Here is a 57,671-nt window from a genome sequence, read left to right on the forward strand (position 1 = left end):
CAGATCAGCCCGGACAGTGAGGGCTGGGACGGAACCTTCAATGGCCGTGCGGTACCTGCCGATGACTACTGGTTCACTGTTACCTACCCTGAATTCGATGGTACAACCACCGTAACACGTGAGTTTAAATCGCATTTTGCCATTAAGAGATAAGAAAATAAATTTAAATTAAGAATGCTGTCAGAGATGACAGCATTTTTTATAATAATATTAGGATTATATTACCAACCTAAGACAAAAATTTATATATTTGACCGCTATGGAAAATTACTGTAAAATATAGCTGTTACAGAAGAGCAGAGCACTGTAACCAAACGGTAGGCCTTTACTATTGACCTCCGTATGGTATATTAAAAAAAGCGCATTCTCATTAAACGAAAAGGTCGACATGAATTTTAAAAAGATTTCTTTAATTTTTGGATTGTTATTAACACAACTGTCTTTTTCCCAGGAGGGAATCGCAGTTTATTCCGATTACCTGTCTGATAACTTATACCTGATCCATCCATCAATGGCGGGTGCGGCAAATTGTGCTAAAGTAAGGTTGACTGCGCGTCAGCAATGGTTTGGACAGGATGATGCTCCGCAATTGCAAACCCTTAGCTTTAATGGAAGCGTAGGGCCTTCTTCTGGTATAGGTGCGATTGTATTTAACGACAGAAACGGTTATCATTCTCAAACAGGCGCAAAACTTACTTATGCTCACCATATTCGTTTTTCAAGAAGTGATTACGATTTGAATCAGTTATCATTCGGTATGAACGCGGGGCTTATTTCAAGCCGTCTTGATGAGACTAAGTTTGATCCGGAGTTTGACCCTATTGTTGACGGTGGAATGAAACAAAAAGATTCTTATTTCAATGTTGATATAGGTGCATCTTATAATTACCTTGATTTTTATGCGCACTTTACTGCTATGAATGTAGTATCAAGCAAAAGAGATATTTATACTGATATAGAAAGTGATAACCTTAGAAAATATCTTTTTACTGTAGGTTATGTTTTCGGATTTCAGGAATCGTTACAGTGGGAACCTTCGATCATGTTCCAGGCTGTTGATGAAACTAAAGAAAAAACTATTGATATTAACTTGAAGCTTTACAAAGAAATGGATTTTGGTAGGCTTTGGGGTGGACTTTCTTACAGAAGAAGCCTTGAAGGTGCACAATACATTGATGGAGGTGATACTTCAGAACAAAACCTGCAGTATTTTACACCAATCATTGGTATCAACTACAAAAGCTTTATGTTTGCTTATACCTATTCTTACCTGACTGGAAATGTTCGATTTGATAACAGCGGTTTCCACCAGATAACACTTGGTCTTAACTTATTCTGCAAAAGGGAGAAATACGATTGTAATTGTCCGGCAGTAAACTAATATTTAGAATACATTATTAATTCAGTCCCGATAGGCTCGCTTATCGGGACGATTTTTTTAAAGCATATGGTAATTAGAGAAGTTAACGGAAAATATCCGCAGATACCCGAAGATTGTTTTGTTGCTGAAAATGCGACAATAGTTGGGGATGTTGTTTTGGGGGAACAATGCAGCGTTTGGTTTAATGCTGTTATACGCGGTGATGTTCATTATATTAAAATCGGCAATAAGGTAAACATTCAGGATGGGGCAGTACTACACGCTACATATCAAAAGCATCCTACTACAATAGGAAATAATGTTTCCATTGGTCATAATGCTATTGTGCACGGCTGTACGGTAAATGACAATGTGCTTATCGGGATGGGAGCCATCGTGATGGATAACTGCGTTATTGAAAGTAATTCAATAATTGCGGCAGGAGCTGTAGTAACTCAAAATACCGTTGTCGAGTCGGGAACGATATATGCAGGAGTGCCGGCTAAAAAAGTTAAAGATATTAGCGCTTCTGATTTTGCCGGTGAAATCGAAAGGATCTCCAATAACTATATTATGTATTCATCGTGGTTTGATAAAGAAAAGTAGTCTTAAAAATCTTTATTCAAAACCTCATATTCATTATTAAGTATGCCTTTTAGCACGGATGCATCTGCGTTTGTATAAAAGGCATTTGTGCTTTTATGGGGGGCAAGGTTCAAATAATCATTTTGTTCAAGAATAGCTTTTGTCTGTCTTGCTACCGCTTCACCGGAATCAATGATTTTAACGCTCTCTGGAAGGATTTCTTTAATTTGTGGAACAAGATACGGGTAGTGGCTGCATCCGAGTACCAGATGGTCTATATTAGCCTCAATCATTGGGGTTAGGTATTCATGAAGAAGTTCTTTTATTTCAGGAGATCCTAACTTCCCATCCTCTATTAATTGAACCAGGTTATAGCCTACCTGCTCAATTACCTTTATGCCTTCAAGGCTGGCAACGGTTTTATAAAACAGTTCGCTTGAGAGTGTTCCTTTTGTAGCCAGTATGCCAATTGTCTTGGTCAGGGTGTTAAATGCTGCCGGTTTGATTGCAGGCTCTATTCCAATGAAGGGTACGTCATATCTGTCCCTTAATTCTTTTATGGCATTTGTTGTTGCAGTGTTGCAGGCAACAACTATTATTTTGGCATTTTGGTTAAGAAGGTATTCTGTATTCTTACAGCTTAGAGCTACAATCTCATCTTTGGTTTTTTGTCCGTATGGTGCATTTTTACTGTCGGCGAGGTATATGGTGTCTTCGTTTGGGAGCAGGCTGTGTATCTCCTTCCATATCGATGTACCACCGATACCTGAGTCAAATAATCCGATAGGGTTTGTGCGTTTATCCATATAACAAATATAAAAAAAACGGCTCATAAAATGAGCCGTTCTGTGTTTTCACTGAGGAGGTATTAAAAACCAAGGTCTTTTTTAACATCAGCTAAAAGGTCCGGTCCGTCAGCAAGTAGTACGCCACTTCCTGTAGAAGAGTCAAGTACATACTGGAAGCCTTTAGCTTTAGCTACTTTTTGGATTGATTTTCTTGCTTTATCAAGAATCGGCTTAACGATATCTTCCTGTTTCTTTTGAAGCTCAGTTGATGCTGTTTGCTGGTATTGCTGAATTCTTGCACGCATATCCTGTACTTCTGCCTCACGTGTTTTGTTTACAGCCTCACCTACAGTGTTAGCTTCAGCATCATATTTTTTAATTTTGGTTGTATATTCTTCAACCATTGTGTTGTATTCAGTGTCGTATGTTTTGCCAAGTTTCTCTAACTGAGCATTAGCCGCTTTCATCTCCGGCATATTCGTCATCAATTCTTGTACATTAATGTGCGCAACTTTTGCCTGAGCAGAAACAGCCTGACTTGCCCCAACAAAAAGGAATGCAGCGATTAATAAAGATTTCAATTGTTTCATCATTTAAGGTATTTATTATTAATTTTCGTTTTTGTTCTCTTTTAGTTAGAAGGTGTTGTTGCAGGAGTATCCTTTGGAGTATCAGTAGCAGGAGTCGAAGTTCCGTCTTTCTGTTCCTTTATTTTTTCTTCCCTTGCTTTTTTAACGGCATCTCTCTCCTTCTTTTTTTCTTCAATAATTCTCTTTCTTTCTTCCAGCTTTCTGTCTCTTTCCTCTTTAGCTAACTGTGCAGCTGTTTTTTGTACCGGGGCATTCTCGTCTACAGTTTTTTCTTCAGTGGTTTTTACCTCTATTTTATCTGTGCCTGCAGGCGCAACGGTAGCTGGTTTGGTAGCTGGCTTTTGGGTTGCAGGTTTTTGAGCTTCAGGCTTGGCGGTCGAAGCCTTCGGCTTAGCTGTAGTGCTTGTCGCAGGTGCATCTGAGGTTGTTGCAGGTGTAGCAGAAGATGATGGAACAGTAGTGCCATTTTTCTTGGCTTCTCTTTCCAGTCTCATTTGCTCACGCTTCTCTTCATAAGCCCTTTTCTTTTCATCCTGGATAGCTTTACGCTCTTCCATTTTTTTATCCCTTGCAGTTTTCCTGTCTTCAATAAGTTTTTGTCTTTCGGCATAATCAGGATTAGTTTCCAATTCTTCCTTGGCTTCCTGTTTTTCGAATTCCTTAAGCTCTTTGCTGCTCAGTTTCTCTTGTTTTGCTGCTCTCGACATTCTTTTTATGATAAGATCACTGATGTCGTGTTTCTTCGCGGCAACTATCATGGTAAGGTCTGATGATTTGTCAAATACAAAATCATAATTCCTTAACGCAGCAAGATCCTGGGCAATAGTAAATACCTGATCCTGTATAGGTTTTATAAGCACGGCTTTTTGAGACATAAGGTCTCCTGTAGGGCCAAATCTTTTTTCCTGGTAGTCGATAAGTTCCTTTTCCTGAAAAGCAATCTCTTCTTCTCTTTCATCGATAAGCTCTTTGGTAAGCAAAGCTTTTTCCTGCTGAAGGCTTTCCTTCAGCTTGCCTATCTCATTGCGTTTTACTTCCAGTTCCTGTCTCCATTTTGAAGCTTTTTGCTCAAGCTGGTTTTTTGCTTCAGCATAATCAGGTACCTTGTCAAGAATATAGTTCATGTCAAGGTAAGCGATCTTAATGCCGCGTGCGCCCTGTGCAGTTGCTGTTAAGGCAGCTAAAGCGAATAGTACTGTAAACAAACATTTTTTCATAACCTAATTACGTATTAGAAAATATCATGCCAATTTTTTAAAACTGTTGTCCAATAATAAAGTGCGTTTCCCATCCATTGGTTTGTGTACCGCCTTCTACAGGGTCAAATCCATAACCAAAGTCTATACCAAGCAATCCAAATGCCGGCATAAATACCCTAAGACCAAAACCTGCCGAACGCTTAAGTGCAAACGGGTTATAGTTTTGGAAAGAGTCAAACGACCTTCCTGCTTCTGCGAAGGCAAGCGTATAAATAGATGCCTGCTGCTTTAGCGTTATTGGGTAACGAAGCTCCATTGAGAACTTGTTATATATTGTTCCTCCAATCTGAACACCTGTTTTCGGATCTACCGGTGCAAGAGACTGGTTAGGATAACCTCTTAACTGTATTACCTCCCTGCCATCAAGAGCGTAGTTGGCAAGTCCGTCACCTCCAAGATAGAACCTTTCAAAAGGTACAAGTCCCCTGTCCTGGTTATAGGCGCCCATAAAGCCAAATTCGGCTAATGATCGCAATACAAGTTCGTGCGATTTAGAACCTGCAAGTTTTGTATAGGTGTCGGCCTTAAACTTAATTTTATAGTATTCAAGCCAGTTGAAACGCTGCTGATCTACTTTACCCTGATCGGCCGATGCTTCCTGCCATGTGTTAGCACGATACTGTCTGGTGCTGTTTCCTACGGTTTCGGTGCGGATGTAATCTCCTGTACCAATACCTATACCGTCAGCTCCTTCGTATGGTGCACCGCCGTTCTTAAGTTTATAGGCTTCCTGATTAGCAAGATTTGCATAGTCGATGCCGTTAAACAATGAATATGGCGGGGTTAATTTTGCACTTACACTAAAATAAGAACCTGTAGACGGGTATATAATGTTATAACCCCTGTTGTCCCTGCTCAATTCAACGGTGTAGTTGATGTTACGTGACTGTCCGTTACCAAAGGTAAACAATCCCGTGTTATAGTTGCTCAGGTCGTAATACTGAAACGCTAACGAGTGAGATAGCCTCATGTAACGATCCGGCTCGCTTAGCCTCTTAGCCATTCCGACAGAAATTGAAGATATAGTAAAACTCTTATTCCTGTCTACATCACGTGTGTTAAAGTTATATAAATATTGTTTACTGTGTGATAAAGTCGTGAAAAGTTGAATCGGTTTTTTTCCTCCAAACCATGGCTCGGTAAATGATAAGCTGTACGTTTGGAAATAGGTACTACCCTGAAGGCGAAGCGCTAATTTTTGTCCGTCACCCATAGGTAGTGGTTTGTAGGCCTCTTTGTTGAATATATTCCTTGCAGAGAAGTTGTTGAAAGACAAACCAAGGGTACCGATGAATCCACCGCCACCATAACCTCCCTGAAGCTCTATCTGGCTCGAACCTTTTTCGGTTACATTCCACTCAATGTCTACAGTTCCTGAAGCAGGATCCGGGTTTTTAACATCAGGACGGATGGTCTCAGGGTCAAAGAAACCAAGCGCACCAAGCTCACGAATGGTACCGATAACTTCTTCCTTATTCCAACGCATTCCCGGCCTTGTTCTTAGCTCGCGATATATTACGTGGTCGTTTGTTTTATCATTACCAACTACTGTAATATTATTAAAGTATGCAATTGGGCCTTCAACGATCCTGATCTCAAAATCTATGGTGTCGTTAGCCGTTTTAACCTCTACAGCGTTTATGTTAGAGAACAGGTAACCGTTGTTTTGGTACAGGTTGGTAAGATCCATACCATCCGGTTTAGATGGGTCTGCAATCCTTTTTTGTAGCATGATACCATTATATACCTCACCTTTATTTATACCAAGTACCTGGTTAAGCTGCTGGTTTGTATATACCGTGTTGCCAAGGTATTTAATATTACCAAAATAATATTTGTTACCCTCCTGAATGTTCATTTTTATTGAAACCAGGTTTTTCTTGGTATCATACGTAACAGTATCTTCGGTTATACGTGCATCACGGTATCCTTTTTCTTTGTATTTGTCTACAATGCTTTGAAGGTCTTCTTTGTATTTATCGGCTACAAACTTAGATGATTTGAAGATACGCAATGGGTTAGGGAAGGCCTTAACCTTGGTGTTTTTCATTGCTTTCTTAAGCGTAGAGCTAGAAAGTTTGCTGTTGCCGGTAAAGTCTATCGATTTTACTTTTACTTTAGTGCCCCTGTCAATATTTACCACCATTTTAACGGTATTGGTACTGTCAGGTATTACATTGATAGCTACTTTGGTGTTGTAGTAACCATCTTTTTTATATTTATTTTCAATATAATTTTTTGTAGTCGTAAGCAGGTTTTCGTTTACGATCTTGCCTTTAGTAAGCTGAGTGTCTTTTATAAGGCTTTCACGTTTCCCTTTCTTTACACCCTGAATCTTAGCTTCACTCAGTTTTGGTAACTCATTAATATTAAGTTCCAGCCAAACGCTGTCATTCTGTATCTTAGATTCAAAGAAATTGATATCGCTGAAAAGCCCAAGCTTCCATAGTTTTTTTATGGCAGTACTTATCTCTTCACCCGGTATTTGTATTGCCTGGCCTTTTTCAAGCCCGGTAAAGGTAATAACGGTTTGTTCGTTATAGGTTATTTTACCAGTAACAATAACATCGGCAAGGATGTACTGCTTACCTGTATCAAGGCGTGGGCCGTCATCCTGCGCAGCGGCTTTATTGCCGGTTGCTAATAATAAGATGCCAAAAAGTAATTTAATGCTTCTCTGAAACATCGTGTGCTTATTTAACTTGTTCACTGGTCTTTCCAAATCTACGTTCTCTTTGTTGGTAACTGATGATTGCTTCATGTAGGTCTTTTTCCCTAAAATCGGGCCATAACACATCTGTAAAATACAGTTCTGCATAGGCAATCTGCCAAAGCAGAAAATTGCTTATCCTGTGCTCTCCGCTGGTCCTTATTACAAGGTCAACATCGGGCAGGTCGTATGTGTACAAATGCTGATTTATGGTGGTTTCATTAATATCAGCTGCAGACAGCTGATGGGTGTTTATTTTTTCGGTTATTTTTTTAAAAGCAGCGATAAGCTCTTCCCTCGAGCCATAGCTCAGTGCAAGAGTAAGCGTCATCCTGCTGTTGCCTTTGGTCTGCTCTATAACTTCAAGCAATTGCTTGCGCGCTTTAGAGGGTAAAAGGTCAATATTGCCTATTGTGTTAAGCCTTATGTCGTTGTTTATAAGAGTTGGCAGCTCTTTTTTAAGCGAATTTACCAGGATATTCATCAGGGCATCCACTTCCAGTTTTGGCCTGTTCCAGTTTTCTGTAGAAAAAGCATACAGGGTCAGATTCTCAATGCCAAGCTTGGCGCACGATTCTACCGTTTGTTTAACGGCTTTTGTGCCGTTTTCGTGTCCTATGGCACGCAATAATCCCTGCTTTTTAGCCCAGCGGCCATTGCCATCCATGATTATTGCCAGATGCCTGGGAAGATTGTCTTTATTTATGGTAGTTGTTTTATTCATGCTCTATTCTGAACAATAGCAAGGTTTTTCGCCAAAGGTATATGTTAAAGTAAATCCGCTAAACACATACCAGTCATTATTATTAAGATTACCAAATGCATACGGCTCGTAATCAGGGTTGTTGCTTCCGTCAATGTTGTCGGTAAAGCTGTAACGTGCACCTACTTCAAATCCAATTACAAAATTTGGAATTACATTGGTTTTTACTCCCAGCGTCATTGGTATTGCAAAGTTGCTCTTAGCATCACCATTGTGTGTTTCGCCTCCGCTTATATATAGTTCATCTGCCCAGAAATAACTTACGCCACCATATATATAAGGTGTGATCTTTAAGTCAGATTCATGCAGGTTAAAATCGAAAAAATTAAATTCAAGGCCTAAAGATAACTCTTTTATGGTGTTTTTAAATTCGTAGCCTCTCTGCTGTCTTGCTGTTTCATCAGAATCGGCATCTTTAGAAGAAATATCGGCGTAGGTAAATGAAGCCCTCCACGCATGGCGTGGACTCCTGTTCCATTTGTATATAATACCAAGAGCCAGGTCGTTAGGTGCTATGTAGTTGGTAGGCCCTACATCGCCAATATAATTGGCGCCACCGGCAAAAACCCCCAGTTCATTGATCTGGGCGCGGCTGCTTAGCGATATCGAGATTACTACTAAAAGATATATGATCCGGTTCATTCCTTACAAATTGGCTGCAAATATAACAATATAGATTTCTAATTACCGTAACAATAGACTTTTTACATCCACAATTGCATAATTAGCATTAAATACTGTGTTGAAAACGGAAGAAGATGCGGTGTAGTATGCTGACAGAATAAAATTGTGCATTTTTAATTTCTTTTGTCTTCTCCCCATAGCAATTTTTTGCGCAGTGTCACCAGGAATTTTTCCTGTGGGAATTCAACAAGGTTGATTTTAAAAGCTGCCTTTTTTAGGCGGAGTACTGTTTCTACTTCTACCGTTATTATTCGGGAATCCAAAGAGATAAGGTGTTGGCTTTCCCTGCTGCTCACAATCAGTTCGATCTCAGTATCGTCGGGGATCACTAAAGGTCGTGCGTTTAGATTGTGTGGTGCTATCGGAGTTATTACAAAACTATTCACTTCAGGCATTAATATAGGCCCACCACAGCTAAGTGAGTAGCCGGTAGATCCTGTAGGGGTAGATACAATAAGACCGTCAGCCCAATAGGCATTCAGGTAATCGCCATTGAGCCTCGTTTCGATAGTGATCATCGAGGTGGTGTCTTTACGGCTTACGGTTATTTCGTTGAGTGCATAGTCCAGGTCAAACAGTTCCTCGCCTTTACCATCATAGTCGAGGGTAAGCAGCGAACGTGGCGATACTTTGTACTTGTTCTCAAATATCAACGGAAGCAGGGTTTCAATGTTTTCCTGTTGTACTGTTGCTAAAAAGCCGAGGCGCCCGGCATTGATGCCCAGTATAGGGATGCCTTTATTGCGCACATAGGTTGCTGCACGAAGCATGGTACCATCGCCGCCAATACATATCAACAGGTCAAAGCCCTGTTCAAGGCCTGTATGACCTTCGTATGTGTCATATTGTTTGTCGAGCAGGTTGTGCTCGTTAAGTACATTGTAAAAGTTAGCTTCAAAAGCAACCTTAGGGTTATACCTGTCAAAAACAGCAAGTACTTTTTCTATGATGTCGTCGGTATTATCTTTATAATATTGTCCGTACACGGCTATTTTCATAGGCTGGATTTAGATGTTCAGGTATTTGTCAAGGTAGTCAGAGCGTTCTTTAAGAGTGTTTAGATACTCGTCTTCCTGGTGCTCGGTAATGATTTCGTAGTTATAGCGCCTGAAGGTTTGCAGTATGTCGCTCATGCCGCCTAGGCTTATCTTAAGGGTAATCTGTACTTTTTCCATGTTGGCTTCCGAGATGAAAATTCCCAACAGCCTGCCATTATTGCTTTCCACAATTTGTGCGGCCTGGCTTATGCTATAGTCATTAATACCTTTTTCTACCACGATTATTCCGCCATTCTCTTTAAGGAAAGGCGTCTGGTGAAAAAAGGTAATGATGTCGGTAATTTCGTAATAGCCCAGGTATTTATTGTCTTTGCCAAGTACCGGAAGCAGATTGGTCTCGTTTTTGGCAAAAACCTCAAGAACATCCAGCCATAAGGCACTATCCCTCACAAAAAAGCGGTCGAAGCTAAAGCGAAGGTCGGCCATGGTTTTGTCAATATCCATCAACTCCATGTCCTCTGCTCTTGCAGAACCAATATATACCCCATCTTCCAGTACAGGGAAGTGTGAAAAAGGGTAATCGGCAAACAGGTCCTGAGCATCGGCAACACTGTCGGTCACTCTTAAAGCCTTGATGTCGTTATTGATGAAATCGGTAATTTCGTTCATGAGCAGTCGTAAATATATTATGCAAAATAATCAAAAATAAGCAGATTATGCCTTTTTAACTTTGTATTTTTGTGTGAAAATGGACACTATACAAAGATATGGCAAAATTAAGCGTAAACATAAATAAAATAGCTACCCTAAGGAATTCAAGGGGTGGCGATGTACCCAACCTTTTAAAAGTAGCTGCCGATGTGCAAAAGTTCGGAGCAGAAGGCGTAACCATCCACCCAAGACCGGACGAAAGGCATATCCGTTACCAGGATGCCCGCGATCTTGTTCCTGTGGTATATACCGAATATAATATTGAAGGTAACCCGGTCCAAAAATTCATTGACCTTGTTCTGGAGACCAAACCTACTCAGGTTACACTGGTCCCTGATGCCGATGATGCCATTACATCAAATGCGGGATGGGATACCATAAAGCATAAAGATTTTCTGGTTGATGTTATTGCCGAATTCAAACGCAACAACATACGCACATCTATATTTGTAGACCCTGTGTTGTCAATGATAGAAGGTGCTGCTGCAACCGGAACCGACAGGATAGAATTGTATACCGAAGCTTTCGCTCACGAATATGGTCTTGGTAACCACGATGGAATCAAGCCTTATGTTGCTTCTGCAGAATTGGCCAATAAGCTTAATCTTGGCATCAATGCAGGTCATGATCTTAGTCTCGATAACATCAAATTCTTTAAAGAGAATATTCCGGGACTGTTAGAGGTTTCGATTGGTCATGCTCTTATATCTGAGTCATTGTACTTAGGACTGGAGAATGTAGTGAACATGTACCTTCAAAGACTTAAATAATATGCTGTTACATTCTGTTATACAAGGAGAAGGGAAACCACTTCTTATTGTTCACGGATTCCTGGGTATGAGCGATAACTGGAAAACACTGGCCGGGCAGTATGTTGCAGCCGGTTTCCAGACGCACGCCATAGATATGCGCAACCACGGCAAGAGTTTTCACTCCGATGAGTTTACTTACGAAGCCATGGTTCAGGATCTTGTTGAGTATATCAACCATTATAATTTAGGGAAGGTAGATGTAATCGGGCATTCCATGGGAGGCAAGGCTGCCATGTTCTTTGCGGTACAGCATCCGGAAATGCTTGATAAACTGGTAGTGGCCGATATAAGCCCGAAATATTACAAGCCACATCACCAGGATGTGATGGCGGCGCTTAATGCGGTCGACTTCTCTATGCATACCGACAGGGCAGCTGTTGAAGCAGCCATGGAGCACTACCTGCCTGACTTTGGCACACGCCAGTTTTTGCTGAAAAGCGTGTACTGGGTTGAGCCGGGCAAGCAACTGGGATTCCGATTCAATCTTGATGCTTTCAATAAAGTGATTGATAATATAGGTGAGGCATTGCCTGAAGGAGCGGTTTTTCATGAGCCAACGCTTTTCCTGAGAGGTGACAAATCAAATTATATAAAGGATGAAGATTTTGACCTTATAAGCTCTCATTTCCCACAAGCCGAAATAAAAACCATAAACAATTCAGGGCACTGGCTTCATGCCGAAAACCCAAAGGATTTTTTGACAGAAACGCTGGCGTTTTTGAAAGCATAGTCGAATATAAAATATAAAAATATGGCAGATGCCTGGAGAGCCCGATGGGACGAACGTTATAGTGACAGCGAATTTGCCTATGGCGAGGAGCCAAACAACTTTCTTAAAGAAGAGTTACAGAAGCTGCCTCCAGAGGAAATACTTTTTCCTGCCGAAGGCGAAGGAAGAAATGCTGTGTTTGCTGCTAAACTTGGGTGGACTGTTTCGGCATTTGATATTAGCGGCGAAGGTCGGAAAAAAGCCCTGCAGTTATCTGAATTGAATAATGTAGTTGTCGATTATCAGGTAGGGGAGCTGCAGATGCTGAATTACAAAGAGGAACAGTTTGATGCGATTGCATTGATCTACGCGCACTTTCCTGCGGATATCAAATCACAATTGCACAAAATGCTTGACGGCTATCTGCGTAAAGGCGGAGTTGTGATTTTTGAAGCCTTCAGCAAAAAGCATCTTGACTATTTAGCAAAGAATGAAAAAGTTGGCGGTCCTAAAGATATTGACTCGCTATTTTCTATTGAAGAAATAAAAGCTGATTTTGATAACTACGAAATTATTACCCTTGAAGAAAAGGTAATTGAACTTAATGAAGGTTTATACCACAACGGGCAGGGTTCAGTAATCCGGTTTGTGGGGAGAAAGAAATAACCGATAGGCAGTCTTTTGTCGGAATTTGATTTTTGTAGAGACGTTGCATTGCAACGTCTTTCTTTTTTTGGGTTTTAAGATATTGCATTGCAACGTCTCTACACAGAGATTAAATATGAATTCGTTTATTTATGATTACTGCTAACTGAGACTGCGACTGAAAACTACTTCTTCCCTTTAGTCTTCGCTTTCTCTTTGTCGTCTTTCTTTTTCTTTTTATTGTCGGCAATGTTTACCACGGCTTTGGGCAGTACGCTTTGCTTTAGTCCCTGCTCTGTAAATCGCCAAAGGAAATTAAAAACCGACTTATGCTGAATCCGGTCTACTTCTACATGGGTTTCTTTTAGCTTGTCATCCGAGTCATTTTTGACGATCATGTTGGCAATGGTACTCACTACTTTGTTCTCTTTTTTGCCATCTTTTTTCAGGATGTCTACCTTCAGGTCGTTATAGTTTATGGCAAAAGTGCCATTGCCATGCTTAGTGTTTCCGTTAAAGGTAAATTTTACTTCTTTTATATTTCCATCGGTCGTGGCATTCATCAATGGTTTTGTAATGGGGTAGGTCTTATGAGTGTCTATATTTTGCAGGTGCCCCATTATGGTAAAAGCATCGCTTTCATCGGGTGTGTTAAACGACCAGGTGACCCTTAATGGTGACGATTTCATGAACAGGCATTTTACATCGATTACCGTTGGTGGTAATTTACTCCCTTTTTTACGTCCAACCGGGCTATAGATATCTGTGATCTTAGTGTCAAATTTCGAGAAGGATACTTTGGCAGCCGGCCTGCTGAAGGTGAGCTGTTCCTCATATTCTATAACGGTGTTTTTGAATAGCAGCTGTTTTATATCAATATCAAATTTTAGCGAACGCAGCATTTCACTGTATAGCTTTTTGCGGGTGTAGTCATCCGCTGGTTCTTTGCTGCGATAAATATTAGCATATACCCTGTCGAAGGTTACTTCGGGCGAATGCACATACAGTGTGTCCCGCAAATAACCCCAGTCCAGGTTAGGGATGCTTATTTTTTCGGCACTCAGGTTAAACTGGTCAAGCTCTTTAGGTTGCATGCGTGTAAACTGTACTCGGGTTTGCTTGGGTTTCATCCTGAATTTTTCAACAGTCAGTGTGCTGTCGGTTGTTGTAATTTTGTTAGCTGCGATCGTATAGTGCTTACCGGCATCATAAAACAGGCTGTCACATTTAAAGGTATAGTCGCGGTAACGAACAGGGATGTCCTTTTTTAGGGTAGTGCTGTCAACCTTTATGTTGGTAAGTCCAAAGTAGATGTTGGCTGCTTTAACAAAAGGCTTTTGCAGGGAATCCAGCATTTTAAAGGTGCCGTTCTTAATAATCAGGCTTCCCGTGGTAATGCTGTTTTTAAATGGTTTTACAAAATCATCTTTGGTGTTGTACTTTTCTTTTCGATGGTACAGGGTTATATCCGGTGAAGTGATAATAACTTCTTTTACGTTAATCCGGTTATTGCGCAGCAGCGCCCAAATGCTGAAGTTGTTTACTTCAATACTTTTTACTTTGGCAAATGCGCCTTCCTGTAGAGCTGATTGCAGGCTGTCCTTTGGGGCAAGGTAAGCGTTGGTTATAGTGAAGCTGCCACTAAGGAGGTTTATGTCGAGATTTTCATAACTTACATTGTACGGAAAATCCTTTTCGCCTCTTATAATGGTGGGTAATTTCTTAGAAACATACCAGCTCAGGCCATAACCACCGGCTATGAGTAACAGGAGTATTGAGCTAATAGTTATAAGTGATATTTTTAGAAACTTCATGCTAAATTCTTGTTTTATGATGTAATTTACTGCGAAATCGTAGCTTTAGCCAGTACTTTATGTTTTTATTAATAGCTGTTTGAAATTTGATTCAGGGATGCCAAATGTTAAGGTTTATGGTAATCACATAGTTTTAAGGATTATTTATGATAATTTTTCAAAATTGATATGTAATTTTTGAAAATATAATTATTATGAATGCATAATATTTTTGGTTTTATATTGTGTAATTCATAAAATATTATAAATTTGGAATACTATTTTAACAACGGGAAACTAACACTTCTTAACTTATGAGAAAACTATTATCTTTAACAATGATGGCTCTTGCAACATCATCGGCATTTGCCGGGGGATACCGTGTGAGCCTTCAGGGTCAGAAACAATTAGCGATGGGCCATACCGGTGTAGGTGTGGTGAACAGTGCCGAGGTATTGTTCTTTAACCCGGCGGGTGCGGTATTTCTTGAAGACCGCTTCAGTGCGTCGGTAGGTGCAAATGCGCTTTTTGCACGAACTAAGTTCCAGAGCATGGAAAACAATCTTAGTAATTCTACAGAAAATACAGGTACTCCTTTCAGTGCTTATGTTGCCTATAAGGCTACCGACTGGCTTTCAGTAGGTCTTGCTGTCTACTCGCCTTATGGTAGTGCAGTTGAATGGGATCAGGACTGGGACGGAGCACATCTTGTGAATAATATAGATCTTAAGGCGGTCTACATTCAACCTATAGTTTCGGTAAAAGTTAGTGATCAGTTGAGTTTTGGTGGTGGTCCTATCTTTGTAACAGGAGGTGTTGACTTCAACAGGAACGTGGGAAGAAGCGTTACCGATGAGAATGGCAACAAAACCGATGTTACTATTGAGGCTAAAAATGTTACAGCGTGGGGATGGAGCGCAGGCTTCATGGTAAACCCAACGGATAAAGTAAGATTAGGTTTCAACTACCGCTCTGAGATTACTATGGAGGCACGCGATGGCGATGCTACATTTCATGATGTACCGGGTTACCTTTCTGATGCGCCAACATCTGCACAGGATATACAGTTAGGTAATACAACCTTTAATGCAGACCTTCCGCTTCCTGCCGAACTTACTGCAGGTTTTTCGGTAGAGCTTACTGATAAATGGCTTGTGGCATTTGATTACAACAGGACATTCTGGAATGTATATGATGCCCTTGTAGTAGATTTCAAGCCAACGGCTACTTCTCAGGTTCCGCAATCATTCAACCCGCGTAACTATAAAGATGCAAGTACTTACAGAGTAGGTGCCCAATACAAGCATAATGATAAATTCTCTTTCCGTGCAGGGTGTTACTTTGACGAAAGCCCTGTTCAGGCAGGTTACTTTGCTCCGGAAACTCCAAGAAACGATTCTATGGGTTATACAGGAGGTCTTACTTACATGATAACTCCTAACCTGGGTATTGATGCATCGTTCCTTTACCTTCACTTTAAAGAAACCAACGCTTCTTACGATCATTACATCGAAGATGGAAATCCGAATGTATCTTTTGGAGGAGCATACAAAAACGTGGTTTTCTCACCTGGTATCGGTTTATCGTACAAGTTCTAATCTGAAAAAATTATCATGAAAAATAAATTTATATACTTAGCGGTTCTTTCGGCTGTATTTGCAAGCTGTGAGCCTGAATTTGAGAATGAGGTTTCTAACGCCAGCTACAGTGCCGGTGAAGCTGACTTCAGTTCGTATGTTGCTATAGGTAACTCGCTTACAGCAGGCTATATGGATGGGACTATGTTTAAAACGGGACAGCAGTATTCATTTCCAAATATCCTTTCGCAGCAGTTTGCGCTTGTAGGGGGCGGTGCGTTTACACAGCCGTCTTATGCAGATGACTTAAATAATACTGGAGGTATGATCCTTGGGCCTACAACGGCATTTACTACAAGGTTGATTATAAATACATCGACGGGCGGGCCGGAGCCAATTGCAGGCCCACCTACAGCATTGGTGTCTAATATTGTAGCGGGTCCTTATAATAACATGGGTGTTCCCGGTGCTAAATCATTCCATTTCCTTGCTGAAGGTTACGGTAGCCTTCAGGTTCTTGGTACAACAGGTAAGGCAAACCCTTATTTTGTACGCCAGGCTTCAACACCGGCGGCGACTGTTTTAGGAGATGCAATGGCTAAAAACCCAACCTTCTTTACCAACTGGGTTGGTGATAACGATGTGCTTGCTTATGCAACTTCGGGAGGAACAGGTATTGACCAGACAGGAAACCTGAATCCGGCAACCTATGGCGATAATGATATTACCGATCCTCAGGTATTTGCAAGCGTTTATTCAACGATAACAAATGCTCTTACTGCCAATGGCGCTAAAGGTGTATGTGCTACAATACCAAGCGTAACATCGATACCTTACTTTACGACTGTTCCTTTTAGCCCGCTTACGGCATCGGTTATCGGGCAGGGTAATGAGCAGGTAGGTGTAGCGACAATAAATCAGCTTAACCAGCAGTTGTACGGTCCGCTTAACCAGATACTTTCGGCGTTTGGGCAGGGATCAAGGATAAGCCTTCTTTCTACAACAGCACCTAACCCTCTACTAATAAAAGATGAGACATTAGTAAACCTTAGTGCGCAGATTACTGCGGCTGCGGCTGCAAGCGGTAACCCTACACTGGTTGCTCTTGCTCCTTTCTTAGGGCCAACTTACGGGCAGGCAAGACAGGCAACAGCGGCAGACCTTGTACTTCTTACTACAAGAAGTGTAATTGGTACGTCGCAGGCAGGAGCTCCAGCTCCACTTGATAAGATGGGTATCACTTATCCGCTTCAGGATCAGCACGTGCTTATTGCTTCAGAAATTGCTCTTGTAGAGGCTGCTACCGTAAAATTTAATAACTCGATAAAAGCGATCGCTGCATCTAAAAATCTTGCAGTTGCCGATATGAATGTTATGCTGACTCAGCTTGTTACAGGCCTTCAGTCTGCAGATGGCCAGATCTACAAAGCAGGTTACTTCAGCTCTGCAACAGCAAATACTGTAGTGTTTTCTCTTGATGGTGTTCATCCTAATGCGAGAGGTTATGCTCTTGTAGCTAATGAGTTCATTAAAGTGATCAACGACTATTATAAAGCACACCTGCCAACTGTTATTCCGGGTCAGTATCCTGGCGCTACAGTTCGTACGTCAAATCCATAGTATTTTTAACAAATATTTCCTTAAAAGCATCCGCCATGGCGGATGCTTTTTTTATTTTTGTGTAAAACATCCAAAATATGAAAACACTTATCAATATTTTTTTCACCACATTGTTTGTGATACTGCTGGCCTATTTTATGCCGGGGGTGAGGGTTGACAGTTTTTTGACAGCACTTATAGTGGCACTGGTTTTGGGGCTGCTTAATATTTTTATTAAACCGATACTGGTGTTGTTTACATTGCCGGTAACCATATTTACGCTGGGGCTTTTCCTTTTGGTAATCAATGCCATCATCATAATGCTATGTGATGAACTGGTTGACGGATTCGAAATTAGCGGCTTCCTGAGAGCGCTGCTTTTTAGTTTATTACTGTCGTTTTGCCAGTCATTGGTTTCATCGCTTTCAACGAAAAAACAATAAGCATTATAATTGCTATTCTTTTTTCAGGATATTGGTAGACAATAATTTAAAAACTTGTATGGGTTGTAAAAAAACTATAATTTTGCAACCCAAATTTATATGGATATTAAACAACTTAGATAATGAATATTACAAGAGAGCAGATAGATGCATTAAATGCTGTTGTAACAGTAGCTGTAACTAAAGAAGATTTCAAACAAAAAGTAGACAAAGTTTTACAGGACTACAGGAAAAATGCAAATATTCCGGGTTTCAGGAAAGGTGCTGTTCCTATGGGCCATATCGTTAAACAATACGGTAAAGCTGTACTTTTAGAAGAAGTGAACAGAATACTTCAGGCTTCGCTTAATGACTATCTTGTTGCTGAAAAACTTGATATACTTGGTAACCCGCTACCTAAGGTTACTGAAGATTTTAACTGGGATGCCGATGATTTCTCTTTTGAGTTCGAACTTGGCCTTGCTCCTGAGTTTTCAGTAGATCTTGGTGCTAAAAATAAAGTTGTAAAATACAACATCACTGCCGATGACAAAATGCTTGATGAGCAGGTAGAGCGCATCCAGAAACAATTCGGTAAACTGGTTTCTAAAGAGAAATCGGAAGAAGGAGATGATATCCGCGGAACTTTTACTAACGAGGATAAAGGCATCAACGCTGAGGCTACAATCACTTCTGATATCTTCAAAACAAAAACTACAGGAAAAAAATTCCTTGGTAAAAAAGTTGGCGATGTAGTTACTGTTTCTACTAAAGGCCTTTTTGATGATGACCACAAACTTATGGACTTCCTTAAAGTAGGTCATGATGATGTTCACGGTCTTGACGTCGAGGTGAACTTTACAATAGAGGAAATAAATACTTCTGAGTTGGCTGAGCTTAACCAGGAGCTTTTTGATAAACTGTTTGGCGAGGGTGTTGTAACATCTGTTGAGCAGCTTAGAGAAAAGATCAAAGAAGATGCAGAGCAGCAGTTTACTTCTCAGGCAGATCAGAAATTCCTTAACGATGTAACTGAGTCGCTTATCGAGAATACTAAATTTGACCTTCCTACTGAATTCCTTGTAAAATGGTTACAGTCTGCAGGTGAAACTCCTCTGACTACAGAGCAGGCTGAAGCTGAATTCAAAAAATCAGAAGGTGGCCTTCGCTACCAGCTTATTGAAGGTAAAGTAATCACTGAAAATGGCCTTCAGATCACTTTTGACGATCTTAAAGCATACACTTCTGAGGTTATCAAAAAACAAATGGCACAGTTTGGTCAGCTTGATCCAAGCGATGCTGATGTTGAGAGCATCGTTGCAAGAGTACTTTCTAACAAAGACGAAGTTAAGAGATTATCTGAGCAGGTAATGAGCGAAAAAATGCTTAACCTTTTCAAAGAAAAAGTGAAGTTTAAAACTAAAGATGTTACATATCAAGAGTTTGTTAAAGAAATGTACGGAGAATAATTCTCGTAAAAAATAAGTATATTTGAACGTCAGTCTTTTTAGGCTGGCGTTTCGTTCTTTAATGCAAACAAATAAATTTATTTTACTTCTATTATGAATTACGGAAAAGAATTTCACAAATATGCCACTAAACATCACGGCATAAATAACCTATACTACGATAAACTGATAAGCCGTGTTACCCCAACGGGAATGACACCTTACATCATGGAAGAACGCACAATGAACGTTGCTCAGCTTGACGTTTTCTCGCGTCTTATGATGGACAGGATCATCTTCCTTGGTACAGGTATCGACGACCAGATTGCTAATATCGTACAGGCGCAGCTGTTGTTCCTTGAGAGTACAGATGCTTCTAAGGATATTCAGATCTATATTAACTCTCCGGGCGGAAGCGTTTATGCAGGTCTTGGCATGTATGACACAATGCAGTACATCAGGCCCGATGTAGCTACTATCTGTACAGGTATGGCAGCATCTATGGGTGCAGTACTTTTATGCGCAGGAGCAGCCGGAAAACGTTCGGCACTGCCGCATTCAAGGGTTATGATCCACCAGCCGTCGGGAGGTGCACAGGGTGTTGCTACCGATATGGAGATCAACCTTCGCGAGATGCTGAAACTGAAAGAAGAGCTTTATGAGATCATCGCTAAGCATTCAGGGCAAACATTTGACAAAGTACACAAAGACAGTGAGAGAGATTACTGGATGAAAGCGCCTGAGGCGAAAGAATACGGTATGATCGATGAGGTTTTGATCAGAGAATAAAAAATAAAACCAGTGTTATGTAACAATAAGGCTGATAACCAGTCTTATTGTTGCCTAACAAAATTAATAAAGATGGCTAAAGAAGTATTAGAGTGTTCTTTTTGTGGTAGGAAGAAGCCGGAAACTAACCTGCTTATAGCGGGTATCAGCGCGCACATCTGCGACCGCTGTATTGAGCAGGCACATGGTATTGTGCTTGAAGAATTAAGGCAGTCAGGCACGTCGGCATTATCTGCCGAGCTTGAGCTTAAGAGGCCCAAAGAGATACGTGGGTTCCTTGACCAATATGTTATTGGCCAGGACCAGACTAAAAAAGTGCTTTCAGTTGCAGTATATAACCACTACAAGAGGTTAATGCAGCCTGCAGGCGATGATGGTGTAGAGATCGAAAAGAGTAACATCCTTATGGTGGGACAGACAGGTACAGGTAAAACACTGGTTGCTAAAACCATTGCCCGTATGCTGAATGTACCGCTTACTATTGTAGATGCTACGGTACTTACCGAAGCTGGTTATGTAGGTGAGGATGTGGAAAGTATACTGACGCGCCTGTTACAGGCCGCTGATTATGACGTGAAGAAAGCTGAGCGTGGCATCGTATTCATTGATGAGATCGATAAGATTGCCCGTAAGAGCGATAACCCTTCGATAACGCGAGACGTATCGGGTGAGGGAGTACAGCAGGCGTTATTGAAACTGCTTGAAGGTACGGTAGTTAACGTTCCGCCGAAAGGTGGCCGTAAGCATCCTGACCAGAAATTCATCGAGGTAAATACGCAGGATATCCTGTTTATTGCCGGTGGTGCATTTGACGGTATCGAGCGTATCATCTCTAAAAGGCTTAACCGTCAAGCAGTTGGGTACAGTACATCACGTAATGTAGACAACATTGACAAGGATAACCTTTTGCAATATATTATCCCTAAAGATGTTAAGGATTTTGGGCTTATCCCTGAGATCATCGGGCGTATGCCGGTGCTTACGCACATGGATCCGCTTGACAGGGAAACCCTGCGTGCTATCCTTACAGAGCCTAAGAATGCCCTTGTAAAACAGTACGTTAAGCTATTTGCTATGGATGAGGTTGCCCTTACCGTAGAAGACGATGCCCTTGACTATATTGTAGATAAAGCATTAGAATACAAGTTGGGTGCCAGGGGATTACGTTCGCTTTGCGAAGCTATCCTGACTGAAGCCATGTATGAACTGCCCGGTTCTGAAGAAAAAGAACTGCACATAGACAGGGAGTATGTAGAGCATCACCTGAACAGGACACTTTTGAAACGTTTAAAAACGGCATCTTAAGTTTATGTTCTAAAAAATAAGATTTCTGAAATCCCTTGCTTCGGCAGGGGATTTTTATTTACAGTAATATCTTACAGAAAACATCAAAAATAGGCCTATTGTTGCACTTTACGTTCTCAAAATGCCATTTTGGTGCGTAAATTTAAAATTTGTAACTGTTTGAAAATAAGTAGTCTAATTTTTAATGTTACGCTTTTGGTTTTTCAAAAATCACTTTCTTTTTTTTGGTTTTACAAGTCGTCCAAAAATCCATTCATCAGGCAATCTAAAAATCTAAAAATCGAATCATCAGATTAAAAAGTTGTCAACACGAAAACGGTTTCGGGTATGTTAATTTAATATTATGTGCTGAATTTCGGTAATTTAGCAATTCAAAAGACAAACTATACGATATGAAGAAACTGTTTTCTGCCGTTTTACTATTGGCAGCGGCACTGACGGGTGCGCAAACCATCACGTCACCCGACAAAAACCTTTCGCTTACTTTTGCCCTGAGCGCAAAAGGTGAGCCTACTTACCAACTGACCTACAAGAACAAACCGGTTATAAAGACCAGTAAACTGGGGCTAGACCTTAAAACCGGCACTGATATGCTTGACGGTTTTACCGTTAGCGGAACGAAGCAGGCAAACTTTGACGAAACCTGGAGCCCTGTATGGGGTGAGCAGAAGGACATCCGCAATAACTATAATGAACTTACCGTGACCCTTGCCCAGCAGGCAGAGAAGGGCAGGTACATCAACATTCGTTTCAGGTTGTTTAATGACGGGCTTGGCTTCCGTTATGAATTCCCTGAACAAAAGGATCTTACCTACTTTGTGATCAAAGAAGAGAAAACCCAATTTGCACTTGCCGGAGACCACAAAGCGTTTTGGCTTCCGGGTGATTATGATACCCAGGAATACAGCACGGTAACGTCGAAACTGTCAGAAGTTCGTGGTAAGATGAAGGCGGCGGTTACACCAAATGCTTCTCAGCACCCGTTCTCTGACACAGGCCTTCAGACACCACTGATGATGAAAAGCCAGGATGGACTTTACATCAACATTCACGAGGCTGCATTGATAGATTACTCATGTATGTCGTTAAATCTTGATGACAAGAACATGATATTGGAATCATGGCTAACGCCCGATGCCATTGGGGACAAAGGCTATATGCAGGCAAGCACGCAATCACCGTGGAGAACGGTGGTGGTAAGCGATAAAGCTACCGATATCCTTGCCTCTAAACTGATACTTAACCTTAACGAACCTACTAAATTCAAAGACGTTTCATGGATCAAACCTGTGAAATACGTAGGTGTATGGTGGGAGATGATCACAGGTAAAAGCTCATGGGCCTATAACGACCTTACGAGCGTAAAGCTTGGTGAACTTGACTATTCTAAAACCAAGCCTAACGGCAAGCACGCGGCTAACAACGCTCACGTAAGAGAGTATATTGACTTTGCTGCTAAACATGGCTTTGATGCGGTACTGGTAGAAGGCTGGAACGAAGGCTGGGAAGACTGGTTCGGCAAATCGAAAGAGTATGTGTTTGATTTCGTATCGCCATACCCTGACTTTGATATTAAAGCGCTTAATGACTATGCGCACTCAAAAGGTGTAAAGATCATCATGCACCACGAAACATCGGGTGCCGCAGCTAACTATGAGCGCCACATGGACAAAGCGTACCAACTGATGAACGAATATGGCTATAACGCCGTAAAAAGCGGTTATGTGGGCGATATTATCCCAAGGGGAGAGTTCCATTACAGCCAGAGCATGATCAACCACTACAACTACGCTATTACAAAAGCGGCCGACTACAAGATCATGGTGAATGCCCACGAGGCAGTGCGCCCTACAGGATTGAGCCGTACCTACCCGAACCTTATTGGGAACGAGGCGGCACGTGGTACAGAATATGAAGCATTTGGCGGTAACAATGCCGACCATACCACTATCCTTCCGTTTACACGTTTAATGGGTGGCCCGATGGATTATACGCCGGGTATTTTCCAGACGAAAGTAAGTGCTTACAATCCTGACAACAACTCATTCGTTCATACTACACTGGTAAAACAATTGGCATTATACGTAACCATGTACAGCCCGCTGCAAATGGCAGCCGATCTTCCTGAAACGTACAATAAACACCTTGATGCTTTCCAATTTATCAAAGATGTAGCGGTTGATTGGGATGATAGTTATATCCTTGAAGCAGAGCCGGGTGATTATATCACTATTGCGCGTAAGGCAAAAGGTAAAAACGAGTGGTATGTAGGCGCAATCAACGATGAAAATGCTCGTACGGCAAAGATCACTTTCGAATACCTGCCAAAAGGAAAGACCTATACGGCAACCATCTATGCTGATGGGCCTACTGCACATTACGAGAAAAATCCGCAGAGCTATGTTATCAAAACCATTAAGGTAACAAGCAAAACCAAACTGGACCAGAAACTGGCACCCGGTGGTGGCTGTGCGATAAGCATAAAATAAATTCGTTTTTATAAGAAACCGGGCAGTGATGTCCGGTTTTTTTGCTTAGCCCCGGTGGGGCGATATATTTATAGGGATAATATTGTATGTTAATAAGTGAGCTCCGGAGGAGCGGCATGAAATTAATATGCCGCTCCTCCGGAGCTCTCAATAGGTTTACTGAATCATTAACTATAAATATGTCGCTTCTCCGAAGCTAGTAATCATCATCCGGCACTTCCTCAATATGTTCCATCATAAACACCTGATAGTTGTAATGCTCCTCGATAGGGCGGGCATGATTGGCTTCTTTAAGATGTGCCAATAGCTGCTGGTGGAATTCGGGATCGTTCTTGCTGCCGTCCGGAGCATTGAGCCCTGTAATAGCATAGCTGGCAAAGTGATCGGGTACACTCAGCTTTTGATGCATCTCGGTAGAGAGGATAAATCCGCCTTCATGAATGTCCACGATATCGGCCGTGGTCACTTCCTGAATAGCATTGAAAAATGAATCGGGAACATAGCCTCTGTCGGCTTTTAGTTCGCTGCTGCCGGGCAGCCTGAAAATAGCTTTGTAATATGGCATATATTGGGAGTAAATCGTAGACTAAAGATACGTTATTTTTAAAAGCTGGTCAAGTGGTTTTAACAGAGTATTTACTATTTAAACCTACAAGGTCTCGCAGACCTTGCAAGTAGATTACACTATATTTCCTGCAAGGTTTTCAAAACCTTGTAGGTATAATTTCTATATTTGAAAGAAATTACTTCTGGTATTGTATGAAAAATATTTTATTCCTCCTATCAATAGCATTATTAACATCATGTTCAGCTAAACTGCCCTATAGCGAACAGAGAATCTATAAAGACAAGTTTGACGATGCAATTCCGGTGCTGAATGTTGCGACATTCCATATGGGTACTACTAACGATGCCAATTCCACGGAATTTGATGAGAATGATAAGAAGAACCAGGAAGAAGTCAGGAAAGTGGCTAAGCTTTTGGCTGAATTCAAGCCTACCATTATCGTGATTGAAAGTCTGCCGGCAAACGATTCCATAAGAAGGGCAGACTATCTGGATTATGTGCAACATCCGAACAAAAAGTTTACAGACCCAGATGAGAGGGAGCTTCTGGCGTATGAGATTGGGAGGTTAAGCGGTACCAATAAGATATACGGAATAGATTTTAAGGAAGGTTATGATTATAATATTGGCGAACAGGTAAATCAGGTTGACAAAACCACAAACAATAAATACTGGGCGCTGGTAGATGATAATGAGAAAAAAAATCCTGAAGAGGGAATTCCGTTTTACGATCTTTTTAAGTTGAATAATCACCCACAGTATTTGGAAAGCCTGATCAATATCAATGCCGATTTGCTGACCTATATTTCCAGTAAAGGAAAATCGGAAGGTGCGGACGAAGCAGCGAAATTTTACCATAGAAATTTGGTGATGTTCTCTAACCTCAATCAGATCCCAGTGGGTAAAAATGACAGGATACTCATTTTGATGGGAGGGACACATACGGCATTTTTCAATGATTTTTTAAGAAGAAGCCCCAAGTATAAATTGGAAAACGTATTTAATTATTTAAAATAACTATCTGATTTTCTTTGCTTTATTCTCTTTTCGGCTTTTATAGTCATATCTTTAGATAAATTAAATCAAGCCGTATGACAAAATCTGAAAAAAAGGTTCAGCTTAAAAAAATGATCGCTGAATTCCTTAAGGCTACCGATCCTGCCATCCTGACGAAGTTGCGGAATGATATTTATATGGAAATTAACAGGCTGCCCATGTCTTCTAACGACAGAAACCACACCGAAGAAGAAATGTATCTATGGAACTATAACAGTGACAGATATATTGAAAATCCTAAAAGTATTACTATTCGTACTAATCTTATGTCTGATTTTGATGTCATTGTAAAAACTGTTGATGTTTCTTTGTTAGGAAACTAACTGTTTGATCTGTATTTAATTATTCCCTTCATGATCTTAATTGTTGTACCTTTAAATAACTAAAAAAGGACTATGACTAAATCTGAAAAAAAGACTTTACTAAAGAAATTGATTGCCGATTTCCTCGCAACATCTGATGCGTCTGTACGAACAGAGATTCGCGATACTATCTTTAAAGAAATCAATAAACTGCCACTGTCTTCTCACGACCGCAACCATACCGAAGACGAAATGGATCTGTGGCTCTATAATATTGACAGGTACATAAAAGACCCTAAAAGCACCGCTGCTCATACTTCTGTTATTGCCGACTTTCAGGAAATTATAAAAGTTGTGGATATATCGCTACTCGCGAATTAGTTCGCCCTTATAGCTTTAACGCCAAAATCAAGGAAGGATTTAGCGTGGGAAGAAGGAGAGCGACCCACGAGTCGAGCGCGCAGCGGCGAGCGGCTTGGGTCGGGATGGGAAATCCTGACGTAGATTTTCAGTTATAGCTATACAGGCTTGAATTTTTGTTTCTTTTGTTTCAAGACAAAAGAAAAAGAAAGCCCCACTTTCGTGAAGCTTTTTTTATGCGTCTTTAGTCTGTGACTTCTGTATTTTCTCAGCAGCCGATTTGGCGGTTTCAACGTGGCTGATGCAGCGTCTTTTGCCACCGCAGCTGTAACGGTGCAGTTTGGGTCCACAGGAGCCTAATAATAGTAATCCGGTAGCGGCCAGTGTAAAAATGTATTTCCTCTTCATCATCATCATCTGTTTCATATTTCGGATACAGTTTAAGCAAACAGTATGCCAAATCGTTGATATTCTATTTGTTAAAGTTTAAGCGAGGTCGGCCGAAAAGCTGTCCTGCATGGCTTTAAGCTGTTCAAGATAATGACGTTCGTTAGAAAGTCGCGGTATCTTGTGCTGTCCGCCCAGCTTGTCCTGTTCCTTTAGCCAGTCGTAGAAAAGCTTTGGCCTTGCTACGTTAAGTACTAACGGGTTCAGCGTCATATTATTGTAGCGTTTGGCCTCATAATCAGAGTTGAGCGTCTGCAAAGTTTCATCAAGTACGGTACGGAAATGTGCTGCATCTGCAGGAGGTTCCTTAAATTCAATGATCCACTCATGTGCGCCTTTTTCTCTGCCGCTCATAAATACCGGGGCAACGGTATAGTCTATAACTTCGTGGCCTGTGATCTGACAGGCTTTCGCAATAGCAGTATCGGTATTCTCTACCATCAGCTCTTCGCCAAAAACATTGATATGGTGCTTGGTTCTTCCTGTAACTTTTATGCGGTACGGATTAACTGATGTAAACCTTACGGTGTCGCCAATCATGTAGCGCCACAATCCTGAATTGGTTGTGATTACGATGGCATAATTTTTATCCACCAGGACTTCTGATAGCGGGATTACCCTTTGGTTCAGTGTGCCGAAAGTATCCATCGGGATAAATTCGTAGAAAATGCCGTAATCCAGCATCAGCAGCAGTTCGTTGCTGTCGTTGCTGTCCTGTATGGCAAAGAAGCCTTCAGAAGCATTGTATATCTCGTAGTATTTAAAGTCGGCTTTAGGCAGGATTTTTTTGTACTGGTCACGGTAGGGTTCAAAGCTCACTCCGCCGTGGAAATACACTTCGAGGTTAGGCCATATTTCCATCAGGTTGGTCTTTCCGGTTTCCTCGAGCGCACGGTTCATCAGTACGAGCATCCATGAAGGCACACCGGCAAAACTGGTCACGTTCTCATTTATGGTCTCTTTTACGATCGCAGGAAGTTTGGTTTCCCATTCGCTCATCAGCGACACCTTGTTGCTTGGTGTGCTGCTGAATTCGGCCCATATCGGCATATTGTCTATCAATATGGCAGAGAGGTCGCCAAAGAAAGAGTTATTGTCTTCATACAGCTGTTTGCTGCCGCCAAGGCGAAGCGATTTACCAGTAAAGAGCTGTGATTCTTCATTGTTGTTCAGGTAAAGGCACAGCAGGTCTTTTGCGGCTTTATAATGGCAGTCCTCCAGCGCATCGGCACTTACAGGAATGAACTTGCTTTTGGCATTGGTCGTTCCGCTCGATTTGGCAAACCATTTTATTGGTGCTGGCCAAAAAACATTCTGCTCGCCCCTGCGGGTAAGTTCGATCATCGGTTCCAGGTCTTCGTAGGTCGAGACAGGTACCCTTTCAGAAAAGGTTCTGTAATTTTTAACGGATGCAAAATCGTGTTTTTTGCCAACAGACGTGCTTTCCGCAGTGCGGATAAGGGTCATCAGCAACTCGTCCTGTACCTCGTTAGGGTATTTCAGGAACAATTCTATATCATGGATGCGTTTTTTCAGTATCCACGAAGCAATTGAATTGATAATCGGCAATGCCATATTTTAGTATCTTTATGCCCATAAAAATACTAAATTTTATATGCAATACGAAGGGGTTTTAACAAAAATGCAAACGGAGGCGGGCAGCCCGATACAATATTACCTGGTTTTTGAAAACAGTTTTCTGAATGTAAACCAGCTGTTAGGTAAAGACTTAGAGATTAATTTCATGGGCTTTCAATGCCTTAATTGCAGTAAAAAGAAAAAGATATACCGCCAGGGTTTTTGTTATGATTGTTTTTACAGTTCAGCCTCAGCGGGCGACTGGATCATGCGCCCCGAACTGAGCACGGCCCACCTTGACATAGCCGACCGGGATCTGGAATTCGAAAAGAGAGTGCAGCTGCAGCCGCATGTGGTTTATCTTGCCGCATCAAGCGACATGAAGGTAGGGGTGACCCGAAAAACGCAGGTGCCTACGCGCTGGATAGACCAGGGAGCATCTTGGGCAACGCCACTTGTCGAGGTGCCTAACCGCTACCTTGCCGGCATTACGGAGGTAGCGCTGAAAAATCATTTTTCGGATAAGATCAACTGGAAGAAAATGCTGCTGAATGAGGTTAATCCCATCGACCTTATCGCAAGGCGTAACGAAGTGCGTTCGCTTCTTCCTGCTGAAGTAATGCCCTTTTTCGAAACTACCGAAGAAAAACTATATACGTTAGACTATCCCGTACTGCAATACCCTAAAAAAGTAGGCGCAAGCCTGAACCTTGGTAAGACACCTATCTTTAATGGCAAGCTTACGGGCATTAAAGGGCAGTATCTATTATTTGAAGACGGTACGGTTTTCAATTTGCGTTCGTATGAAGGTTTTGTAGTGCAGATAAACGTTTAGTTTTCAGTTGCTGTTATTTTGAGCGAAGTGTAACGGAGTAGAAAAATCTTTATATATAAAAAACGCCTGATGAAAATTTCATCAGGCGTTTTTTATGTTGTTTGGTAAGGTCTGAGTAAGAAACCCTAAACTCCAAAGAGGCTTGGTCTATTCTTTCTTCTCCTTTTTCTTAAACAAACCATTGATCAGTTTTCCGGCACCTTCTTTTGCCTTTTCTTCCAGTTCTTTTTTGGTTTCTTCTTTGGTCTTAGGAGTGCTTGTTTTAGTAGTGTCAGTAGAGGTCGTCGTTTTACCGCCGCCTAACAATTTGTTCAAAGCATCAGTACCTTTGGTTGTCGCTTCGTTGATATATTTGTCCTTTTGCTGTTGCACCAATTGATTTGTTAGGTTGGTCGCTGCCTTGCCAAGGTCGGTGCTTACTTTAGGGTTTTTAAAGTTACCCGTAATCACGGCATTTACCGGGATTATGATCTTGCTTGGATCACCTTTAGCTGATGCGATCAGTTTGTTTACATCGCTGCCCAGATATTTCGCCGGAACCTCGAAACCTACGTTGTAGCTCATAGTCTGGTCAAAACCGTGGGTACCCTGTATCTTGATTGGAATATCCTGGTATTTCAGGTCAATAGGTTTGATTATAACCTTGCCATTCTCAAAAGTAAGCCCTATCTTTTTATTAAGATCTATCTTAGAAAGGTCAAGGAATTTTATGTTAGATGTTAACGCCGTAAGCATTTTTGAGTTCTCAGGATTAACCTTTGTCTGAAGCAGTTGTCCTAAAAGATCTCCCGAAAGCGATTTCAGATCCGGTGTCATTTCTTTGGCATCAAGGTTACCGCCCACTTTAATAGTAGTATTCATTTTTCCGGTTATCACGCCTACTATTGGTGCGATAGACTTAAGCATTTCAAGCTGGTTGAACGATTGTGTAATGTCTACATTGCTAAGAGAAAGGTCAACATTGAATTTTGGCGTAGCTCCTTTAGTAGATACATCGCCATTAACACCTATCTGCCCGCCAAATATCGACGACTTCAGGTTTTGGATGGCAACTGTTTCGTCTTTTATAACCATTTTACCCGATACATCTTTCAGGAACAGGTTGTCATATACTACAGTGCCCGCTTTGGCTGTAATGGTACAGTCAAGGAAAGCCGGTATCTTAACTGCGTCAGTTGCGGCTACTGTTTTGGTGGTCTTAACCTCTTCAGATCCCTGCTCGGTTGTTTTTGTAGTCGTGGTCTTGGCTGCTTCGGGAGCCATGAAATCGGCCACTACAAGTTTGTTCGAACTCATGTTGAAGTTACCTTTCAGGTTTTGGTTCCTGAAAATGAATCCGTAGAAGTTGTCCAGCGTACCGTTAACGTTGATGTCAGATCCGCCTGTTACAGCATCAAATTTGCTAAGGGTAATGCGGCTTGGGTTAAATTGTACTGCCGCTTCGTTTATTTTTACAGGTTTCGGCAGGTCGCCTTTATAAGTAAAGCCTCTAAGGCTCATGCTTCCGTTGTTCTGTATCTTTTCATACTGGCTGTTCTCTACCGATTTCATATCAAATTTAGTAGCAACATCTGCCCTAAGTATGCCTGAAAGCGGAATATCCATTTTTACAGGATACGCTTTAGATACATTAGCAAGGTTTATTATCCCTTTCAGCCTTGCATCTACAAGAGGGTTCTCTACAATGTTTTTGATGTTGGCACTTGCGTCAAACACATCCTGGTCTATCCTGAACGAAAGTTTATCAAGATTCACATAAGTATCATTTAAGATTCCGGTTTCGTTGATGATCTTGGTATCGATAACAATATTCTGAACCGATTTTGGCAGGTCAGGATATTTGAACGATGCATTATTTGATGCGATCGCAATATTAAATTTCGGGATAGAGTTGTCGCCATTCAGTCCGTTTACTTTACCATTGATGGTAAAGTCGCCTTCGGTTTTTACCGATGCCAGGTTGCCAGAATAGGCTTCCGGAACTAAACCTAAGAAGTTTTTGAACGATGAGGTAGGTGTCTTGAAGGTGATATCGATTTGCTGCCCTTGTTCTACCATTGCAAAAGTTCCGTCAAACTCCAATGGCAGCTGGTTGATGAGTGCCTTATTGTTTTTGAAGGTATAAATACTCTTGTCAAGATCAAGGCCCAATACAGCATCAAGGCTAAGGGCTACATTTTTCATATAGTTGGCCTTATCCATGTTTAGCGAAAGCTTGGCAGTAGTTTTCGTATCAAGATCAAGCTTGTTGGCTGCCATGTTGCCTTTACCTTCGTGGTTCAGGCTGTCTATTACCATGTTTATTTTAGAACGCTCATCGTAGTAACGAAAACGCAGGTTCTCTACTTTGTACTTCTGCATATTCAGGGCAAAAGGTTTGCTTTCTTTGGTATCAGCAGGCTGCTCTTTGTCATCTTTAATCGCGATATCAAAGTTGCCCACACCGTCTTTATTGAAGAGGATATTCACAACACCATTTTTAGTGCCAATGTATTCAATGTTCATCGGTTCGCCTTCGCCTTTAAAAAGCTCTTTGATCGACATGTCAAGGTCAATTTCTTCCATGTATACAAGAGTATCGCCCGCAAAAGGCGCTTTGTTTACAACGCTTAGTTTTTCTATGGTAACATTAGCTTTCGGGAAACTCCTGAAAAGGCTCAGGCTAACATCCTCAAACGCCACGTTGGCATCTACTTTCTCATTGATAGTCTTTAAGACAAGCTCTTTGATCTTGCCTTTAAATAAGAACGGTGCTGCTGCTAATGCAATGATAATTACCAGTAAAACGATACCGGTCCATTTTAAAACTTTCTTAACCATGATAACTTTTAAATTTTGCCTCTAAGATAGAGAATATAGTCTTTTAATAACTCAAAAACTGTATGATTGTTGCCTGTAGTTTCTGACGTTTCCGAATCTTAACCTCTTTATAAACGTTTAAAAACCTTAAATTAAAAAAGCACAATGATTTTTCATTGTGCTTTTTTAAAATGTCAGAGTGTAGTTAAACTACCTGATGTTTATTTCATAAGGCATTAATACCTGTGTGCCTTTTATCTGGCTAACACGGCGAATGCGCTCAATAACACGGTAATTTTCTTCGCCTACCTGTTCTTTTATGAGTTCTTCTTTGGTTTGCATGTTAAGGCCAAGCATGCCCAGTATTTTGCTGAAGTCTTTTTCAAATTCAGGATAGTCATGTGTAGAATAATCTGTGGTTTTACCCAGTTTTGCAGCATATTTTATTGCCGCGTCAAGTCCGCCAATTTCATCTACAAGTCCGTTCTTAAGCGCTTCGTTGCCGCTCCATACACGGCCCTGTCCTATGGCATCTACCTGTGCAGGGGTAAGTTTTCTACCCGCCGCTACACGGCTCACAAAAGTAGTATAGACTTTTTCAACGCTTTCCTGTATGATAGCTCTTGTATCGTCTTTAAGCGGAGTGAACACGCTGTAGCCAGATGCGTTTTTATGTGTGCTCACCTGTTCGGTGTGAATGCCTATCCTGTTAGAAAGTTCGGTAAAGTTCGGCAGCATGCCAAATACACCTATCGAACCTGTTATGGTACCCTGCTCAGCAAAAATGCGGTTGGCGTTACATGAAATGTAGTAACCTCCTGAAGCTGCCACGTTACCCATAGATACTACTACCGGTTTTACTTTTTTGGTAAGCTCAATGTCCCTCCATATCAGTTCAGATGTCAGTGCGCTTCCGCCCGGAGAGTCCACACGCAATACAATGGCTTTAACATTGTCGTTCTCTCTGGCCTCTTTAAGCGCTTTACGTATAGGAGTTTCAGTTACCGTGTTTACGTCACCTTCGCCGCTTCTGATTTCGCCTTGGGCATAAATGATGGCGATCTCGTCTTTACCACCAGCCATCAGTTTGTCAAGTGCAGTTGCTTTTACATAGTCCAGTATGGTTACTTTCTTGTAGTCTTCGTCTTTTTTAATCTTAAGGGCTTTTTTGATACCCGCTTCATACTCGTCAAAATAAGCTATCTTATCGATAAGTTTTGCCTGTTTGGCAAGCTCCGGTGTGCGTGCGCCAAGCCTGTCGGCTACAGCATTAAGGCTGTCTACCGGAATTTTACGGCTTTTAGAGATATCAGTAACGATCGAGCTCCAAACTGAATTCAGCAATACCGTGATTTGCTCCCTGTTTTCAGGGCTCATCTCGTTGCTAAGGAACGGCTCAACGGCACTTTTATATTTTCCATGACGGATAACTTCCATCTTAATACCTGTTTTGTCCTGAAGGTCTTTGTAGAACATCACTTCAGATGATAGTCCTTTAAAGTCAATTTCTCCTACCGGGTTCAGGTAAACCGTATCGGCAACCGAGTTCAGGTAATAATCTTTTTGCGAATAGCCGTCAGAATAGGCTACAATAAATTTGCCCGATTTTTTAAATTCGTCAAGCTCATCACGAAGTGCCTTACTTTGGGCGATGCCTAATTGTGTAGAACTATTAGTGATGGTAATTCCTTTGATCCTGTCGTCTTTTTTGGCTGCATCAATAGCCCTGATCACATCTACAAGCCCTTCGCTTGGTTCAGAGTCGAACATTGGAAAATCTTTGTACTTAAACTTGCCCGAATAGTCATTTGTAACCTGTGTAAGGTCAAGCTCGATTACACTGTTCTTATCTACGGTCACCGCTTTATCATTGCCTCCGCCTGCGGCAGCAGCTATAACACCTATAAGGATTATGAAAAAGAAAAATAAAAAGCAAAACACAAACAAGCCTACTACGGTAGAAAGCACGTTCTTAAGAAATGATGGCGCACCTGACTTTTTGTACTGGGGCTGTTTGTACTGTGGTTGATTTGGAGTATCGTTCATCGTAAAGAGAATAATTTATTTATTAATCAGACGCGTAACAGTGTAATATGTTACAACTACGAAGATAGAATTTTTTTTGGCCTCACCCCAACCCCTCTCCGAAGGAGAGGGGGCAGCTTCAATCAGGTGGCTTATCCAGCCTTTGAAACTTTGCGGCTTAGCAACTCAGTAACTCAGCAACTTTTATTTACTTTGCACCTATGAGATTTCAAAACACAGCCATCCTGTCATTAGGCAGTAACATGGGCAATCGCCTGGAGAACCTGCAATGGAGTATCGAGTATATCAACAGTCATATTGCTACGGTGGTAAAGGTTTCCGGTATTTACGAGAATCCATCTGTGGGTTTTGAAGGAGACGATTTTTATAATTGCTGCATCCTTGTGCATACGCAAAAAACTGCCGTGCAGTTGCTGGCCGAACTGCTAAGTGCCGAACTGGAAGGCGGCAGGGTGCGCAATCCTGACGAACGCTATCACTCGCGTACCATAGATATTGATGTGATTGCTTTTAATAATGAGATCCTTAGCGAACCCACTCTTGAAGTGCCACATCCGCGAATGCAGGATCGTAATTTTGTACTCATTCCATTAAGGGATGTTGCTCCGCATTGGGTGCACCCGAAATTTAAAAAAGACATTAACCAACTGATAGACGAATCTGGAGATAGCAGTACATGCGAATTTGTAGTGCAGTTGCCTGCCCCGATCGCTGACTTCAACCCGAAACACCATAGCTATATTGCCATAGAAGGAAACATAGGCGCGGGCAAGACCAGCCTTGCGGGTAAATTGGCGGAAGATTTTGGAGGGCAGATCGTTCTCGAACGTTTTGCCGATAACCCTTTCCTGCCGCAGTTTTACAAAGACCCGCAGCGGTATGCGTTTTCGCTGGAGATGTCTTTTTTGGCCGACCGCTACCAGCAGCTTAGCGACGATCTGCTTCAGGTAAATCCACAAACCGACTTTGTAGTGGCTGATTACCACATCATCAAATCGCTTATATTTTCTAAAGTAACCCTTGGCGATGATGAATATGCGTTGTACAAAAAGCTGTTCGATATTATGTATGGCGAAATGCGCAGGCCCGGGCTGTATGTGTATTTATACCAGACTACCGAAATGCTTTTGGAACATATCAAGCTCCGTGGGCGCAGTTACGAGCAGGAAATAAAAGCCGAATACCTTGACAATATCAACCAGGGCTATCTGGATTATATTAAAACCCATAGCGGACTCAATGTTTTGGTGCTGGATGTTTCCAACCGGGATTTTGTACACAATCAGGAAGATTACATGTGGGTATTGGAGCAGGTTAGTAAAGCAAGAAAGAAGTAAATATAATATAATATTGATTGTAAAGTGATGCCCTTGTAGCCTTAACGCCAAAAATCAAGGAGGGATTTAACGTTGGGAGAAGGGGAGCGACCCACGAGTCGAGCGCGAAGCAGCGAACGGCTGGGGTCGCGATGTGAAATCCTGACGTAGATTTTCAGTTATGGTTACACAGGCTTGAACTTTTGCTTCTTTTGTTTCAAGACAAAAGAAGAGGAGATTGTTATTTTGTAAAGATATACTGTAACAAAGTATCTTTGCGTTATACAAATCATCATCATCAATCATCAAAATGAGCCCCTATAAATTTATTGTTTTCGACTTTGACGGCACCATCGCCGATTCCCGGTCCTTATTTATCGAACTGTATAACGAACTCGCCCTTAAACACGACTATAATCTACTGAACGACGAGAACCTGGATGTGCTTCGAAGCATCAGCATTTCCGAGCGTTGCAAACTGCTCGGCGTGCCCATGTACCGTATTCCGTTTCTCGCTTCGACCATTATCAAAAAATATAAAGCCTCAATACCACAGCTGCAATTTAACGAAGGTATGAAAGAGCTTCTGCTCTCATTCGGCAGCAGTCATATTCCGTTTGCCGTATTGTCATCGAATTCAAAAGAGAATATCCAGAAATTCTTTGAATTGAACGGAATGGCCAATAACGATATTTTTAGTTCCCGAAGTGTTTTTGGAAAGCACCATCTCATTAACAAATTCCTGAAGCAGAAACAGCTGAAGCCATCTGATATATTATACGTAGGCGATGAGCTTCGCGATGTGGTTGCCTGCCGTAAAAGCGGGGTAGATGTAGCCTGGGTGAGTTGGGGTTATGACAGCGCCGAATCGCTTAAAAACAATAAACCGGACTACCATATCGATAGCCCGGCTCAAATATTGTCGTTAGTGTTGCATAAGCCTGTTGTGGCGGTTTAATTGTATGTAATGCAGGATTAATTCCCTAACGGAAAATTATCAGCAGCTGAATATCGCGTAGGGATTTAATGTTGGTAGGAATGATGTGCATTGGTTCATATTTCCCGTAGGGAATAAATTCATCCGGCCTAGCGTATCAGGCTAAAATGCCCTTTTATCTCTGGGGTTTCATTATCCAGTTTAATCACGTACCAATAATCTGTTGCAGGTAGTGTGTTCCCCTGAAAAGTACCATCCCACGAACGGTTGCGGCTGCTTAATGCTGCCACTACTTTACCATAACGGTCAAAGATATTGATGGTTGCTAACGGATATGCCTGCATGCCTGCAAGGGTAAACACATCGTTTATGTTGTCGCCATTTGGAGTGAAGAATTTGGGTATCATGTAGACATAAAAGACCATCGAATCGTTACCGCAGCCGTTTATCGAACGTGCCTGTGCGGTATGTTGTCCGGCGCTAAGGTTGGTGAAAATGTTTGAATCCCTGTAGTTGCCGCCATCCAGTGCATATTCATAATTGTCGGTGTCAGGATCATTCATGATAATGGTGGCTACATCTGTATTTACCTCTACACGAATTATGTCTGTTTTAGGCAGGGTAGTGGCAATAACGGTTTTTATGGCACTGCATCCGGCAGGGTTGGTTACTTCTACGGTATAGGTGCCTGCCTTTGTTATTTGTATCGACTCACTGGTTGCTCCTGTAGACCATAGGTATGCCATTCCTGAAATACCGGCGCTGATGGTTGTTTTTGCCTTGTCGCAAAATTCGATTTCTCCATCCTGAACCTGTGGAAGAGCTAATACCGTTATGCTCACTGCCTGCCTTGATGTTGCCGGGCAGCCATTGTTTACGGTTTCGGCATAAAAGGTAGTATTGGCTGTAAGAGGTGGCGTGGTAAAAGGACTCCCAGTGCCTATGATATTTCCTCCGAGTGGAGCATCATACCAGTTTAGTGTACCTGCGTTAACTGTTGCTGTAAGCTGTGCGCTTTCTCCTGAACATACGGGAGCAACAGGATCAGGGTTTGGTGTAGTGGGCTGGATGTTTATTGTTGCGGCAACAGCGGTCCTTGGTACTGTGGAACAGCCTGCAGGATATGCCGAAGCATAATAGGTTGTTGTTTGGGTAAGATACGGTGTGGTAAAGCTCGAACCTGTAGCCAGCAGGTTGCCGCCTGTTGGGGCATCATACCAGTATATCAGGCTGCTGGAAGAAACTCCCTGCAGTGTAAGCGTACCGTCGCCGCAGCGTTGCGCTGTAGTTGTAGATAAGAGTTTAACTACATTTATGGTAGTACTCGCCGATATCTGTAGTACCGGATCGCCTGGCATACCGCCAAATTCTACAATATAGCCTTTAGGGGCATACTGCCCGTCGCCGCCACCATTCGCCAGGTCGTTCCATGAGCCGGGAATTCCAACACCGGGAGCGGTAATGTGTGCATAATTTTCATCGCCTAAATTGTTGGGTTCTGAGTTATTCCAAAACGCAAAATTTGGAGTAGATCCGTTTGCTGTGCCATTCCAAAAAGTCGTACCGGTTTCGGGGCCGGTAACCCATTTCCATACACCTTCCTGTGCAGCGTCACTTCCGCCTATCCAGCCGGTTCCGGTAGCCTGCTCTCCGCAAAGCTGTGCTTCATCGGCTGCGCCTAATGTGGCAAGGTAACCCTGCAGGCCGTAGTAGGTAGTGTTTTCTGCAGCAGTTTTGGCATTTGTCCATAGTATACCGTCGGCGGCGATGAATTTGTAATAATGCTGTGTTGATGCCAGGTAATTGGCATCGCCCAGTGAAATGGAAAATGTACGCAGTCCGTAGGATGGATTTGCTGAAGTGTTGTTGTAAACAACATTGAATCTTATTGCGTCTCTAATTGTGGTATAAAGTATTTCGGCACCCGGGGTGCTGCTTTTTAGGGTAAGTGTTGCCGAAGTCGCATTCCATGTGGCTATAATGCCCGGTGTAGGGTTGAGGTTTAACATGTCTTCCCCGTTTACATAACCAGATGATATCTGAATATAGGCTGCTATGGCTCCGGTATCATCAGGGTCATTAATGTTAAAATCAGTTGCGATGTTCATCGGGTTGCCGGGGCAATACGTCTGCTGTCCGGTAGCAGTTACCGTAGGGGCGATGTCTTGTGCATCAATATGCGAGAAAGAAAAAAGCAATAGGGTCACAAACAGCTGCGCACTACGAGATATCCCTGAATATTGGGGTGAAAATAGTTTCATTTCGTAAAAATAGGGGATTAAGGGGCTAGCCTGCTGTTGTATAGTTTTTTTGAAAGATATCCCACACCACAATACCGGCACTAACCGAAATGTTGAGGGAATGTTTAGTTCCAAGCTGCGGGATCTCTATGGTTCCGCTGCAAAGTTTGATGGCTTCCTGCGAAACGCCTTTTACTTCGTTACCAAAAACAAGCCCGTATTTCTTACCTTCTTCAGGCTGGAAATCGTTCAGGTAAACCGAATTTTCCACCTGCTCGATAGCCCATACTTCGGTGCCCTCTGCCTGAAGTTTTTGTATTACTTCACGAACATCTTTGGCATATTCCCAGGCAACGGTATCAGTAGCGCCAAGGGCGGTTTTATGTATCTCTTTGTTGGGAGGGGTAGCAGTGATGCCGCACAGGTAGATCTTCTCCACCAGAAAGGCATCGGCAGTACGAAACACCGAGCCTATGTTGTGCAGGCTGCGGATGTCGTCGAGTATTATGATGAGCGGGGTCTTTTCGGCATCCTTAAAGTCTTCGATGCTTTTTCGGCCCAACTCGTTGTTAGCTAATTTTCTCATGTGTGTTTTTTGGAATAGCAAATGTAAACATATTTTAAAGAAATGGGCTGTAATCAAACGTATTCGCTCTTCTTCTTATAATGTTAAATAGGCAATGAATGAGTGAGGCTACGGCCTTCAGCTTTGTGGCGTAAAGCAAATTAAGAGTTGAAGCGTTAAAAAAGATTTTCTGTTTGAGCGGAGCGAGTTCAAATCTTTTAGCTGAAACTTTTAATTTGTAGCCTAAAGAGCTGCTGCCTTGAACTTTTGCTTCTTTTGTTTCAAGACAAAAGAAGAGAAGAAGTAAGTTATCCACCATTTACCAACAGCGCATTTACTTTTTTGGGAATTTGACTAACTTCGCCCATTAAGCAATTTTAAACCTTATTTCCCTTGGCGACTAAAGAAAAAGCACCCAAAGAAACCCCGTTAATGAAGCAATATAACGAGATCAAGGCAAAGTATCCCGATGCCTGCCTGTTGTTTCGTGTAGGCGACTTTTATGAGACCTTTGGTGAAGATGCTGTAAGGGCAGCCGGGATATTGGGCATAGTGCTTACAAAAAGGGGAGCGGGCAGCGAAACCGAAACGGCTTTGTGCGGATTCCCGCACCACTCGCTGAATACTTACCTCCCAAAACTCGTTAAGGCAGGACTTCGCGTTGCGATATGCGATCAGCTGGAAGATCCGAAAATGACCAAAACCATCGTGAAACGTGGCGTAACCGAACTGGTGACCCCCGGTGTTTCGATGAACGATGAGGTGCTGCATTCCAAAAGTAATAACTTTTTGGCATCGGTATATTTTGGGAAAAGGAGTTTGGGTGTGTCCTTCCTTGATGTGTCTACGGGAGAATTTTTCACGGCACAGGGTAACGAGGAGTATATTGATAAGTTATTACAGAATTTCAGTCCGAGTGAGGTACTTGTGCCTAAAGCGGAAAAAAATAATTTCAGGGAGACTTTTGGCGATGATTTCCATACATTCTACCTGGAAGACTGGGTGTATAAGGAAGATTATGCGTTTGAGAACCTTACTTCACACTTCGGGACCAATTCCCTTAAAGGTTTTGGTGTAGAAGAATTGCAGGAGGGTGTCATTGCATCGGGGGCGGTGTTGTATTATCTGTCCGAAACACAGCACAACAAAGTGCAGCACATTACATCTATTCAGCGTATTGCCGAAGATGCCTATGTGTGGATGGATCGTTTTACCATTCGAAATCTTGAACTGTACCAAAGCCCTAACCTTAATGCCGTAACCCTGCTCGATGTCATCGACAGGACGCTTTCACCCATGGGCAGCCGACTGCTGAAACGCTGGCTGGCGCTTCCGTTAAAGGATGCTAATAAGGTGCGTGCACGTCACGAAGTAGTGGCTTACCTGAAAGACAATCAGGAGATACTGAATAAGATACAATACCAGATAAAACAGATATCCGATCTTGAGCGTCTTATCTCTAAGATCGCGACAGGAAAGGTGAGTCCGCGTGAGGTTATTTACCTTAAGGATTCATTGGATGCTATTGTGCCGATAAAAGCCTTGGCGCTTGAGAGTAAGAACGAAGCATTGAAAGCTATCGGCGACAGCCTGCATGCGTGCGACCTGCTTCGTGAAAAGATAAAGACTACATTACACCCTGATGCTCCCGTTTCTATTAATAAAGGAAACGCTATCGCATCGGGCATCCATCCTGAACTGGATGATTTGAGGAATATTTCAAACACAGGTAAAGAATACCTCGAAGGTATAGAAAAAAGAGAGTCGGAAGCTACGGGTATCTCGTCGCTGAAGATATCTTTCAATAACGTGTTTGGTTATTATATAGAAGTCCGTAATACACATAAAGACAAGGTTCCGGCAGAATGGATACGCAAGCAGACACTTGTGAACGCTGAGCGCTACATTACCGAAGAGCTTAAAGAATACGAAACCAAGATATTGGGTGCCGAAGAAAAGATACATGCCCTCGAAACCCAGTTGTTCGAACAGCTTGTGATCTGGATCGGGACCTACATAAAACCGGTGCAACTCAATGCGAGCCTTATTGCCCAGATGGACTGTCTGGCGTCATTTACGCAGCTGGCAATAGAAAACAAATATGTTTGTCCTGTTATTGATGATAGTTTTGAACTTGAGATCAAAGAGGGCCGCCACCCGGTTATTGAAAAGCAATTGCCTGTAGGAACCGAATATATTACCAATGATGTCTACCTTGACCGTAGCTCTCAGCAGATCATCATGATAACGGGTCCGAATATGTCGGGTAAGTCGGCTATCCTTCGTCAAACGGCACTGATAGTGCTGCTTGCGCAGATGGGAAGTTTTGTGCCTGCCGAAAGCGTGCGTATGGGTATAGTAGACAAAATATTTACAAGGGTAGGGGCATCGGATAATATCTCGATGGGCGAATCGACATTCATGGTCGAAATGAACGAAACGGCAAGCATCCTGAACAATATATCCGACAGAAGCCTTATCCTTCTGGATGAGATCGGACGTGGTACCAGCACCTATGACGGTATATCGATTGCCTGGGCTATCGCCGAATTTTTGCACGAGCATCCGGCACAGCCTAAGACGCTGTTTGCGACGCATTACCATGAACTGAACGAGATGCAGGATATCTTTGAGCGTATCCAGAATTTCAATGTATCGGTAAAAGAGCTGAAAGACACCGTGCTGTTTATTCGTAAACTTGTAAAGGGCGGTTCTGCGCATAGTTTTGGTATCCATGTGGCTAAGATGGCCGGAATGCCACAAACGGTTATACAGAAAGCGCAAAAGCTGCTTAAAAAGCTGGAGAAAGATCATTCCGGCGAAGCATTGGGCAATGGCAAGATAGCTCCTAAGGACGAACTGCAATTAAGCTTCTTTAACCTTGATGACCCATTACTGGAAGAGATCAAACAGGAAATAATGAGCCTTGACATCAATACGCTTACTCCGGTAGAGGCTTTAATGAAGCTGAACGAGATAAAGAGGATGCTGACGAAGTAGTCTTCAGTCGCAGTGTTCAGTTTGCGGCACTGTCATTTCGACCGAAGCGCAGCGTAGCGGAGAAATCCCATTCTTTGTGTAAACAGAAATAGGTAGTCTAAAAAAACTTTCATTTTTAAGCTAAACGTTATCAGAAAGTTATATTTTTCTTTGATTTTTTTTCATGGAAACGTTTGCAGAATTGAAATTAAGTACTACATTTGCAACCGAAATACTGAAACAAACAGCGGTAATCAATTGCGAAAATAGCTCAGTTGGTAGAGCGCAACCTTGCCAAGGTTGAGGTCGCGGGTTCGAATCCCGTTTTTCGCTCAAACTACTAGTTTATGCTCGAGTGGTGGAATTGGTAGACACGCTGGACTTAAAATCCAGTGGGTAGTAATGCCCGTGCGGGTTCAAGTCCCGCCTTGAGTACAGAAAAGCCTTAAACGAAAGTTTAGGGCTTTTTTATTTTAGTGTTATCAACATCTAGGACTAAGTACTTTTATTGCTTTGATGTCGAATATGGATAAAGCTTTATCTAATATTTATGTCATTCTGTACGTGGAAGATATTAGTTGTAATCGACGAAATGCACAAATCACCGTTAAATAAACTCCCTAAGGTGAGTTGAAATGCAAAAAAATCGTAATTTTGTAAAAAATATCTTTACTAATGCTTGATCAGTTTTTAAAACCTATTTCAAAAAAGCATTCAATCCGCAATGTTGTGGCAACAGTTTTTCTTGCGCAAAATGTTTTAAAAATAGAAACGTTATTTGATAAATTGAATAATGTTGAATCTATCTGTAAAAGTTATCCTAGAAGAAATAAAACTACACTTAGAACTATACGACTAGATGATAACATAAAGCAAGATAAAATTAATGGTTTTGTATTTGAAAGTTTTGATGTGCAAGGTAGATTGGAAAATATTTTAAGACTTGTTAATCAGAGTGATAATACAACTGCGCTTACTTTTGAGACAAGGAGATACGAGAATTGGGAAAATTATTTAAATAAATTGGTTGATGATTTAAGTGTTGTATCAGATAATTATAAATTTTTTATATCTGCTATTTCATTAAGCTATATTGATGAATTTACATGGGTGAATTCTGAGAAAATTCCAGTTAAGGAAATATTTAATGTAAATTCTGAGTTAATAAATAACAAGTTTCTAAATTCTGACAATGCAACTTTAATTTTGCATTCTCAAGCAAAAGAAGATGTAGATTCTAATGAAGGATATGAAGAAAAGACTGAAATATCTTTTGGCAATAGACTCAGGAAAGTTATTATTAATCATCAATATGTGAAGACATTTGACAGTTTTGAAGATTCCAATGAAGCGTTAACAAATGATTTATTAACAGGGTATTTTCAAAAAGCTCATAACATCAATAAAGATGTTCTGAAAGAAGTATTATCCCAAGAAGTGCTTAAATTAATTAATTTAAATTAGTGCAGCATGATAACAGCAGTAATTGATTCTGTAATATTAGGTTTAAATCCTGATTTTGATAAACAAAAATATAGATTCCATTCAAATTTTTTTAAAATTGAACCTGGGAATGAGACTAATGAGACTTCATATAAATCTGAACTTTTTTTGAGAAATCATGAAATTAAAACTTGTGAAGAAGAATTAAAAAATGAGATTGACCATATTTCTAAATTGCCTGATAATTGGAATGGATTTGGTTCAAAAAAGATTAGTACGGAGGTTATAATAAATACGCTAAATGTAGTAAGTGAGATTCCACCAAGCATATTATATTATTTAAAGGATAATATTTACCCATCTAAGTTTGGCACTATAATTTTAGACTGGGAATTTGGTGGGGCTGATAATAATATTTTTTCTTTGGAAATATCGAAAAATTCTGTTGGATATTTTATTGAATCGAAAGGAGAAGACATCAAACAAGTAGAATCATTAGATATATCTTTTGAAGAATTTGACAATACAATGTATTTTGTAAATCAGGATTTACAATCTTTATTATAATGAACATATGCAGCAACTTATCTCAAGAAAAATTGATGATGAAGAAATTCTGATAAGATTTGTATATTCGAGTGATTTTAAAAAAGGAAAAATAGAAGAGTCAAGCTTTATTGAAAAAGACTTTTTTTTTGATACCCGAGGAGGAGTTTCATTACAGAGAGAAAGATATAGCAACGAAAATTTAAGTAAACAGTTTGCGAAAGCTAATCCGCAGCCTTATGCAGGTTTTGTAATCTTTAAAAAAAGTGTTTTCGATGAATTAGTCGCTCTTCATCAACAAAAGAGAGGAGAGTTTGAGGCTGTTATTAAAGCTACACCTTTAGACCCTGAGTTTAATATAATCGAACCTCCAACTGAAGTCTATACTGATACACCTTTAAATCCTGCTCATGCAGATATTTATTATATTAATCCTGCTAACGAAGTTACTGATGAATCAGTACATACTTACAGAAGGCTTTTTACTAAAAATCTATTTAAGAAAAGTAAGTTGTTAATTGATGAAAAACCTGATGATGACACTTTTATAGACTGTGTTTTTAAAGAAATAATTAAATCATAATAAATAAGCCGTTGCAATGCAACGGCTTATTTATTATGATTTATGGCAGAGGGAAGAGTAAGAAGAGATGAAAATCTCGCAATCTTGTATCAGTTATCCTGCTTTACTAGAACCACTTCTTCCTTTTGAACCAAATATAGATCAATACCGATATATCACCATGGATAACAAAGACAGCGGATAGCCCCATTTAAATCGTATTTCTGGCATATAGTTAAAACCAGATAACGCGGATTTGTAATCCGTGCTTTACTACAGCCACTTCTTTCTCTTAAACCAGATATAAATAATCACAGATATTATCACCATTGATGCTATTGACAAGGGATAGCCCCATTTGTATTCCAGTTCCGGCATAAAGCGGAAATTCATTCCGTAAACCCCCACAATAAACGTTAGCGGCATAAAGAATACCGAGAAGATGGTGAGGATCTTCATTACGTCATTGGTCTTTCTGGCCGATAATGACAGGTAGATATTCAGCAGGTTATTGGCGTCTTCCAGTACCTGATCGTAGAGCAGCATAAGTTTGGTGTGCAGGTCTCGTACATCGCGCAGTGCCGGCCTGTCTTCGTCTTCTGCCCTGATCGAGTTTATTATTTCGTTGCTTAAGACCAATAATTTCTTATATAGTCCTGCCTTATTCTTTAGGTAATAGATACCCTCTATCATATCCGATGGGATATTCTTTTTCAGGAACAGCTTCGACTCAAAAAAATCGATCTCGTCAGATAGCTGCATGGCGGGCTGTTCGTAGGAGCGCAATACATCGCGTACTATGCGAATGGCTATGCCGGTAGTTGAAGTTATTTTGTTGGTATCTACAAAATGGGTCTTAATATCGCCTATAATGGACTGTGCGCTGCGATGTATGGAAATAATGAAGTCTTTGTTGTAAAAGAGAGCGATCTTGCTGCTAAGGCTCTGTATCGTTTGCTGGTTTTTGCCGTCGGCATCGGCTTCCTGCTTTACAATTCTTGCAATAATGAAATGGGTGTTGTTGTGCTCTTCGTATTTGGGCAGGTGGTCCGGATCCATAGAATCCATGAGGGTGTACCTGTTGAGGTTGTATTGTTTGCTTATTTCTTTAAGTTCACCTTCTGTGGGGTCATTTATGTCTATCCAGTTGATATCGGTATCGTTGATCTGGCAGGATGTTGTGGGCATAATGCTTCGTTTAGTGGTGATTACTCAAAGTTACTACATCTTCTCTTAAGTTTTTTATAATTGTTTCATTCCGGAAGGGGTATAAAAGGAGAAAGCCTCCGCTGGGCGGAGGCTTTCTAATACTTTGACTGTCGTCTTGCTAATTCTTAGTGAGCAGGAGCAGCAGCTGGAGCTGGAGTAGCAGCAGCAGTAGTGTCAGCAGCTACAGCAGTAGTATCAGCAGCAGGAGCTTCTTCAACAGCTGGAGTCTCTTCTACAACTGTAGTTTCTTCTGTAGTTTCTTCAGTTTTAGTTTCTTTACAAGAAACAAAAGAAACACTCATCATTGCTACTAGAGCTAGGCTTAAAACAACTTTTTTCATCTTACTAAATTATAAAGGTTAATTATTAATTCGGAGCAAAGATATAAATTTTTTGATATGGTGATATATTTCACCGAAAAAAAAATGTTTCTTCTGTTTCCTTTAAATTCAGGGGTTTACGGAGAATTTTCCGTAATATTTAAATGATTTTCCCTTTGAGGCTCATTCTAAAAACCGAGAGAGAAACATATCAGGCTTCTCTCTCGGTTTTTTGTGATAATAATAACGATTATTTCCCTACAACTTTCATCTCGTCTACCAAATGTTTGGCACCTGCATACTTTTCGATAATGAACAATACATAGCGCATATCTACCATAATATTACGGCATATCGACGGGTCATAATGAATGTCGCTCATGGTGCCTTCCCAAACACGGTCAAAGTTAAGTCCGATAAGATTTCCTCTGGCATCTATGGCAGGGCTTCCTGAGTTACCGCCTGTGGTATGGTTGGTACCTATGAAACACACCGGCATTTTTCCATTCTCGCCATAGCGTCCGTAATCCTTTTTGTTATACAGGTCTATAAGCTTCTGCGGAACATCGAACTCATAATCGCCCGGCACATATTTCTCCATAACACCATCAAGGTACGTTACAGGGCCATAGTAGGTAGCATCTTTTGGTTCGTAGCCATTTACTTTTCCGTAAGTTACTCGCAGGGTGCTGTTGGCATCAGGGAAAATTCGGGCATCTTTAGGACTAAGCTCAAGGATACCTTTCATATAAGTGCGCTGCAGTGCGATAATCCTTAAGTTGATCTCGTCATATTTAGGAGCCACGTTTGTATTGTAAGCATCGGTAAGTACTTTTACAAGCTTATAGCCTTTGTCTTCATTAAGTCGGGCAATCACTGTTTTTGCATCACCTTCCAATAGCTGTTTTACACCATTGTATGATGTAAGTTTGGACTGGCCGTAGATCTCTGCAGTCATAGCCTTGAAGTCGGCATTTGTGAGAACCGAAGGTAAAAACTGTTTTGGTGACTTTGTTGCATACAGCTGGATAAGCTGCTCAAATACTTTCTCGTCTACATTCTTGTTGAAATCTTTGTAGGTTTCCTCAAGAGCTGCAATCGTATTGTTTTTTCGGTCATTAAACGACTGTTCGCCACGGGCGTTATAAATCTGTTCCAGCTGGTATAACCTGTAAGCAGTAGTAAGCAGTTCGGTATTGCGGAGCACTACTTCTGTAAAATAGTCTCTCGCAAGTGCATAAGGCGCAATTTCATTGTAGTTCTTCTCAAAGTCGGCCATAAGATTGCCATATTCTGCCTGTTTGCCTGCTTTGGCAACTTTAGCCTGGAAATCTTTTTCGTAAGCTTTTTTAATGCCAATGGCATTACTTTTCTTAAGCCCTTGTGTTTCACCTATCCATTTTTTCCAATAGTTGGCAATCTGCGCATATTTAGCAGCATACTGAATTTTGATAGCCTGGTCTTTACGCATAAAGCCATCGGCAACTTTAAGGGCTGCATCCCTGATCTCAATTTTTGCAGGGTTCAGGTTGTTTACGATTTGCTCTACAGCAACTGCAGGAAGGTACTCTGTCGTTCTGCCCGGGTAACCGAACACTAAAGTGAAGTCGTCTTCTTTAACGCCGCCTATAGATACCGGGAAGTAATGTTTCGGTACATAAGGTATGTTGTCTTTAGAGTATTTTGCGGGTTTATTATCTTTATTGGCATAGATACGGAAAAGCGAGAAATCGCCCGTATGCCTTGGCCATACCCAGTTGTCTGTATCCGACCCGAATTTACCGATTGATGATGGCGGTGCACCTACAAGGCGAACGTCTTCAAAAGTTTCGGTTACAAAACGCATGTATTGGTTGCCTTCATAAAACGTACGGATGCTGTTGCCCTGCCACGATTCTTTAGGAAGTGTGTTGGTAAGGCGTGATATGTTTTCCTGAATTTTCTTCTGTTTGTCTTTTTCATTGGTAATAGCAGCGACACCTTCCAGTACCTGGGTGGTAACATCTTCTATCCTTACGATAAACGTTACTTCAAGATCCGGATTTGGCAGCTCTTCGGCAAGGCTCATCGCCCAAAAACCGTTGGCGATGTAGTCGTGATCTACTGTAGAGTGCGATTGTATCTCGCCAAAACCACAGTGGTGGTTGGTAAGCAATAATCCTTTTGAAGAGATAACCTCCGATGTACACCCGCCGTTAAATTGGGGAACCGCATCTTTAAGGCTCGAATTGTTTACATCATAAATATCTGATGCAGACATTTTCATACCAAGGCTCTTCATTTCTTTCTCGTTCATTCCCTTAAGCAGGGATGGTATCCACATACCGCCTTGCTGCGCATAGGCAGGAAGGACAAGCAACAGGACAAGCAGTCGTAATAATCTCATATTATGGTTTAATTATTTTAGCGGTGCCAAGGTACACATTATTTACAAAAGGGTATAATTTGTATCTTTCACCAGATAATCTATAAGTGCTATGTTTGACGAAATTGTTACACATATTAAGAAACATGTGAGCCTGACTGCAGAAGAAACCGAATTGCTGCTGGCTGCTGTTGAGGTAAAAGAACTTAAAAAGAAAGAGCATCTGCTTGAAGCGGGGCAGGTTTGTAACTATAATTATTTTGTAGAAAGTGGTTGCCTCAGGCTATATCTTATGACCAATAAAGGGGCAGAGCAGGTAATCCAGTTTGCTATTGAGAACTGGTGGATGACCGATTATTTCAGCTTTAAGGGTAGCCAGCCGTCTAATTTTAATATACAGGCAATAGAAAATACAAGAGTACTAGCAATAAGCAGGAAAGCACAAGACCAACTTTTTGAAAAACTGCCGCAGCTGGAAAAGTACTTCAGGATTGTGCTTGAGAAAGCCTATTCATCACAGCTCAACCGCATACACTACATATTTAACCTTAGCGGAGAAGAGCAATACCAAATGATGAACAACAGGCATCCTGAATTCGTTCAGCGTGTACCTCAGTATATGCTGGCTTCCTTTTTAGGAATGACACCTGAATTTTTGAGTAAGCTGAGGGCAAAAAAATAAATTTTGCACCAAAATCATTTCTTAATCATGATTAAGTTTTTTGAGGGGACATTGACGGAAATTTGTCATGTACAAATCAAATAACAACTTAAAATTCAATATCATGGAAAAAAGAATGGAATTGCATAATGTAGAGGCAGAAGGCTATAAAGTAATGCTTGCTTTTGAAAAATATCTGGCTTCAAGCGAACTTACTAAAACACATAAAGAGCTTATAAAAATAAGAGCTTCCCAGATCAATGGCTGTGCTTATTGTCTTGATATGCATACCAAAGATGCCCTGAAATATGGCGAAACCCAGCAACGTATCTTCACATTAAGCGCCTGGAGAGATACACCCTTCTTTACCAAAGAAGAACAGGCTATACTTGCACTTACCGAAGAGGTTACCCTTATATCAAATCACGTATCTGACAAAACCTATAATGAGGCTGTTGCTGTACTGGGAGAGAAATATACGGCTCAGGTAATCTTTGCTATCATCACCATAAATGCTTGGAACCGTATTGGTATTACTACAGGTATGATGCCGGGGTAATCATTATATTTGCACATGCCACTAAACCAAATTCAATTGCGACAGGCAACCATTGCTGACCTTGCCGAAATGAAAGCGCTTTTCAGGGAAACGATACAGCATGTCTGTGCCAATGAATATGATGCCGCCCAGCGTGCGGTATGGGCTTCGTCATCTGAAAACAAAGAACGATGGAATGCACTTGTCGATGACCAGTATGTATTGCTGGCTGTAAAAGATAATGTGATTGTGGGCTTTGGGTCATTGCTGAATGACAATTACCTCGACTTTATGTATGTGCATAAAGACCATCAGAGGCAGGGCATTGCTGATATGCTTCTTACAGCATTTGAAACAGAAGCCATCAGACTAAAAACAACAGTCATTACATCTGATATCAGTAAAACGGCCCGCCCTTTTTTTGAGAAGAAAGGCTGTGTTGTAGTCAGAGAACAGCAAAACGAAAGAGGGAATGTAGTACTCGTCAATTATAAGATGGAGAAAGAATTATAAATAAAAAATCCGAAGCAACCGCTTCGGATTTTTTGTAGTATTGTCTGTAGACTGAATACTGTGACGGCCTACTTTCTTATCTTCTGTTCCCACTTCCATGCCGAAGCAAGTGCTTCGTCAAGTGAAAGCTCTGCTTTCCAACCCAGGACATTGTTAGCTTTGTCAGTATCGGCATACGCTTCGGTAACATCGCCCGGGCGTTTGTCTACAATCTTGTAGTTAAGTTTCTGCCCGCTTACTTTCTCAAAAGCATTGATTACTTCTAAAACAGAGCTTCCTGTACCTGTTCCCAGGTTAAAGATCTCTACTTTGTCTGTGTTTACTTTATTTACAAGGCGCTTAAGCGCTGTAACGTGTGCTTTGGCAAGGTCTACCACGTGAATATAATCACGAACACAGGTGCCGTCCGGTGTTGGGTAATCTGACCCAAATACCGATAGCTGCTGTCTTAGGCCCATTGCTGTTTGCGTGATGAAGGGTACAAGGTTCTGAGGCGTACCTTTTGGCAGTTCGCCAATGTTTGCCGACTCATGCGCGCCAATAGGGTTGAAATAGCGAAGCAAAATAGAACTTATACCGCTCACATTGGCCACATCCTGAATAATCTCTTCACCTATCTGCTTGGTGTTTCCATAAGGAGACATGGCTGATTGTATCGGAGCGTTTTCTGTAATAGGCATTTTTTCGGCCTGACCGTAAACGGTACACGAAGAGCTGAAAATGAAATGAGATTCAGGTTTAGCCTGAAGTCCCTGAAGCAGGTATACTAATGCTCCAATGTTGTTTTCATAGTACAACAACGGGTTCTCAACGCTTTCGCCTACCGCCTTAGATGCTGCAAAGTGGATAATGCCTGATACATCACTGTATTTTGCAAAGAAATCTTTTACAGCAGCCTTCTCGCGAAGGTCTATCTGTTCAAAATCCGGTTTTTTGCCGGTAATGGCCTCAATACCGTCAAGCACTTCGATCGATGAGTTCGAAAGGTCGTCGATAACGACCACATCAAACCCTTCATTTTGAAGTTCTACAACGGTGTGCGAACCTATAAAGCCCAGTCCGCCGGTTACAAGAATTTTCATAGTATGTTTTTTGGATTGGAAAATGTTTACCGGCTGATAGCTGGAAAGGTGCTATCAGCCGGCAATAAGTTTATTTTAAAAACTCTAAAACGCTGTCGGTGATAAATTTTATCTGCTCGTCGTCAAGTTCAGTATGCATTGGCAGTGATATAACCTCTTTTACCAGTTGGTTTGTTACCGGGAAATCAGATTCGTTATAGCGTGTATCAGCATAGGCTTTCTGGCTGTGAAGCGGAATAGGGTAGTAGATAGCACACGGAATACCTTTGTCAAGCAGGTGTTGCATAAGTGCATCCCTGTCGGCATTGATTATCCTTAATGTGTACTGGTGGAAAACATGGCTGTCTTTATCACCTGTAACTACGGGTGTAATGATGTTAGCATGACCTGCAAAAGCATTACTGTATTTTTGAGCAGCAGCCTGTCTTGCTTCGTTGTAAGCGTCTAGTTGTGGTAATTTTACATTAAGCACAGCAGCCTGAATGCTATCAAGCCTTGAGTTAACACCCACAACGTCGTGATGGTAACGCACGTACATACCGTGGTTTACAATGCCTCTAAGTGTGTGTGCAAGTGCATCATCATTAGTAAAGATAGCTCCGCCATCGCCATAACAACCAAGATTTTTAGAAGGGAAGAACGATGTAGAAGCCGCATGGCCTATTACGCCCACTTTTTTCTTAGAACCGTCGGCATATTTATAATTTGCACCAATTGCCTGTGCGTTGTCTTCAATTACATAAAGATTATGCTCAGCAGCAAGAGCCATAATAGCTTCCATATCGGCTGCTTGTCCAAAAAGATGTACCGGAACAATAGCTTTTGTTTTTGGAGTAATTGCTTTTTTGATGGCCTCAATAGAAATGTTGAAAGTATCCGGCTCAACATCTACCAGTACAGGTGTAAGCTGAAGCAGTGCGATAACCTCTACCGTAGCGGCAAAAGTAAAATCGGCAGTAATAACCTCGTCACCCGGCTGAAGTCCAAGGCCCATCATGATGATCTGAAGCGCATCGGTTCCGTTGGCACATGGTATAACATGTTTAGCACCAAGGTAAGTTTCAAGGTTTTTCTGGAAACTATGAACCTGTGGCCCATTGATATATGATGTATTATCTAAAACTTCCTGGATAGAAGCATTTACTGTATCTTTTATCTGGTCGTACTGACTTTTCAGGTCAACCATTTGGATTTTTTTCATGATCGTGAAATTATTAATCAGCGCAAAACTACTAATTTAATGACTGCCTGCCAATGAAAATAGTATAAAGTATGTAATTTAGCACCTCAATTTCTTGCCTATGTTTTTTCTGTATAATGTCCTTACCATAATTGCGAAATCAATCCTCAATCTAGTGGCTCTTTTCATCCCGAAAATCAGGCTATTTGTGGATGGAAGGAAGACCGTTTTCAGCACACTTGAAGCAAAACTGAAGTCTGGTGACAAGACAATATGGTTTCATGCGGCATCGCTGGGAGAGTATGAGCAGGGATTGCCGGTTATGGAAAAGGTAAGGGCCATGCATCCCGAACATAAAATTGTAATAACGTTCTTTTCGCCATCCGGTTATGAGGTGCGTAAGAATGCCACGACTGCCGATGTTATTGTTTATCTGCCAATGGATACTTTGGCAAATGCCAAAAGATTCCTTTCGATAGTTAAACCTGAAAAAGTATTCTTTATCAAATATGAGTTCTGGCCCAATTACCTGAATCAGCTGAGTAAAACTGATGCCAAAGTGTATCTTATATCAGGCTTCTTTAGGAAAGACCAGGTGTTTTTTAAATGGTATGGCGGCTTTTACAGGAAGGCTCTTAAAACGTTCAATCATTTTTTTGTACAATATGACAGTTCCAAAACCCTGCTGCAAAGCATAGGCTTCAATAATGTGACCCTTAGCGGCGATACCCGTTATGATAGGGTGAGTGAAATACTGGAGCGCGATAATTCGCTGCCTTTTATCGAAGAATTCAAAAACGACAAAACTACTGTGGTATTTGGGAGTTCGTGGCCAAAAGATGAGGCCATGTTTACCGATTTTATTAATGGGACTACGGATACAAAATTCATCATTGCACCGCACACAACTGGAGAAGATCATATCAACGATATAAAGAACAGCCTTACAGGCAAAGTGGTTTTATTTTCTGAAAAGGAAGGGAAAAACCTTGCTGAATATGATGTCCTTATTATCAATACGGTGGGCATACTAACGAAAATATACAGTTATGCCGATGTTGCTTATGTAGGCGGTGGTTTCGGAACTGCCGGACTGCATAATATATTAGAACCTGCTGCTTTTGGCGTGCCGATAATCATTGGACCCAACCACCAGAAGTTTCCGGAGGCGATAGCATTGGTTAATATGGGCGGATGCATTGCCGTAGAAGATAAAACCGAAATGAACGACGCATTGTCGTCACTGGTGTATAATGATGATGTGCGTTATGAAACCGGTCATATTGCAGGAACATTCGTAAGTATGAACCGGGGTGCGGTAAATATTATCCTTAAAAATATAGAGGACTGATGGAAGCCATATTCAAGCCCATAGAAATTCAGGATATTCCCCTGGTGATAGCCATGATGGAAAAATTCTATGCTATTGATAATTACCCTATAGATGCTAATGTCTCGCGCGGGCTTATGCAAGAATTCATTGAAAATGATTCGCTGGGAAGGGCATGGCTGATACTAAAAGAAGACGAACCGGTAGGTTATGCGATTATGACGTTTGTATTCTCGTTTGAGTACAAAGGCAGGATCGCGTTCCTGGATGAATTGTTCATTTCAGAAAAGGCACGCGGACTCGGTTTTGGCAAGCAGGCGCTCGATTTTATTACTGAACAGGCAAAAGCCTTGTCGGTAAAGATAATTTACCTTGAGATAGAAGGGCATAATACGGTTGCCCAAAAACTTTACCTTTCTAAAGGCTATGAAATTCACAATCGCGGGCTGATGAAGCTGGTAGTTAAGTAACTACTGGTTGTATTTTTCATTACAAACATGTTCAGTTACCGTAACGGTATTGCCATCAGTATCGGCAATTTTTTTTGTAACGGTAGTACATTCCTTATGGTCATTGGAGACATTAATAAAAATAATGGCACCAACTGCTGCAAACACTATTATGGCGATAAGCGAGAAGATCTTGATTTTCATGATAAGATGATTTACAAGTAAATATAAATAAAAATCCCGTTCGCCACGGCGAACGGGATTTTTTATGAGTGTTGTTTGTCGTTGACTTCGCCGAGCCACTTTGTTAGGTTTCTGACGAATGAAGAATCTGAATCTAAATAAGAGATTCTTCATTACGCTGCGCTTCATTCAGAATGACAAAACGTTATGTTCTGGATACTGAATACTGCGACTGCCTACTCAATAGTGGCTGCTGCTGTCTGTGCTTCAGGAGCGATCTTTTTTACAAGTCCCTGCAGTACATTGCCCGGTCCAACTTCAGTAAATAAAGTAGCACCATTGGCAACCATGTTCTGTACCGACTGCGTCCATTTCACCGGAGCAGTAAGCTGTATGATAAGGTTTTGTTTTATTTCGTCAGGATTTGTCACAGCGCTTGCCGGTACGTTTTGGTACACGGGGCAAACCGGAGTGCTGAATGTTGTTTTCTCGATAGCTGCTGCAAGCTCTTCGCGTGCAGGTTCCATCATCGGTGAGTGGAATGCACCACCTACAGGAAGTAGAAGCGCACGTTTAGCACCCGCTTCTTTCATGGCAACACAAGCAGCTTCTACAGCTGTTGTCTCACCTGAAATTACAAGCTGCCCCGGGCAGTTATAATTGGCAGGTACTACCACACCGTTTATCGTTGCACAAACGTCTTCTACTACTTTATCGTCAAGGCCAAGTACGGCCGCCATTGTAGAAGGTGTTATCTCACAGGCTTTTTGCATGGCAAGTGCGCGTTGCGATACCAGCTTAAGACCGTCTTCAAAAGTAAGTGCTCCTGCTGCAACCAGTGCAGAGAATTCGCCAAGAGAGTGTCCGGCTACCATTTCAGGTTTGAAATCTGCACCAAGGGTTTTAGCTAATATAACCGAGTGCAGGAATACTGCGGGCTGGGTAACTTTAGTTTCTTTCAGTTCTTCGGCAGTGCCTTCAAACATGATATCTGTAATGCGGAAACCTAAGATTTCATTAGCTTTCTCGAATAATTCTTTCGCCTGGGCCGATCTTTCGTAAAGGTCTTTGCCCATTCCTGTAAACTGGGCACCCTGGCCCGGAAATACGTATGCTTTCATACTGTTAGGTATTTGTTTCTGTTTGATTGTACGGCAAAAATAAGGTTTTTTCAATTGGTCTGTTCAAAATAGGTTTTTAGGTTAATAAGTTTATTGCGAAGCATCTAATATTTAACATGTTAATTAACATTTATGATTATTGTACTGAATACAAAATGATTACTTTTGGTAGACCTTATTAAAACCCGATGGGTTTTCCTAAAATATTTTTTAATTAAATCCCTCTCCGAGGGATTTTTTTATTAATATTGTGTTTGATGTAAGAATAAAACTACCGAGTTTTTTTGGTATTTTTTTGTAATTTAATTGTTCCCCCAACATAGATACATTAAGCATATATGTCCAGATTTGATAAATCCTCGCTTCGTTTTGACTATTCCTGGTCAGACACCGACAAGGCAAAAGTTCATAAGAATGTGTCTGATGATGATATTATTGACAAGGATAACGGTTACCAGGTTTTGGATTTTATTCACCGTTTCTTTCAAATGTCAGGCCTAATGACACTCGATTCTTTTCATAGGCTCGAAAACCTTATCAAGAAACACATTCCGGATAAATGCAGTACGCGTATCGAGATGAAAGACTGGCTGGGTAAGAACTGGAATAAAAGAATATAAAAAAAGCCTTCGCTACAGCGAAGGCTTTTTTGTTCAATCTAACTAAATCTATCTTAAAGGACAAAATAAGCATTTTTAACGGGCTGTATGTGATGCAATTTAGGAGCCGTCGTAACAGCTTCGTCTTCAAACTCGTTTCGGTATTCATTCACCATCTGCATCAGGTTGTTCTCTATATTGTTGGATATCGAGATCATAGGTGTATCGGTTGGCCTGCCCTCAAACGGATCCTGCAGGTGTATTGCCATTTTTTCGATAAGGAAACAGGCAGCAGCAATGGTAGCAATAATCGGGATTTGCATCCACCCCAGATAATCGGTAAGTCCAAATGGCAAAAGCAATATGAACAAACACAGCGTGAATCGGATGTACAGACTGTAGGTAGTAGGGAAAATAGTGTTCTTTATACGCTCACATTTACCCATCGAGTCACACAGCCTTGTCAGTGTGTTGTCAATTTCTACCTGTTGGTAAGTGTTTATCTTACCTGCATCCTTTGCTCTCTTAAGCTCTTTTGCATGAAGCATGAGTATTGCGTTAGGTACGTGTTTATGGTTCTGCACGAAGCGCAGTTCTTTTTCAGTAAGCAGGCTGACAATAGGCTTTATAGGGTCTTTGCCCCTTAAGGCTTGTGCAAGGCTGTAACACCATGCGGCCTGCCTTTTGGCAAAACCTTCCTTAAAATCGTTTGCTTCTACCGAAAAATCAGGGTCTTTGTAAAACCCGATAACCTGACGTAACAGCGTGCGTGAATCATTTACTATTGCCCCCCATACCGTTCGTGCTTCCCACCAGCGATCATAAGCCTGGTTCGACTTAAAGGCCAGCAGCAATGATATGATGGTACCTATTATTGCGGGAACAGCAATAGGTATGTTAATGGAGAGTGCGTGGTAAAAGTGGTGGATTATTTCAAATCCTATCGTATAGGCAATAACCAGTGCAAGCTCAACTTTGATCTTGCCCAATATATATTTTAGTGGTATTCTCTTTTTTAATAGCATGTCTTTTGGTTTTAAATTAATCAGGCCTCTTCAAATATCGAGAGTACCGGTAGTCCGAGTGTTTCATTTACATACGCTTCTTTACGTTTCTTCATTCTCACTTTCTCCGGCTTACGCGTCTCAATAAGCAGGTCAATATTGTTTTTAGCAATGGCTTCGGTAAGTTGTGTGCCAAGCTCATTAGGGTATTGTTCGCCTACGGCAGCATGGCTTACTATCCTGAAATTAAACTGGGAACCGATGAGTTGCTGCACTTCCTGTAGTCCAAGCTGTGCGGTAGTGTGTTCCAGATAAAGGGCTTTGTTGAATTCCTGTTCTTCGCAGCCTTCGGTAAGGTGCAGTATGGGTGTCTTACTGTTGGCTAATAAATTCAGGCAGAAATGATGAATGCTGTCGCGTTCCTGTTTGTATGATGGCGGCACGATGATAAGGCCGGTGCCTAAATGCTCTAACAGGTTTTTAAGCAATGGAGCAGAAACCCC

The 57,671-nt window shown here is 41.4% G+C and carries 54 protein-coding genes and 2 tRNA genes (1 of these 56 running past the window's edge); 31 read left to right on the top strand and 25 right to left on the bottom strand.

Annotated features, from left to right (window positions below; all coding sequences use genetic code 11):
• Positions 1-3: 3 nt before the first annotated feature.
• The 3 genes from ACX0HA_RS07960 to ACX0HA_RS07970 all read left to right on the top strand — a co-directional run bounded on the left by ACX0HA_RS07960 (position 4) and on the right by ACX0HA_RS07970 (position 1,966).
• Entirely contained in the window at positions 4-153 is a 150-nt protein-coding gene (locus tag ACX0HA_RS07960) for a T9SS type B sorting domain-containing protein (protein ID WP_458844873.1), read from the top strand.
• 235 nt (positions 154-388) lie between these two features.
• A complete protein-coding gene (locus ACX0HA_RS07965) occupies positions 389-1,381 on the top strand; it encodes a PorP/SprF family type IX secretion system membrane protein (protein ID WP_458844739.1) in 993 nt (330 codons plus the stop codon).
• Positions 1,382-1,447: 66 nt separating this feature from the next.
• A complete protein-coding gene (locus ACX0HA_RS07970) occupies positions 1,448-1,966 on the top strand; it encodes a gamma carbonic anhydrase family protein (protein ID WP_458844740.1) in 519 nt (172 codons plus the stop codon).
• Positions 1,967-1,968: 2 nt separating this feature from the next.
• Here the strand turns inward: ACX0HA_RS07970 and murI are convergent, their stop codons facing one another.
• From murI to ACX0HA_RS08010, 8 genes are all read right to left on the bottom strand, one after another.
• The gene (gene murI / locus ACX0HA_RS07975) at positions 1,969-2,751 is read right to left on the bottom strand and encodes a glutamate racemase (protein WP_458844741.1); all 783 of its coding nucleotides are present in this window, start codon (positions 2,749-2,751) and stop codon (positions 1,969-1,971) included.
• A gap of 62 nt (positions 2,752-2,813) precedes the next feature.
• Entirely contained in the window at positions 2,814-3,323 is a 510-nt protein-coding gene (locus ACX0HA_RS07980) for an OmpH/Skp family outer membrane protein (RefSeq protein WP_458844874.1), read from the bottom strand.
• A 41-nt stretch (positions 3,324-3,364) separates the two neighbouring features.
• Positions 3,365-4,540: an OmpH/Skp family outer membrane protein gene (locus ACX0HA_RS07985; RefSeq protein WP_458844742.1), complete on the bottom strand. Its 1,176-nt coding sequence runs from the start codon at positions 4,538-4,540 to the stop codon at positions 3,365-3,367.
• Positions 4,541-4,577: 37 nt separating this feature from the next.
• The gene (locus ACX0HA_RS07990) at positions 4,578-7,343 is read right to left on the bottom strand and encodes a BamA/OMP85 family outer membrane protein (RefSeq protein WP_458844743.1); all 2,766 of its coding nucleotides are present in this window, start codon (positions 7,341-7,343) and stop codon (positions 4,578-4,580) included.
• The gene (locus ACX0HA_RS07995; RefSeq protein ID WP_458844744.1) at positions 7,276-8,016 is read right to left on the bottom strand and encodes an isoprenyl transferase; all 741 of its coding nucleotides are present in this window, start codon (positions 8,014-8,016) and stop codon (positions 7,276-7,278) included. The genes ACX0HA_RS07990 and ACX0HA_RS07995 overlap by 68 nt, the downstream gene beginning before the upstream one ends.
• A gap of 3 nt (positions 8,017-8,019) precedes the next feature.
• On the bottom strand, positions 8,020-8,697 hold the full coding sequence (gene porG / locus ACX0HA_RS08000) for a type IX secretion system protein PorG (RefSeq protein ID WP_458844745.1): 678 nt from the start codon (positions 8,695-8,697) through the stop codon (positions 8,020-8,022).
• A 155-nt stretch (positions 8,698-8,852) separates the two neighbouring features.
• Complete coding sequence (locus tag ACX0HA_RS08005) at positions 8,853-9,737, bottom strand: NAD kinase (RefSeq protein WP_458844746.1); 885 nt, start codon at positions 9,735-9,737, stop codon at positions 8,853-8,855.
• 9 nt (positions 9,738-9,746) lie between these two features.
• On the bottom strand, positions 9,747-10,406 hold the full coding sequence (locus tag ACX0HA_RS08010) for a CBS domain-containing protein (protein WP_458844747.1): 660 nt from the start codon (positions 10,404-10,406) through the stop codon (positions 9,747-9,749).
• Positions 10,407-10,504: 98 nt separating this feature from the next.
• Between ACX0HA_RS08010 and ACX0HA_RS08015 the strand changes: the two genes are divergently transcribed.
• Genes ACX0HA_RS08015 through ACX0HA_RS08025 form a run of 3 tightly spaced genes read left to right on the top strand, consistent with a single transcriptional unit; the run spans position 10,505 to position 12,635 of the window.
• On the top strand, positions 10,505-11,218 hold the full coding sequence (locus ACX0HA_RS08015) for a pyridoxine 5'-phosphate synthase (protein ID WP_458844748.1): 714 nt from the start codon (positions 10,505-10,507) through the stop codon (positions 11,216-11,218).
• Positions 11,219-11,222: 4 nt separating this feature from the next.
• Positions 11,223-11,990 carry an alpha/beta fold hydrolase gene (locus ACX0HA_RS08020; protein ID WP_458844875.1) on the top strand — a complete coding sequence of 256 codons (768 nt, stop codon included), beginning with the start codon at positions 11,223-11,225 and terminating at the stop codon, positions 11,988-11,990.
• A gap of 21 nt (positions 11,991-12,011) precedes the next feature.
• Positions 12,012-12,635 carry a class I SAM-dependent methyltransferase gene (locus ACX0HA_RS08025; protein WP_458844749.1) on the top strand — a complete coding sequence of 208 codons (624 nt, stop codon included), beginning with the start codon at positions 12,012-12,014 and terminating at the stop codon, positions 12,633-12,635.
• Positions 12,636-12,799: 164 nt separating this feature from the next.
• Here the strand turns inward: ACX0HA_RS08025 and ACX0HA_RS08030 are convergent, their stop codons facing one another.
• Positions 12,800-14,428, bottom strand: a complete 1,629-nt coding sequence (locus tag ACX0HA_RS08030; RefSeq protein WP_458844750.1) for a hypothetical protein — start codon at positions 14,426-14,428, stop codon at positions 12,800-12,802.
• Between the two features lie 293 nt (positions 14,429-14,721).
• On the opposite strand from ACX0HA_RS08030, the gene ACX0HA_RS08035 reads away from it, so the two are divergent.
• The 7 genes from ACX0HA_RS08035 (at position 14,722) to ACX0HA_RS08065 (ending at position 24,036) form a co-directional block, all read left to right on the top strand.
• The gene (locus tag ACX0HA_RS08035) at positions 14,722-16,005 is read left to right on the top strand and encodes an OmpP1/FadL family transporter (protein WP_458844751.1); all 1,284 of its coding nucleotides are present in this window, start codon (positions 14,722-14,724) and stop codon (positions 16,003-16,005) included.
• A 15-nt stretch (positions 16,006-16,020) separates the two neighbouring features.
• Complete coding sequence (locus tag ACX0HA_RS08040; RefSeq protein ID WP_458844752.1) at positions 16,021-17,604, top strand: G-D-S-L family lipolytic protein; 1,584 nt, start codon at positions 16,021-16,023, stop codon at positions 17,602-17,604.
• A 77-nt stretch (positions 17,605-17,681) separates the two neighbouring features.
• Positions 17,682-18,026 carry a phage holin family protein gene (locus ACX0HA_RS08045; protein ID WP_458844753.1) on the top strand — a complete coding sequence of 115 codons (345 nt, stop codon included), beginning with the start codon at positions 17,682-17,684 and terminating at the stop codon, positions 18,024-18,026.
• 122 nt (positions 18,027-18,148) lie between these two features.
• A complete protein-coding gene (gene tig, locus ACX0HA_RS08050) occupies positions 18,149-19,474 on the top strand; it encodes a trigger factor (protein ID WP_458844754.1) in 1,326 nt (441 codons plus the stop codon).
• A gap of 93 nt (positions 19,475-19,567) precedes the next feature.
• On the top strand, positions 19,568-20,242 hold the full coding sequence (gene clpP, locus ACX0HA_RS08055) for an ATP-dependent Clp endopeptidase proteolytic subunit ClpP (protein WP_458844755.1): 675 nt from the start codon (positions 19,568-19,570) through the stop codon (positions 20,240-20,242).
• 72 nt (positions 20,243-20,314) lie between these two features.
• Positions 20,315-21,547 (top strand): ATP-dependent Clp protease ATP-binding subunit ClpX, encoded by a 1,233-nt coding sequence (gene clpX, locus ACX0HA_RS08060; RefSeq protein ID WP_458844756.1) that lies wholly within the window; start codon positions 20,315-20,317, stop codon positions 21,545-21,547.
• Between the two features lie 392 nt (positions 21,548-21,939).
• Entirely contained in the window at positions 21,940-24,036 is a 2,097-nt protein-coding gene (locus tag ACX0HA_RS08065; RefSeq protein ID WP_458844757.1) for a glycoside hydrolase family 97 protein, read from the top strand.
• A 196-nt stretch (positions 24,037-24,232) separates the two neighbouring features.
• On the opposite strand, the gene ACX0HA_RS08070 is transcribed toward ACX0HA_RS08065, so the two are convergent.
• Positions 24,233-24,601 carry a hypothetical protein gene (locus ACX0HA_RS08070; protein ID WP_458844758.1) on the bottom strand — a complete coding sequence of 123 codons (369 nt, stop codon included), beginning with the start codon at positions 24,599-24,601 and terminating at the stop codon, positions 24,233-24,235.
• Positions 24,602-24,795: 194 nt separating this feature from the next.
• Here ACX0HA_RS08070 and ACX0HA_RS08075 point away from each other — a divergent pair, with 194 nt between their 5' ends.
• From ACX0HA_RS08075 to ACX0HA_RS08085, 3 genes are all read left to right on the top strand, one after another.
• Positions 24,796-25,620, top strand: a complete 825-nt coding sequence (locus ACX0HA_RS08075) for a DUF5694 domain-containing protein (RefSeq protein WP_458844759.1) — start codon at positions 24,796-24,798, stop codon at positions 25,618-25,620.
• Between the two features lie 74 nt (positions 25,621-25,694).
• Positions 25,695-25,982 (top strand): hypothetical protein, encoded by a 288-nt coding sequence (locus tag ACX0HA_RS08080; RefSeq protein WP_458844760.1) that lies wholly within the window; start codon positions 25,695-25,697, stop codon positions 25,980-25,982.
• A gap of 72 nt (positions 25,983-26,054) precedes the next feature.
• Positions 26,055-26,342: a hypothetical protein gene (locus ACX0HA_RS08085; protein WP_458844761.1), complete on the top strand. Its 288-nt coding sequence runs from the start codon at positions 26,055-26,057 to the stop codon at positions 26,340-26,342.
• A 213-nt stretch (positions 26,343-26,555) separates the two neighbouring features.
• Here ACX0HA_RS08085 and ACX0HA_RS08090 read toward each other — a convergent pair whose 3' ends face one another.
• Together ACX0HA_RS08090 and ACX0HA_RS08095 are read right to left on the bottom strand one after the other, a co-directional pair.
• Positions 26,556-26,747: a hypothetical protein gene (locus tag ACX0HA_RS08090; RefSeq protein WP_458844762.1), complete on the bottom strand. Its 192-nt coding sequence runs from the start codon at positions 26,745-26,747 to the stop codon at positions 26,556-26,558.
• A gap of 60 nt (positions 26,748-26,807) precedes the next feature.
• Positions 26,808-28,343: a GH3 auxin-responsive promoter family protein gene (locus ACX0HA_RS08095; protein ID WP_458844763.1), complete on the bottom strand. Its 1,536-nt coding sequence runs from the start codon at positions 28,341-28,343 to the stop codon at positions 26,808-26,810.
• A gap of 40 nt (positions 28,344-28,383) precedes the next feature.
• Between ACX0HA_RS08095 and ACX0HA_RS08100 the strand changes: the two genes are divergently transcribed.
• Positions 28,384-29,181 carry a DUF2797 domain-containing protein gene (locus tag ACX0HA_RS08100; RefSeq protein ID WP_458844764.1) on the top strand — a complete coding sequence of 266 codons (798 nt, stop codon included), beginning with the start codon at positions 28,384-28,386 and terminating at the stop codon, positions 29,179-29,181.
• Positions 29,182-29,328: 147 nt separating this feature from the next.
• Here ACX0HA_RS08100 and ACX0HA_RS08105 read toward each other — a convergent pair whose 3' ends face one another.
• The gene (locus ACX0HA_RS08105) at positions 29,329-32,001 is read right to left on the bottom strand and encodes an AsmA family protein (protein ID WP_458844765.1); all 2,673 of its coding nucleotides are present in this window, start codon (positions 31,999-32,001) and stop codon (positions 29,329-29,331) included.
• Positions 32,002-32,190: 189 nt separating this feature from the next.
• The gene (sppA, locus tag ACX0HA_RS08110; RefSeq protein ID WP_458844766.1) at positions 32,191-34,026 is read right to left on the bottom strand and encodes a signal peptide peptidase SppA; all 1,836 of its coding nucleotides are present in this window, start codon (positions 34,024-34,026) and stop codon (positions 32,191-32,193) included.
• Positions 34,027-34,226: 200 nt separating this feature from the next.
• On the opposite strand from sppA, the gene folK reads away from it, so the two are divergent.
• Together folK and ACX0HA_RS08120 are read left to right on the top strand one after the other, a co-directional pair.
• Entirely contained in the window at positions 34,227-35,363 is a 1,137-nt protein-coding gene (gene folK / locus ACX0HA_RS08115) for a 2-amino-4-hydroxy-6-hydroxymethyldihydropteridine diphosphokinase (RefSeq protein WP_458844767.1), read from the top strand.
• 289 nt (positions 35,364-35,652) lie between these two features.
• On the top strand, positions 35,653-36,300 hold the full coding sequence (locus ACX0HA_RS08120) for an HAD hydrolase-like protein (protein ID WP_458844768.1): 648 nt from the start codon (positions 35,653-35,655) through the stop codon (positions 36,298-36,300).
• A 128-nt stretch (positions 36,301-36,428) separates the two neighbouring features.
• Here ACX0HA_RS08120 and ACX0HA_RS08125 read toward each other — a convergent pair whose 3' ends face one another.
• Complete coding sequence (locus ACX0HA_RS08125; RefSeq protein ID WP_458844769.1) at positions 36,429-38,540, bottom strand: Ig-like domain-containing protein; 2,112 nt, start codon at positions 38,538-38,540, stop codon at positions 36,429-36,431.
• A 25-nt stretch (positions 38,541-38,565) separates the two neighbouring features.
• Positions 38,566-39,105 (bottom strand): RNA methyltransferase, encoded by a 540-nt coding sequence (locus ACX0HA_RS08130; protein WP_458844770.1) that lies wholly within the window; start codon positions 39,103-39,105, stop codon positions 38,566-38,568.
• A gap of 372 nt (positions 39,106-39,477) precedes the next feature.
• On the opposite strand from ACX0HA_RS08130, the gene mutS reads away from it, so the two are divergent.
• The 6 genes from mutS (at position 39,478) to ACX0HA_RS08160 (ending at position 44,635) form a co-directional block, all read left to right on the top strand.
• Positions 39,478-42,084, top strand: a complete 2,607-nt coding sequence (gene mutS / locus ACX0HA_RS08135; RefSeq protein WP_458844771.1) for a DNA mismatch repair protein MutS — start codon at positions 39,478-39,480, stop codon at positions 42,082-42,084.
• Positions 42,085-42,323: 239 nt separating this feature from the next.
• A tRNA-Gly gene (locus tag ACX0HA_RS08140) sits at positions 42,324-42,396 on the top strand.
• 16 nt (positions 42,397-42,412) lie between these two features.
• Positions 42,413-42,498 (top strand) — tRNA-Leu (locus ACX0HA_RS08145).
• Between the two features lie 240 nt (positions 42,499-42,738).
• Complete coding sequence (locus ACX0HA_RS08150) at positions 42,739-43,527, top strand: TIGR04255 family protein (RefSeq protein ID WP_458844772.1); 789 nt, start codon at positions 42,739-42,741, stop codon at positions 43,525-43,527.
• Positions 43,528-43,533: 6 nt separating this feature from the next.
• Positions 43,534-44,073 carry a hypothetical protein gene (locus ACX0HA_RS08155; RefSeq protein WP_458844773.1) on the top strand — a complete coding sequence of 180 codons (540 nt, stop codon included), beginning with the start codon at positions 43,534-43,536 and terminating at the stop codon, positions 44,071-44,073.
• A gap of 7 nt (positions 44,074-44,080) precedes the next feature.
• Positions 44,081-44,635, top strand: coding sequence for a hypothetical protein (locus ACX0HA_RS08160; protein ID WP_458844774.1), 555 nt, complete (start codon positions 44,081-44,083; stop codon positions 44,633-44,635).
• 252 nt (positions 44,636-44,887) lie between these two features.
• Here ACX0HA_RS08160 and ACX0HA_RS08165 read toward each other — a convergent pair whose 3' ends face one another.
• The 3 genes from ACX0HA_RS08165 to ACX0HA_RS08175 form a co-directional block, all read right to left on the bottom strand.
• A complete protein-coding gene (locus tag ACX0HA_RS08165) occupies positions 44,888-45,802 on the bottom strand; it encodes a magnesium transporter CorA family protein (RefSeq protein ID WP_458844775.1) in 915 nt (304 codons plus the stop codon).
• A 146-nt stretch (positions 45,803-45,948) separates the two neighbouring features.
• On the bottom strand, positions 45,949-46,164 hold the full coding sequence (locus ACX0HA_RS08170; RefSeq protein WP_458844776.1) for a hypothetical protein: 216 nt from the start codon (positions 46,162-46,164) through the stop codon (positions 45,949-45,951).
• A gap of 229 nt (positions 46,165-46,393) precedes the next feature.
• Positions 46,394-48,529, bottom strand: coding sequence for a S46 family peptidase (locus ACX0HA_RS08175; RefSeq protein ID WP_458844777.1), 2,136 nt, complete (start codon positions 48,527-48,529; stop codon positions 46,394-46,396).
• Positions 48,530-48,620: 91 nt separating this feature from the next.
• Here ACX0HA_RS08175 and ACX0HA_RS08180 point away from each other — a divergent pair, with 91 nt between their 5' ends.
• From ACX0HA_RS08180 to ACX0HA_RS08190, 3 genes are all read left to right on the top strand, one after another.
• Positions 48,621-49,190, top strand: a complete 570-nt coding sequence (locus ACX0HA_RS08180) for a Crp/Fnr family transcriptional regulator (protein WP_458844778.1) — start codon at positions 48,621-48,623, stop codon at positions 49,188-49,190.
• A 103-nt stretch (positions 49,191-49,293) separates the two neighbouring features.
• Entirely contained in the window at positions 49,294-49,728 is a 435-nt protein-coding gene (locus ACX0HA_RS08185) for a carboxymuconolactone decarboxylase family protein (RefSeq protein WP_458844779.1), read from the top strand.
• A 15-nt stretch (positions 49,729-49,743) separates the two neighbouring features.
• Positions 49,744-50,220 (top strand): GNAT family N-acetyltransferase, encoded by a 477-nt coding sequence (locus tag ACX0HA_RS08190; RefSeq protein WP_458844780.1) that lies wholly within the window; start codon positions 49,744-49,746, stop codon positions 50,218-50,220.
• A gap of 68 nt (positions 50,221-50,288) precedes the next feature.
• Here the strand turns inward: ACX0HA_RS08190 and galE are convergent, their stop codons facing one another.
• Positions 50,289-51,302, bottom strand: a complete 1,014-nt coding sequence (gene galE, locus ACX0HA_RS08195; protein WP_458844781.1) for a UDP-glucose 4-epimerase GalE — start codon at positions 51,300-51,302, stop codon at positions 50,289-50,291.
• Positions 51,303-51,372: 70 nt separating this feature from the next.
• Positions 51,373-52,503 (bottom strand): DegT/DnrJ/EryC1/StrS family aminotransferase, encoded by a 1,131-nt coding sequence (locus ACX0HA_RS08200; protein ID WP_458844782.1) that lies wholly within the window; start codon positions 52,501-52,503, stop codon positions 51,373-51,375.
• 100 nt (positions 52,504-52,603) lie between these two features.
• On the opposite strand from ACX0HA_RS08200, the gene ACX0HA_RS08205 reads away from it, so the two are divergent.
• Entirely contained in the window at positions 52,604-53,833 is a 1,230-nt protein-coding gene (locus tag ACX0HA_RS08205; protein ID WP_458844783.1) for a 3-deoxy-D-manno-octulosonic acid transferase, read from the top strand.
• On the top strand, positions 53,833-54,282 hold the full coding sequence (locus ACX0HA_RS08210; protein WP_458844784.1) for a GNAT family N-acetyltransferase: 450 nt from the start codon (positions 53,833-53,835) through the stop codon (positions 54,280-54,282). The genes ACX0HA_RS08205 and ACX0HA_RS08210 overlap by 1 nt, the downstream gene beginning before the upstream one ends.
• Here ACX0HA_RS08210 and ACX0HA_RS08215 read toward each other — a convergent pair whose 3' ends face one another.
• Together ACX0HA_RS08215 and fabD are read right to left on the bottom strand one after the other, a co-directional pair.
• Positions 54,283-54,465, bottom strand: a complete 183-nt coding sequence (locus tag ACX0HA_RS08215) for a hypothetical protein (RefSeq protein ID WP_458844785.1) — start codon at positions 54,463-54,465, stop codon at positions 54,283-54,285.
• A gap of 215 nt (positions 54,466-54,680) precedes the next feature.
• A complete protein-coding gene (fabD, locus tag ACX0HA_RS08220) occupies positions 54,681-55,565 on the bottom strand; it encodes an ACP S-malonyltransferase (RefSeq protein ID WP_458844786.1) in 885 nt (294 codons plus the stop codon).
• Positions 55,566-55,903: 338 nt separating this feature from the next.
• Between fabD and ACX0HA_RS08225 the strand changes: the two genes are divergently transcribed.
• Positions 55,904-56,185: a hypothetical protein gene (locus tag ACX0HA_RS08225; protein ID WP_458844787.1), complete on the top strand. Its 282-nt coding sequence runs from the start codon at positions 55,904-55,906 to the stop codon at positions 56,183-56,185.
• A 53-nt stretch (positions 56,186-56,238) separates the two neighbouring features.
• Here ACX0HA_RS08225 and ACX0HA_RS08230 read toward each other — a convergent pair whose 3' ends face one another.
• Together ACX0HA_RS08230 and ACX0HA_RS08235 are read right to left on the bottom strand one after the other, a co-directional pair.
• Entirely contained in the window at positions 56,239-57,189 is a 951-nt protein-coding gene (locus ACX0HA_RS08230) for a bestrophin family protein (RefSeq protein WP_458844788.1), read from the bottom strand.
• Positions 57,190-57,209: 20 nt separating this feature from the next.
• Positions 57,210-57,671 carry the 3' portion of a hypothetical protein gene (locus ACX0HA_RS08235; RefSeq protein ID WP_458844789.1) on the bottom strand. It continues 258 nt past the right edge of the window, so only the last 462 of its 720 coding nucleotides appear in the window; the start codon falls outside the window, past its right edge; its stop codon occupies positions 57,210-57,212.

Source organism: Flavobacterium hauense (assembly GCF_054457175.1).

Excerpts from the sequence above, each read along its gene's own strand:
- ACX0HA_RS08155 (WP_458844773.1), top strand. The coding sequence starts at position 43,534 with ATGATAACAGCAGTAATTGATTCTGTAATATTAGGTTTAAATCCTGAT.
- ACX0HA_RS08120 (WP_458844768.1), top strand. The coding sequence starts at position 35,653 with ATGAGCCCCTATAAATTTATTGTTTTCGACTTTGACGGCACCATCGCC.
- ACX0HA_RS08225 (WP_458844787.1), top strand. The coding sequence starts at position 55,904 with ATGTCCAGATTTGATAAATCCTCGCTTCGTTTTGACTATTCCTGGTCA.
- ACX0HA_RS08185 (WP_458844779.1), top strand. The coding sequence starts at position 49,294 with ATGGAAAAAAGAATGGAATTGCATAATGTAGAGGCAGAAGGCTATAAA.
- galE (WP_458844781.1), bottom strand. The coding sequence starts at position 51,302 with ATGAAAATTCTTGTAACCGGCGGACTGGGCTTTATAGGTTCGCACACC.
- clpX (WP_458844756.1), top strand. The coding sequence starts at position 20,315 with ATGGCTAAAGAAGTATTAGAGTGTTCTTTTTGTGGTAGGAAGAAGCCG.
- ACX0HA_RS08105 (WP_458844765.1), bottom strand. The coding sequence starts at position 32,001 with ATGGTTAAGAAAGTTTTAAAATGGACCGGTATCGTTTTACTGGTAATT.
- murI (WP_458844741.1), bottom strand. The coding sequence starts at position 2,751 with ATGGATAAACGCACAAACCCTATCGGATTATTTGACTCAGGTATCGGT.
- ACX0HA_RS07965 (WP_458844739.1), top strand. The coding sequence starts at position 389 with ATGAATTTTAAAAAGATTTCTTTAATTTTTGGATTGTTATTAACACAA.
- ACX0HA_RS08065 (WP_458844757.1), top strand. The coding sequence starts at position 21,940 with ATGAAGAAACTGTTTTCTGCCGTTTTACTATTGGCAGCGGCACTGACG.
- ACX0HA_RS08080 (WP_458844760.1), top strand. The coding sequence starts at position 25,695 with ATGACAAAATCTGAAAAAAAGGTTCAGCTTAAAAAAATGATCGCTGAA.
- ACX0HA_RS08005 (WP_458844746.1), bottom strand. The coding sequence starts at position 9,737 with ATGAAAATAGCCGTGTACGGACAATATTATAAAGATAATACCGACGAC.
- fabD (WP_458844786.1), bottom strand. The coding sequence starts at position 55,565 with ATGAAAGCATACGTATTTCCGGGCCAGGGTGCCCAGTTTACAGGAATG.
- ACX0HA_RS08045 (WP_458844753.1), top strand. The coding sequence starts at position 17,682 with ATGAAAACACTTATCAATATTTTTTTCACCACATTGTTTGTGATACTG.
- ACX0HA_RS08170 (WP_458844776.1), bottom strand. The coding sequence starts at position 46,164 with ATGAAAAAAGTTGTTTTAAGCCTAGCTCTAGTAGCAATGATGAGTGTT.
- ACX0HA_RS08030 (WP_458844750.1), bottom strand. The coding sequence starts at position 14,428 with ATGAAGTTTCTAAAAATATCACTTATAACTATTAGCTCAATACTCCTG.
- ACX0HA_RS08215 (WP_458844785.1), bottom strand. The coding sequence starts at position 54,465 with ATGAAAATCAAGATCTTCTCGCTTATCGCCATAATAGTGTTTGCAGCA.
- ACX0HA_RS07990 (WP_458844743.1), bottom strand. The coding sequence starts at position 7,343 with ATGAAGCAATCATCAGTTACCAACAAAGAGAACGTAGATTTGGAAAGA.
- ACX0HA_RS08165 (WP_458844775.1), bottom strand. The coding sequence starts at position 45,802 with ATGCCCACAACATCCTGCCAGATCAACGATACCGATATCAACTGGATA.
- ACX0HA_RS08130 (WP_458844770.1), bottom strand. The coding sequence starts at position 39,105 with ATGAGAAAATTAGCTAACAACGAGTTGGGCCGAAAAAGCATCGAAGAC.
- ACX0HA_RS08175 (WP_458844777.1), bottom strand. The coding sequence starts at position 48,529 with ATGAGATTATTACGACTGCTTGTCCTGTTGCTTGTCCTTCCTGCCTAT.
- porG (WP_458844745.1), bottom strand. The coding sequence starts at position 8,697 with ATGAACCGGATCATATATCTTTTAGTAGTAATCTCGATATCGCTAAGC.
- ACX0HA_RS08015 (WP_458844748.1), top strand. The coding sequence starts at position 10,505 with ATGGCAAAATTAAGCGTAAACATAAATAAAATAGCTACCCTAAGGAAT.
- ACX0HA_RS07980 (WP_458844874.1), bottom strand. The coding sequence starts at position 3,323 with ATGAAACAATTGAAATCTTTATTAATCGCTGCATTCCTTTTTGTTGGG.
- ACX0HA_RS08035 (WP_458844751.1), top strand. The coding sequence starts at position 14,722 with ATGAGAAAACTATTATCTTTAACAATGATGGCTCTTGCAACATCATCG.
- ACX0HA_RS07995 (WP_458844744.1), bottom strand. The coding sequence starts at position 8,016 with ATGAATAAAACAACTACCATAAATAAAGACAATCTTCCCAGGCATCTG.
- ACX0HA_RS08085 (WP_458844761.1), top strand. The coding sequence starts at position 26,055 with ATGACTAAATCTGAAAAAAAGACTTTACTAAAGAAATTGATTGCCGAT.
- ACX0HA_RS08070 (WP_458844758.1), bottom strand. The coding sequence starts at position 24,601 with ATGCCATATTACAAAGCTATTTTCAGGCTGCCCGGCAGCAGCGAACTA.
- ACX0HA_RS08025 (WP_458844749.1), top strand. The coding sequence starts at position 12,012 with ATGGCAGATGCCTGGAGAGCCCGATGGGACGAACGTTATAGTGACAGC.
- tig (WP_458844754.1), top strand. The coding sequence starts at position 18,149 with ATGAATATTACAAGAGAGCAGATAGATGCATTAAATGCTGTTGTAACA.
- folK (WP_458844767.1), top strand. The coding sequence starts at position 34,227 with ATGAGATTTCAAAACACAGCCATCCTGTCATTAGGCAGTAACATGGGC.
- ACX0HA_RS08180 (WP_458844778.1), top strand. The coding sequence starts at position 48,621 with ATGTTTGACGAAATTGTTACACATATTAAGAAACATGTGAGCCTGACT.
- ACX0HA_RS08125 (WP_458844769.1), bottom strand. The coding sequence starts at position 38,540 with ATGAAACTATTTTCACCCCAATATTCAGGGATATCTCGTAGTGCGCAG.
- ACX0HA_RS08095 (WP_458844763.1), bottom strand. The coding sequence starts at position 28,343 with ATGGCATTGCCGATTATCAATTCAATTGCTTCGTGGATACTGAAAAAA.
- ACX0HA_RS07970 (WP_458844740.1), top strand. The coding sequence starts at position 1,448 with ATGGTAATTAGAGAAGTTAACGGAAAATATCCGCAGATACCCGAAGAT.
- ACX0HA_RS08230 (WP_458844788.1), bottom strand. The coding sequence starts at position 57,189 with ATGCTATTAAAAAAGAGAATACCACTAAAATATATATTGGGCAAGATC.
- ACX0HA_RS08150 (WP_458844772.1), top strand. The coding sequence starts at position 42,739 with ATGCTTGATCAGTTTTTAAAACCTATTTCAAAAAAGCATTCAATCCGC.
- ACX0HA_RS08200 (WP_458844782.1), bottom strand. The coding sequence starts at position 52,503 with ATGAAAAAAATCCAAATGGTTGACCTGAAAAGTCAGTACGACCAGATA.
- sppA (WP_458844766.1), bottom strand. The coding sequence starts at position 34,026 with ATGAACGATACTCCAAATCAACCACAGTACAAACAGCCCCAGTACAAA.
- ACX0HA_RS08100 (WP_458844764.1), top strand. The coding sequence starts at position 28,384 with ATGCAATACGAAGGGGTTTTAACAAAAATGCAAACGGAGGCGGGCAGC.
- ACX0HA_RS08160 (WP_458844774.1), top strand. The coding sequence starts at position 44,081 with ATGCAGCAACTTATCTCAAGAAAAATTGATGATGAAGAAATTCTGATA.
- ACX0HA_RS07985 (WP_458844742.1), bottom strand. The coding sequence starts at position 4,540 with ATGAAAAAATGTTTGTTTACAGTACTATTCGCTTTAGCTGCCTTAACA.
- ACX0HA_RS08075 (WP_458844759.1), top strand. The coding sequence starts at position 24,796 with ATGAAAAATATTTTATTCCTCCTATCAATAGCATTATTAACATCATGT.
- clpP (WP_458844755.1), top strand. The coding sequence starts at position 19,568 with ATGAATTACGGAAAAGAATTTCACAAATATGCCACTAAACATCACGGC.
- ACX0HA_RS08210 (WP_458844784.1), top strand. The coding sequence starts at position 53,833 with ATGGAAGCCATATTCAAGCCCATAGAAATTCAGGATATTCCCCTGGTG.
- ACX0HA_RS08040 (WP_458844752.1), top strand. The coding sequence starts at position 16,021 with ATGAAAAATAAATTTATATACTTAGCGGTTCTTTCGGCTGTATTTGCA.
- ACX0HA_RS08090 (WP_458844762.1), bottom strand. The coding sequence starts at position 26,747 with ATGAAACAGATGATGATGATGAAGAGGAAATACATTTTTACACTGGCC.
- ACX0HA_RS08205 (WP_458844783.1), top strand. The coding sequence starts at position 52,604 with ATGTTTTTTCTGTATAATGTCCTTACCATAATTGCGAAATCAATCCTC.
- ACX0HA_RS08190 (WP_458844780.1), top strand. The coding sequence starts at position 49,744 with ATGCCACTAAACCAAATTCAATTGCGACAGGCAACCATTGCTGACCTT.
- ACX0HA_RS08010 (WP_458844747.1), bottom strand. The coding sequence starts at position 10,406 with ATGAACGAAATTACCGATTTCATCAATAACGACATCAAGGCTTTAAGA.